Here is a 57,671-nt window from a genome sequence, read left to right on the forward strand (position 1 = left end):
CTGGCTGAACGCAACTCAAAGCTGGAAGGACGCTGATGAGCGAAACAGTACGCACCCACCTGCGGGTCCGAGCCTCCGAACTGGTGGGCCGTAACTGGCTGAACACCGGCGGAAAGTCCCTCGACCTGGAATCCCTCCGCGGCAAGATCGTGCTGCTGGACTTCTGGACGTTCTGCTGCATCAACTGCCTGCACGTCCTGGACGAACTCCGCCCGCTCGAGCAGCAGTACTCCGATGTCCTCGTCACGGTCGGCGTGCACTCGCCCAAGTTCGAGCACGAGGCAGATCCTGTAGCGTTGGCCGCGGCCGTGGAACGCTACGAGATCCACCACCCGGTCCTCGATGACCCCGAACTGGATACCTGGAAGGCTTACACGGCACGCGCCTGGCCGACCTTGGTGGTCATCGACCCCGAGGGCTACATCGTGGCGCACCTCTCCGGTGAGGGCCACGCGGACGGCCTTTCCGTGCTTATTCCCGAACTCATCGCCGAGCACGAAGCCAAGGGCACGCTGCACCGCGGAAACGGGCCCTATGTGGCGCCTGAACCGACGTCGGGCACGCTGCGCTTCCCCGGCAAGGCCCTGTACCTCCCGGCCGGCCGCGGAGCCGCACCCGAAGGTTCCGCGCCGGGTTCGGAATCCGGTGCCGGGTCCTGGCTCGTCACGGACACCGGCCACCACCGCCTGGTGCAGCTCTCCACCGATTTCCAAACGGTGCTGGGCACCTACGGTTCGGGTGAAAAGGGATACGCCGACGGCGGTGCTGATGACTCCCGCTTCAACGAGCCGCAGGGCCTGGTCCTGCTTCCCGAAGACGTCGCCCTCAAAGCGGGCTACGACGTCGTGGTTGCCGACACCGTCAACCATCGGCTTCGCGGGATCTCTCTCGCCGACGGCACCGTCAGCACCCTGGCAGGCAACGGCGTCCAGCGGTTGCTCGAAACCGGGCCGGCACGCGTGGACGAGGAAGGCGCCGCCTATGGCGCCCGGCTCGAGGCGGACCCCCTGGGCGTGTCCCTCAGCTCGCCTTGGGACGTCGTATGGTCCGTCAAGCTGAACGCCGTCGTCGTCGCGATGGCCGGAGTGCACCAGATATTCAGCTTCGACCCGCTGTCCGGAGCGGTGTCCATCATCGCCGGCAACGGGCTGGAAGGCCTTCTGGACGGCCCTGCGGCGGAAGCCTGGTTCGCGCAGTCCTCCGGCCTCGCCGAGGACGCCGAAGGCCACATCTGGGTGGCCGATTCCGAAACCTCAGCCCTGCGCAAACTCGTCATCGGTGATGACGGGAGCATCGCGGTCGAAACGGCCGTGGGCAAGGGCCTGTTCGACTTCGGTTTCCGCGACGGAGAGGCGTCCGAGGCGCGGCTGCAGCACCCCCTCGGCGTCACCGTGCTGCCGGACGGGTCAGTGGCGATCGCCGACACCTACAACGGTGCGGTCCGCCGCTACGATCCCGCCTCACGGACAGTGTCCACGCTGGCACGCGGGCTCTCCGAGCCCTCCGACGTCATTGTGGACCACACGCACGTCGCCGGGGCCGAGCCGCTGCTGGTGGTGGTCGAGGCCAACAAGCACCAGCTGGTGTACGTGCCGATCCCGAAGGAGGCCCAACAGGTGGACGAGGGCGCCGCCCAGACGCACCGGCCCAAGAGCCCTGTCGCACCCGGGCTGCTGCAGCTGACCGTCCGGTTCGCCGCGCCCACGGGCCAGAAGCTGGACGACCGCTGGGGCGACCCCACGCAGCTGAAGATCTCCTCCACCCCGCCGGAGCTGCTGCTGTCCGGCGGCGGGACCTCCGTGGGCCTGCTCCGCACGCTGGAACTTGCCTCCGACGTCCCGGAGGGCGTCCTGCATATCACCGCGCGGGCCGCGGCCTGTGACGGTCCGGAGGACGCCGACGGCGAGATCCCGGACCACGCCGCCTGCCACCTGTACCAGCAGGACTGGGGCATCCCGGTGCTGCTGCAGGCGGACGGTGACACTGAGCTCGTGCTGGACCTCCGCGGGATGGACTAAGCGCTTCCGGTTGATCGCCCCTGGCTGCTGACCGTGACCGACGCGTCACGGGCAGCAGCCTTTCGGCTTTTGCCAGCGGCCGATGCCGCAGCATTCCGCCGCCCGGCGGCCGTGGGAGCTCCAAAATCTGCCAGGCGTGACACGGAATTGTCCACATAGGCCCGCCCGCCGGCGCCAGGCCGGCGTGGTGGGGCGAATCATGAGCCCATGGATGTCGTTTCGGCTCTGACGATTTGCGGGGGAGCGGCCCGGCGGCCGGCGCTCGCCCGCTTGGGAATCGACGACGCCGCCCTGCGCCGGGCGGTCAGGGCCGGGGTCCTGCAACCGGACCGCGGACTTTATGCGCTTCCGACGGCGGACCCCGGCCATGTGGCGCTGCTCCGCCGCAGGCAGCTGCTGACCTGCCTCAGCGCGGCACCCTTCCACCGTCTCTGGACCGTCGGACCCGCGGCCGCGGTGCATGTGCACCACGGCGGGGCGAGGCGGCCGACGGGCAAGTAGCGCATCTTGGGCTGCTCGTGCCACCGCATCCGCACCGGCCTGTGGCCGCCCTGGCCGACGTTCTCCTTCACGCTCTGAGATGCCTTCCGTTCCGGGAATCGCTGGTGATGGTGGAATGTGCGGTCAGCCGGGGCGACATGACCCTCGACTACTTGCGGTGCCGGCTTCCCGGTACCCGCAACGGCCGTGCCCGTCTTGTCCTCGAGTGGGTGGACCGGAGTGCGGACTCCATGCTGGAGACCCTCGCCCGCACCTACTTCCGGCAGGCCGGCATATGGGTAGAGGCCCAGGTCTACGTCGACGGCGTCGGATATGTGGACCTCCTGCTGGAGGGCTGCCTTATCGTAGAGCTGGACGGGCGGCAGCACGGCGAGTGGGCACAGGTGAAGAAGGACCAGCGCCGCACCAACCGCTCCGTCATCCAGGGCTACACAGTGCTTCGCTATTTCTATGCCGACGTGGTGCACGAGCCGCAGGCCATGGTGGCCGAGGTCCTGTCGGTCCTCGCGCGCCTCAAAGCGCGCGGCTAGATGTCACACGATGCATGGGTTCGCCGACCGCCGGAGGGGAAATCCCCGGATTGCCGGGCCGTGGTGGCTCAACTGGAGCCCAGAGCATGCACCGCGTGACGCCCGCCGGCCCAAGAGGCACTCTTCAAAGCCGGGAGGGTTGCCGCCCGGCGGCCGCGGGAGCTTCGAAAGCTGCCAGGTGAGGGCCTCTAGTAGCTCAGGAGCGGCGTCAGCTTCACGGTGTCCGCATCGATATCGAGGCGGGTGGTGAAGCTGAAGTCGTGGACTACGCTGATCTCGCCTGGGCTTCCGGTGAACAGGTCCACCTGGCGGGCGGTGATCCTGGCCTTGCCGTCCAGCGGCGCAACCACCCAGCGTCCGCCGAAGGGTTCAATGCTGACCGCCGGGTACTCTGTGATGCTCCAGTCGATGGTTCCGTCGACGACGCGGTTGTTCGTTGCGTGATAGAACGGGCAGTCGGGCTGCAGCTGCTGCCGCTTGTCCGCCTCGTCGGCGCAGCCATCCAGGAACTCCTTGACCTTCGCGCTGACGGCGTCCTTTAGTGCGTCGGTGGCCTGGGTCAGCAGGTTCAGCGGAGCGGCCGGCACGTCCCGGCCGGACAGGATGGCATGGGTGGGCGGGGCGGAGAAATACTGGCCGTTGAGCGCGGCCTCATACTCGCCGGGATAGAGAACCGCGAAAGAGTTTCGGCCGCCGGGCATGTTGACGGGGACACCGTTGAGGGTGGCCTCGTTCGAGTTCACAACGGTGACGTCCAGCACCGGGAGGGACGAGGGCACGAAGGACCACTGGTGGAAGAACAGCCACTCCGTTCCTGACCTCTCGAGCAGGAATTCCGTGCGCAGCGGCGCCCCGTCAATGGTGTAATCGATCGGCACCATGACCTGGTTTCCGCCGCGGTCCTGCGCTTCACCGTACTTAACATTGCTGATGCGTGCAGCGGCGGTTTGCAGGGCGGACCCGTCGAGCATGGCGGCGTTACTCTGGGGAACCGACGCATGGAGAAGGCCGAGCGCTTTCCCGCCTTCGCCCTTCTGGAGGGCGGAGAGATACTCCCTGACAGGCTGTTGCGGGCTCGCGATGGTGTCGTTGACCACGTGGACCGCCACGATGGCTCCGGCCACGGCGAGCATCAGACCCATCAGCCATCCGGCTGCGATCCTGACTAACGCCTGACTCATTTGCACGTACATTACGTTACCTGCACGCCACTGGAATGCTCTCGTTGCCTGCCGGACAGCTCCACCCCGGGGCGTGCGCCCGCTACGCCCCGGGCATGCACTGGCGCTCCGCCGGCGGGGGTGACGCCGGATCGACGGGGAGCGGCGGCTACCGGCTCCGGCGCCGGCGCTTGGGTGCGGTGCCGAAAACCCCGCGGAGCAGTTCGCGGCCCAGCTGCGTCCCGAACGAGCGGGCCATGCTCTTGAGCCCGCCGCCGAGCGCTCCACCTAGCGCGCCCGCCAGGTCCCCGGCGATCCCGCCTCCCGGCGCGCCCTGCGGAGCTTCGGCTGCGGCGTCGCGTTCGGGCGCCCTGGCCCGCTCGGGGGCCGGGGCGGGGCGGCTGCTGGGCCTGCCCAGAATCTCTTCCTCGATTCGCCGGGCCTCGGCGTCGATGTCGGCGTCCGCCGCGGCTCCGGAGGAGTCGGTGCCGGAAGGCGCTTGGGCCGCCTGTGGCGCTCCTCCATCGCCTCCGGCACGGCCTGCCGCTCCAGCCTTGCCGGTGATTTTCTCGTAGGCCGAGACGTTGTCCACGGCGGTGCCGTAGATGGGGAGCAGTGCCGAGCCGGCGACCGTGCTTGCTACCAGGGCATCGCTGCTTGGGCCCATCACGGATTCCGGCGCGCGGAGGCGGGTCAATGCCACGGGGGTCGGGGCGCCCTTCTCGTTCATGACCGTAACGACGGCCTCGCCGATACCCGCGGAGGTAAGCGTCTCTTCAAGGTCATAGTCACTCATCGGGAAGGTTGAGACCGTCGCTTTAAGGGCCTTGGCATCCTCGGGCGTGTAGGCCCGCAGGGCATGCTGAACGCGGTTGGCCAGCTGCCCCAGCACTTCGGCAGGCACGTCTTTTGGCGTCTGCGTAACGAAGAAGATGCCCACCCCCTTGGAACGGATCAGCCGCACCGTGGTGGTGATGGCCTCCAGGAAGGCCTTGGAGGCGTCATTGAACAAAAGGTGGGCCTCGTCCAGGAAGAACACGAGCTTGGGCTTGTCCAGATCACCGGCCTCGGGCAATTCCTCGAAGAGATCCGCAAGGAGCCACATCAGGAACGTGGAGAAGAGCATCGGCTTCGTCTGCAGTGTGGGCAGCTCAAGGCAGCTGACGACGCCGCGGCCGTCCGGGGCCGTGCGCAGCAGCTCAGCAGTGTCGAACTCGGGTTCGCCGAAGAACTTTTCCATGCCCTGCGCCTCAAGCGTGATGAGCTCACGAAGGATGACTCCTGCGGTGGCTTTGGAGAGTCCACCGAGGTCCTTGAGCTCGTCCTTGCCCTCGTCGGAGGTGAGGAACTGGATGACGGCACGCAGGTCCTTCAGATCAATCAGTTCGAGGTTGTTCTTGTCCGCGAAGTGGAAGACCAGCTGGAGACTGGATTCCTGCGTGTCGTTGAGCTCCATGATGCGGGAAAGCAGGATGGGCCCAAAGGACGTGACGGTGGCCCGGACGGGGATCCCGTTGCCGTCACCGCCGAGGGCAAGGAACTCCACCGGAAACGTCTTGCCGGACCATGTCTGGCCGATGCTCTCGGTGCGGGCCAGAAGTTTTTCGGATCCGGCGGCGGCCGTGGCCAGTCCGGAAAGGTCGCCCTTGATGTCGGCGAGGAACACCGGCACCCCGGCGGTGGAGAGTTGTTCCGCCATCATATGCAGGGTGACTGTCTTGCCTGTGCCCGTCGCTCCGGCCACCAGGCCGTGCCGGTTCATCATTGACAGCGGCAACCGGACAGGGGCGTCCTTGCGGAGCTCGCCGTCGATTATCGCCGCGCCCAGCTCGATCGTCGGGCCCTCGAGGGAGTAGCCCTTCTGGATCGTGGCGACTTTATCTGCAGTGGATTTGATGGCCATGCCGCTAGCTTAGCCGGGTCCGGCTGCCCGGACAGGGTGGCCCACCCTTCGCTTGGCTTCGGCCGGACGCAACCCCGGCCCGGCGGAAATCCGGGTACGGAAATACCTGTGCAGAAATAACTTGGGCCCCGCCGTCGTTGTCCACACTGTGCGTCCGCCGGAAAACGGCGACGCCTGACAACGTTTTACGACGAAAGGCCGGCATTTCCGTGACTGTTCCGCTTTCCATCCTTGATCTGGCAACCATCGGCAAGGGCCAGACAGCGGCAGAAAGCTTCGCGGGAAGCGTAGCCATGGCGCAGCTGGCCGAGAGGCTTGGCTACCGGCGCGTGTGGTACGCGGAGCACCACAACATGTCATCCATCGCCTCGTCCGCCACCAGTGTGCTGATCGCGCACATTGCAGCCCACACGGAGTCCATCCGGCTGGGCGCTGGCGGCGTCATGCTGCCCAACCACTCTCCGTTGACTATCGCTGAGCAGTTCGGCACCCTGGAGACACTGCACCCGGGCCGGATCGACCTGGGCCTTGGGCGGGCCCCGGGCAGCGACCAGAACACCTTCCGGGCACTGCGCCGTGACCCGATGTCCTCGGAAAGTTTTCCGCAGGACGTGCTGGAACTCCAGGGCTACCTCAGCGGCCCAACCCGTATCCCGGGTGTCGAGGCAACTCCCGGTAAGGGCACCAACGTGCCGCTCTATATCCTGGGGTCCTCGCTCTTCGGGGCAAGGTTGGCCGCCCAGCTGGGCCTGCCGTACGCCTTCGCCTCCCACTTCGCACCGAACGCCCTGCAGGACGCCGTGGCCATCTACCGTCGGGAGTTCAAGCCCTCAGCGCAACTCGAGGCGCCGCACGTGATTGCCGGCGTCAATGTCATTGCAGCGAACTCCGCTGCGGAGGCACAGACGATGCTCCGCGACACGCTGCGCGCCCGGGTGTCGCTGTTCTTCGGCGGTGGCCGCGTCTTCAGCGACGACGAGGCGGACATGGTTTTGGACTCGCCGCAGGGTCAGCATGTGTCGCAGATGATGAAGTACTCGGCCGTCGGAACGCCGGACGCGGTGCGGGAGTACCTTGACGAGTTCGCCGCACATTCCGACGCCGACGAGCTGATCGTTGCGCACCAGAGCTCCCAAACCGAAGACCGGCTGCGCTCCGTCGAGTTGCTGGCCGAAGCCGCCGGACTGGTCCGGGTCTAGGCCTCCGCCGGGCCGGGGCTGCCCGGCGGAATCGCCCTGCCCCACGAGCCTTCGGGCGCCGGCGCATGGCGGAAAAACCGTTGACTTCACAATGGCCTCACCCTACGGTTAAGCCCACTGGGCTGCCGGCTACATCGGGTGCCCGGGGTGCCTGGCGCGGTAGTTGTAGCGGGTTCCCTATCTACGGCGCCATCGTTTTGCTGTGCCTTAGCCGCACCGCGGTCGTTATCCCCGCCTTCCGGACAGTTGGAAAAACTCCAAGGGCTATCGTGAAGATCAAGGCCACCGCTGCAGCCACTGTGATGATCCTGCTGGTTCTGGCCGGCCTTCTTCAACAAGCTTCCTCGCCCGCGTTTGTTGCTGGCCCCGCATCGGTCGCCGGCCAGCCCGCCGCCGGTCCCACCGACGTCGCCGGATCGCCAACGAGCCCCCGGGCCGGACCGACAACCGCATCCGGCACCGCAACCAGCTTCTACGTCAGCGATGCCGGGGATGACGGCAATGCCGGAACCTCGGCCGAGTCCCCCTGGAAGTCGCTCACGAGAGTCAACGACACCGTGCTGAAACCAGGCGACTCCGTCAGCTTGCGGCGCGGGGACACCTGGAACGGCGCTGTTGTCCTCAACCAGAGCGGAACGGCTCAAGCTGCCATCACTCTGAACAGTTACGGGAGCGGAAACCCGCCCACGATCGTCGTGGGTCAGACGGGAAGCTGCGTCCGGGTCAATGGCGACTTCATCACCGTGGACGGTCTGCGCGCCGAGGGGTGCGGCTACTCGGGCTTCAGCATCTACGGGGACCACGGCGTCGTCAAGAATGTCGTAGCGGTGGACAACGCGGCAGGCATCCAGGTGGCCAATGGTTCCGACTTCGGAAAATACACGGACAACGAACTGACGGGCAACAACATCATGAACGTGAACACGCAGGGCTCAAGTTGCGGAACGCCCGCCTCGGTCGACTGCGACGATGACTCGGGCGCATTCGGCGTGCTCATCAACGGCAACGACAACGAATTCTCGGGCAACACCATCACCGGCTCCACCGCCGAATCCTACGATTTCGTCCACGACGGCGCCGCCTTCGAAATCTTCAACGGCAGCCGCAACAACATCCACCACAACTTGTCCGTGGACAACAATGTCTTTTCCGAGATCGGCCGTTCCAACGGAACCGCCGACGACAACACCTACCGCTACAACCTCATCCGCGCGACCTGCGGCACCGCCTGTTCGCAGACCACAGGCCTGATCGCCCGGGGGCCGGCCTCGTCCTTCGGTCCGACCAACGGGACCGTCTTTGAACACAACACCGTCTGGCTAGACGGGCCTGAGTCCAAGGCGGTAGTCTGCCACGCCTCGTGCCCAGCCTCGACAGTGATCAGGGCGAACATCCTGGTGGGGGTGAGTAATTCCCTGTGGATGGACGGCTCCGGCTGGACTGAGGAGCAGAACGTGCTCAACGGTCCGACCAATATCTCCCCGAGCGCGAGTTCGAGCACTGCTCCGGCAGACTTTGTGGACGCGCCGGCTGACCTGCATCTCTCCCCTACGAGCCCTGCAATCGACCGGGCCGGCCCGAGCCTCGCCAGCCTGGACGTTTCGGGCCAGCCAATACCCCAGAACGGTGACTGTGTGGGGACCAGCGAGGCCGATTCGGGCGCTTACGAGTACGTCGGCCCGAACTGCTAGAGCCTGCTACGCGGGTATCCCGGATGTTACCTAGCGGCAACAGCCGGGATACCCGGGCGAAACCGTGCCGGGGGATGCTGGTGTTAGTCCTCATCAAGGACTATTTTCATGCCGGCATTGGGGACTATCCGAAGGACTCCGCCCATGCCCACCCCGCTCAACCAGTCCCTCGCCGACTCTGCCCTGCTGACAAAATCCCTGCCCCTGGGCCTGCTTCGCGCCTTTGTGCAGAGCAACGCGTCCGACGACGGGCTGACGCCCCACCTGCTCGCGGAGCTGAAGATCCTGGCCCGTACGCCGGGGCTGCTCGTGGCCTGCAATTACGGCGGGACGCTGTGCTCGGCGGAGGGCATTTCCACGGAGACGCTTCCGCTGGGCAGTGCGGCGATCGCGTTGCGGGCGCTGGCCGCCCTCCCGAACACCCACGCCGCCGTCATCTCCGGGCGCTCCCTGCGGGATCTGGCCGCCGTCTCCCGGCTCCCGGCGGAAGTCCACCTTGTCGGCTCGCACGGTGCCGAATTCGATATGGGCTATGCCCACGGGCTGTCCTTGGCCACGGAACTCGTGCTCCAGCAGGCCAGCCAGGCGCTGGCCGAAACGGTCGGCGCGTACCGCGGCATCACCATCGAGCGGAAGCCGGTCGCCGTGTCCGTCCACACCCGCCCGGCCGAACCCGACGTCGTCGCACTCGCCGTCAAACAGGCCGAAGAGATCGCCCGGACGCACGGGCTGTCCTTTATCGTGGACGGCTCGGTCCTGGACTTGTCCGTGGTGGAACCCTCCAAGGCCTCCGCCCTGGAGCACCTACGCTCGATGCTCGGGGTAAGCGCGGCACTCTATGCGGGCGACGCCGACAGCGATGAACTTGCCATCGCCACCCTCCGGGGTCCGGATATGGGCCTGCGCGTGGGGGAGGGCCCGACGGCGGCCCGGCACCGGCTGCGCGACCCTGAGTCGTTCGCCCGGGTCCTGGCCATCCTGTTTGAGCTGAGGCGGGCCTGGCTTTTCGGGGAGGACGCGGTCGGCCTGGAACGGCATTCCCTGCTCGGCAACGGCTCGTCCACGGCACTCATCACCCCCGACGCCAAAGTCTGCTGGATGAGCCACCCCCTGCCCGATTCGGGGTCGCTCTTCGCCCATCTCCTCGGCGGGGACGCGGCCGGGCACTTCTCAGTGGCACCGGTGAAGGCGTCGCAGGTGCTGGGGCAGCGTTATGTCGACAGCACCATGATCGTGGAAACCCGGTGGGCCGACGTCACCGTCACCGACTACCTGGAACCCGCTCCCGAGGGCATCACCAGCCTGGTGCGGGCGATCTCAGGAACCGGCACGGCGAGAATCGTGTTCGCGCCCCGGCCTGACTACGCGAACGCGCCCTTCAGTATGGAGGTCCGCGGGTCGGAACTCCACGTGGTAGGCACCTCCGATCCGATTATCCTGCTGGCACCTGGTGTCAGTTTCGGTATTGCGACCGATGGACGCCATGCGACGGCCACGGCCGACGTGGACCTCCGGGACGGCCCAGTCGTGCTCAACCTGCGCTGCGGCGACACCGAATCGGCGCGCCCGGCGACGCGGCCCGAAGACGCGCGCCGCGCCGCCGTCGCCCTTCACTCGCGGCGCTGGGTGCGTGAGTTGCAACTGCCCGGTGTCAAACCATCGCTGGTGCTGCGCTCCGCCCTCGTGCTGCGCACCCTGGTGCACGAGCCCACGGGTGCCGTGCTGGCCGCGCCGACGACCTCGCTGCCGGAGGGGATCGGCGGCACCCGGAACTGGGACTACCGGTACTGCTGGCTGCGGGACGGATCCATGACGGTCAACGCACTCGTGGGACTCGGCTCGACGGCGGAGGCGGAAGGATTCCTCGGCTGGCTGGGGCGGATACTCGCTCATGCGCGTGGTCCGGAATGGTTGCATCCCCTTTACTCGGTGACCGGGGCGCCGTTGTCCACGGAAGCCATCATCGAGAGCCTGCCGGGGTACGCGGGCTCCCGGCCGGTCCGGATCGGCAACGCCGCGGACCATCAGGTGCAGCTGGATGTGTTCGGGCCGATTGCCGAGTTGATCGATGCACTGGGCAAGCGGAACGGGGTCCTGCCGGACGCGCACTGGAACCTCATGGTGCAGATGGCCTCGGCCGTGCTGGCCCGCTGGCGTGAGCCGGACCATGGGATTTGGGAGGCCCGCCGCGCGCCCCGGCACCACGTCTACACCAAGGTGATGTGCTGGGTGACGCTGGACCGGGCGCTGCGCGCGGCCGCCCGGCACGGCAGGATGCCGCTCCCTGCCTGGGAGCAGGAGGCTGCCACTATCCGCGAGGAGGTCCTGCGCGAGGGCTGGGACGACGGTGCCGCTTCCTACACCGTCGCCTACGACAGCCCCGACCTGGACGCCGCCGTGCTGCATATCGGACTCTCCGGGCTGCTGGAGGTGAACGACCAACGCTTTTTGGACACGGTCATCGCCGTGGAACGCGAGCTGCGGGTCGGCCCCACAGTGTTCCGGTACCGTTACGACGACGGCCTTCCCGGGCTTGAAGGCGGGTTTCACATCTGCACCACCTGGTTGATCGAGGCCTATGTTGCGGTGGGGCGGATTGATGAGGCCTGGGACCTTTTCGACCAGCTCGTGAACCTGTTCGGGCCGACCGGTCTGCTGCCGGAGGAGTACGATCCGGGCACCGAAACGCACCTCGGTAACCACCCCCAGGCGTACTCGCACCTTGGCTTCATCCGCTGCGCCCGGTTGCTGGACGGGCTGCCCAGGGCCTAGGCGGCAGGCGACGCCTGCTGGTTTGCGGGCGCCAGCGCGCCGGCGCAGTCGCTAAGAACCCGGGCCATGGCATCGTGCTCTGCCGGGGTTACCCACAGGGAGTAGCTGGACTTCACGGAAACCTGGCGGGCGACGTACTCGCAGCGGAAGGACTTGTTGGGCGGAAGCCAGGTGGCGGCGTCGCCGTCGCTTTTCTGCTGGTTGGTGGGGCCGTCCACCGCGAGGAGGTTCAGGGGATCGTTGGCAAAGGACACGCGCTGGTCCGGGGTGAGCTGTTGGGCACCCTTCTGCCAGGCGTCACTGAGCGCCACGACGTGGTCGATCTGCACGGCGGTGCTGGTGCTGTTGCCGCGCAGGAAGTTGATCAGGGTGCCGGTGTAGGGGTCATTCAGGATGCCCGATAGGACCACGCAGTCCCTCGTGCCGGGTTTGACGGCGAGAGCGGAGAGGTCGCGGTGGAGCATGTCATTGCGGGTGTCGCAGCCGTTGCCGTCCACATCGGTCCACGCCTGGCCGAACTGGTCCCGCGAGTACGCCGTCTTGGCAGCCCGGCCCTTGACCGGAAGTGTCGCGAGCACGTCCAGGGCCTTGCTTGCAGCGGCCGGCTGGAGGTGCGGGGCATCCGTCCGGGACGGGGTCGCGCGGGGTGCGGCTTCACCGGTAACCGAACTCGTGACGGTAGCCGACGGACTGGCTTCCACGCCTGCACACGCCGTCGTGGAAACAATCAGCACGGCGGCCAGGCCCCGGACGATCCAGTCGACGGCGCGTGGGCGGCGCCCAGTTCGCGCCTGCAGGCGACGGTACGGAACGCTGTTCAACTGTCTCCCCGGTCCAAGTGTGTGTGGGCCGGCTCAGCCCGCATCCAAGCCTAGCGGTGCGGGCCGGACCGGGGGCCCGACCACGCCGGTGGTCCCGGTCGGGAGGATTCGATCAGCGCACACCGGGCCTGGAGGCCGAGAAAATCGCGGGCGCACCGCCTTCGCCAGTCGCGAGATCGGCGAGGATGCGTCCCACCACCGGAGTGAACTTGAACCCGTGGCCGGAGAAGCCCGCGCCGATGACGATGGGTCCGATGCGATCCAACACGAAATCCTCATCGACCGTGGACGTGTACGTGCAGCTGATGTCGGTGAGGGAGTCCGGGTCGACGCCCGGCAGCCAACGGCGGGCGTAGTCCTGCAGGGCCGCCCGCTGCCGGGGCTCCGGCGAGAAGGATCTCCGGTCCGGGTCCACCATCGGCCCCACACCGTGCCAGCCCGCCTTGATCCCCTCCCCGGGCGTTGGCATCCCGTAAACCGGCGAGTACCAATGCGCGTACTCTTCCCCCTGCCCGGGAAAATGGTTGAATCCGGGCCAGACGGCGCCTTCGTCGGTGACAGCGAAATGGGCGGGCTGCTCCTGCGTGACGGTCAGCCGGGGCAGTCCCGCCACCCCGGCGAGCAGCTTGGTGGTCCACCCGCCCGCGGTGACTATGGCCTGCCGCGCGGCCATGGAATAGGTGCTGCCGTCCTCCTCCACCGTGAGGCGGACGCCGTCGTCGCGGATTGCCAGTTCCAGGACCTTCGCCCGGTGGTGTATGTCCGCTCCGTTTGAGACGGCGAGGCGCGCTGCATCACCGGCAGGGCGATGTCCGGGTTCAGCTGGCCGCCGTCGGGCATGTGCAGAACCCGCTGGTTGAAGCGGATGCCGCGCCAGCGTTCTGCTGCCTCCGACGCGGGGAGGAATTCAGCCCGGAGCCCCACCGCCAGCAGCGCGTTTTGAACGTCGCCGAGCCGGGGATCGGTGCCGTGGTTCACGACGCCGGTGCGCGCCAGGAGCTGCTCCCCGCCGTCGGTTTCGAGCTCGCTCCAGAGCGACGCGCTCTCCGCCAGCATGGCCACATAGTGGGGGTTGGCGTAGGCCAGGTTGAAGTTCCGGGTGGCGCCATGCGATGCACCGTTGCGGTGTCCTGGTCCAAACTGTTCGAGCAGGGTCACGTCGCGGCCGCGCCGGGACAGAGCCCAGGCGGCGGCGGAACCCATTGCCCCGCCACCGATGACAACAGTGTCCGTATTTGTTCTCAATTGTCCTCCAATGGTTCCGGGTGAGGCGTACGGAAGGGGAGCTGGCGGGATCAGGCGGCAGGTCGGACGTCTCAGGCCAGAAGCAGGGCCACGCCGATCATGGCAGGTACGGCTACGACCGTCGTGATCAGTACCGTGTCCTTCGCGACGGTGATTCCCGTCCGGTACCGGCTCGCGGCGACAAATACATTCTGAGCCGTGGGCAAGGCGGACGTGACAACAGCGGCGAAGAGGGCCTGGCTGTCCAGGCCAAGGGCGAAGCGGGCGAACAGGTACGCCAGAAGGGGATGCACGATGAGCTTGAAGCCACTGGCCAAAAGGGCGTCCAAGCGCCGGCCGCCATCGGCCTGCAGCGGCCGGGAGCCGTTGAGGCTCATGCCGAAGGCGATCAACATGGCCGGTATGGCGGCGCCGCCGATCAGGTGGATCGGCTCCATCACGATCGCCGGGACCTGCAAACCCGTCCCGGCCACAAGCAAGCCCAGTCCGGTACCCACGATCATGGGATTCCGGAGGATCATCAGCACGAACCCGACAGGCGTGGTCCGGTGGGCGCTGGTGGTGGCGTCAAGGGCCATGAGGAAGAGCGGGGTGAAGAACGCCAGCTGGAAAATAAGCAGGGGCGCCACATAGCTGGCACTGCCGAGGACGTATACCGCGATAGGAATACCCAAGTTCGCGGAGTTGGCCAGCGACGCACTCATAGAGGAGATCAGCGACTCCGGCAGCGTCCGCTTGAGCAGGAACCGCACGATCCCGAAATAGAGGGCTGCAGTGGCGACTCCGCCGACCGTCGCCACCAGCAGCGGCGCCGCAAAGACGTCATTGAGCTTCGCTTTGCTGAGCGTTTCGAACAGCAGGGCGGGGCTGGCGACGAAGAAGGTCAGTGCGCTGAGAACCGAGCGGGCGTTCTCGCCCAGGATTCCCCGCCGGCCAACGAACATCCCCACCAGGATGATGAACCAGACCACAAAAAAGCCTGCGAGCACCCCTAGCACGCGGCAGCCCGGCGCGTCAGGGGAAGGGATCGGGTGGGGGTCACCTTCCCACAATAATCAGCTTTATTTGCTCCGCCCGCCTGTTACGCCATAAACGCCCCCGCGTCGGGGAGGCAATAGCCGCCGTCAGATCGCGCTGGCGTTGTTCAGCGCGTGCGGCGGCCGCATCAGCCCCGGCGTGTAGCCGTCCTCCGCGGGGTCATCGCCGATCTCCACGATCTTATTGTCCTTGTCCACATGGACCACGCGGGGCGTGTACGCCCTGGCCTCGTCCGTGGTCATCTGGGCGTAGGTAATGAGAATGACGACGTCGTTCTCGTGCATGAGGTGCGCGGCCGCACCGTTGATGCCGATGACGCCGGAGCCGCGCTCGCCGGCGATCGTGTAGGTCTCCAGCCGTGCGCCGTTTGTAACATCTACGATCGCCACCAGCTCACCGGGAAGGATGTCGGCGGCCTCGAGCAGGTCCAGGTCCACGGTGACGGAACCGACGTAGTGGAGGTCCGCATGCGTGACCGTGGCGCGGTGGATCTTGGACTTGAAAATTGTTCGATTCATGACATCTCAAGTCTAGCGTCGCGGTGTTCCACTGGCTGTGAGCCAGGGAACACCGGCGGCTCAGCCCGGCGGGGACGCGGTTGCGGGAGAGATGGACGCAGCCGTCTCGGCCAGGATCTCCCGCGTCGCCAGAATGGCGGGCCGCTTGGCGCCCGAGCGGCGGGCGGAGGTAAAGACCGTGCGGTGCGGGTCGCCGGGCAGTCTGATCAGTTGCGCTGTGGTTCCCCGCCCTGTCCAGACAAGGTCCGGCATCAGGGCAACAGCGTTGCCTGATTCGATCAGCCGGATCTGCGCTTGGAGGTCCGCCGTTTCGAAGCGGACATCGGGTTCGAAACCCGCGCTCCGGCACGCCTGTTCGGCCCAATGCCGCGATGCCGCCCCGCGGGGCTCCATGACCCAGGCCAGCTCCGCAGTGTCGGCGAGGGAGTTGACGGCCGGGCGGCTGGGCGACGACGGCGGAGCGGCGAGCCTGATCGCATCCTCCGTCAGCCGGATACGGTCCAGTTCGGCGTAGCGGGGGGCGGCATGGCCCGGGTACTGCTCGGCGATGACCAGGTCGAAGTCCCGGGCCCACGTCTCGTGGAGGGCCGTTTCGGGTTCGCGTTGCGTCATTTCGATCCGGACCTCGGGGTAGCTGGTCAGCATCCGGGTCAGCGCATCGGGCATGAGGGCCAAGGCCGCGGACTGGAAGACGGCGATCCGCACCGTCCCGGTGACTGTGGTGAGGGAGGCCGCCAAATCAGCCTCCGCCTGTTCCAGGGTCTCCAGCAGCTGGGCCGTGTGCGCCACGAGCACTTCTGCCTGGGGTGTCAGCTGGACGCGGCGCCCAGTCTTGCGCAGGAGCACCACACCGGCCTCTTTCTCCAGCAGCGCCAGCTGTTGCGAGACCGACGACGGACTGTACTGGAGCGCCTCGGCGACCTCGGCCAGCGTGCCGCGGATTTTCAGCTCGCGCAGGAGCCGCAAACGCCGGACGTCGAGCATCATGGTCCTTTGCGAATTCTAATGATTATTGATTAGGAGAATTCACTTTATCTAATGCAATTGGGCTTGCATACTGTTGTCTTGGGTAAGCCCCGTCACAGCGTGGATTGATGGGCAACAGAGCTGAGCAGGAGACCCAGATGAGTACAGAAAATATGGCCAAGTCAATCATGCGGAAGAAGCCCATTGATGACATCGAGGTCGAAAACAAACACAGCGGGCTGTTCAAGAGTCTCGGCCTCTGGCAGCTGACAGCAATCGGCGTCGGTGGCATCATCGGCGTCGGCATTTTCTCCCTCGCGGGCCTCGTGGCCCACGGCAGCGCGACGGAACCCGGCGTAGGTCCCGCGGTGCTGTTTTCCTTCCTGGTTGCGGGACTCGCGTCCGCGGCAGCGGCCTTGTCCTATGCGGAATTCGCCGGAATGATCCCACGGGCTGGGTCCGCCTACACCTATGGCTATGTGGCGCTGGGCGAAGTGATCGGCTGGTTCATCGGCTGGGACCTGCTGCTGGAATACATCGCCATCGTCGCCGTGGTGGCGATCGGCATCTCCGGCTACTTTGATGCGTTCCTCTCGGGCATCGGCATACACATGCCCACCTGGATGACCGCGACGGCGGACGAGGGCACCGGCGGCGTCGTGAACATCCCCGCTATCGTCGTCTGCCTTCTCGTCACCTGGATCCTCTCGCGCGGTACCAAGACTTTCGGACGCTTCGAGCTGGTTGCGGTGGCCATCAAAGTCGTCCTGATCCTGTTCATCATCGGCCTGGGTGTCTTCTACATCAACGCGGACAACTACAACCCGTTCATGCCCAGCGGCATAGGCCCGGTTTTCGCGGGTGCCGCGACGGTGTTCTTCGCCGTGTTCGGTTACGACGCCATGAGCACCGCGGCCGAGGAGGCGACGGACGGCAAAAAGCACATGCCCAAGGCCATCCTCCTCTCCCTGCTCATCGCCATGCTCCTGTATGTTGCCGCCACCCTGGTGCTTACGGGAATGCAGAACTTCCGGGACATCGACCCGAAGGCCGGTTTCGCGTCAGCCTTCACGGGCGTGGGGCTGCCCGTCATCGCCACGATCATCTCCGTGTTCGCGGTACTCTCCATCCTCACCGTGATGCTGACCTTCCTCCTCGGCGTAACCCGCGTCTGGTTCTCCATGAGCCGCGACGGCCTGCTTCCCGGCTGGTTTTCCAAGACCGACCGCCACGGCACGCCGCAGCGGGTCACCTGGATCGCCGGCGTCGCTTCCGCCCTGCTGGCCGGTGTGTTCCCGATCAAGGCCGTTGCGGACCTGACCAACATCGGCATCCTGGCCGCCTTCGTGGTGGTCTGTGTGTCCGTCATCGTTTTCCGCTACAGGAAGCCCGATGCCCCGCGGACCTTCCGCCTGCCGCTGATGCCGCTGGTGCCCGCATTCGGCGTCGTGTCCTCGGGGTTCCTGATGCTGCAGCTGCACTGGGAGACCTGGCTGCGGTTCATCGTGTGGCTCGTGATCGGACTGGTGATCTACTTCGGCTACGGCCGGAGGCACTCGCTGATGAACCCCGACAGTCCCCGGCACGCAGAAGCTGTGGAGATGCACCGCAGCGTCGGCTAGTAAGCGACGTTCCCTCGGATCCGGCCCGAAGACCACAAACCCTCTCTCACTCGTTGAGGGAGGGTTTGTCGGTGTGCCGCCAAAGGTGAGGGAGCGTTGGGCCGGGAGGATCCGGAGGTGAGGGAGCGTGTGCGGAGAAAGCTTCAACTTTTCTAACCTGTATTCCTCAGAAAACATCGCTTTATCTTATGAAAATCCGGTTGCATACTGATTCTTAGAACGGTCCCTTTTCGAGAAAGAACGAGACGCAGCCATGACCAACATCTCCACGGAGCCCCGCGCCAACACCGGCAGCGCGGCCGGGGCCGCCGCCGTTTCAGAAGGCTCCCCCGTCCTGGAGGCCGCCGGCCTCGCGGAAGGCGCCATCGCGCTGGTCCGCCACTGGCTCACCGAAGCCGCCCGGGTCCCCGTCGACGCCTCGGCCCAGCAGCTCGCCGGGGTCCTGAAGGACCCCAATGGCCTCGACTTCACCGTCGGGTTCGTCGACGGCGTCGTCCGCCCCGAAGACCTGCAGGTCGCCGCCCGCAACCTCGCAGCGCTGGCCCCCAAGGTCCCGGCCTTCCTGCCCTGGTACATGCGCAGCGCCGTCCGCCTCGGCGGCACCATGGCTCCGGTCCTGCCGCAGGTGGTCATCCCGGTGGCCCGCCGCGTGCTCCGGGAAATGGTCGGCCACCTCATTGTCGACGCCACCGACGCCAAGCTGGGCCCGGCGATTGCCAAGATCCGCAAGGACGGCATCAAGCTGAACGTCAACCTCCTTGGCGAGGCCGTGCTCGGTGAGCACGAAGCCTCCCGCAGGCTCGAGGGCACGCACACCCTGCTGTCCCGGCCCGATGTCGACTACGTCTCGATCAAGGTCTCCTCCACCGTGGCCCCGCACTCCGCCTGGGCTTTCGACGAAGCGGTCGAGCATGTCGTCCAGAAGCTCACCCCGCTCTTCACCCGTGCCGCTTCCTTCGCCGGCGGCGGGCAGAATGCCAAGTTCATCAACCTGGACATGGAGGAATACAAGGACCTGGACATGACCATCGCGGTCTTCACCCGGATCCTGGACAAGCCCGAGTTCAAGGACCTCGAGGCCGGCATCGTGCTGCAGGCTTACCTCCCGGATGCCCTTGCCGCCATGATCCGGCTGCAGGAGTGGGCCGCGGCCCGACGTGCCAGCGGTGGCGCGGCCATCAAGGTCCGTGTCGTCAAAGGCGCCAACCTGCCGATGGAGCAGGTCGAGTCTTCGCTGCACGATTGGCCGCTCGCCACGTGGGGCACCAAGCAGGATTCGGACACCAACTACAAGCGCGTCATCAACTACTCGCTGCACCCGGACCGGATCAAGAACATCCGCATCGGCGTCGCAGGCCACAACCTCTTCGACATCGCGTTCGCCTGGCTGCTGGCGAAACAGCGCGGCGTGGAATCGGGCATCGAATTCGAGATGCTGCTCGGTATGGCCCAAGGCCAGGCCGAAGCAGTCAAGAAGGACGTGGGCTCCCTCCTGCTCTACACGCCTGTGGTTCATCCCGCCGAGTTCGACGTCGCGATCGCATACCTGATCCGCCGGCTCGAAGAGGGCGCCAGCCAGGACAACTTCATGTCGGCGGTCTTCGAACTGGGCGGAAATTCCGCAGAAAGCAGCGCGCTCTTCGAGCGCGAAAAGCAGCGCTTCCTCGCCTCCCTCGCCCAGCTCGACGACGCGGTCCCGCCGCCCAACCGCCAGCAGGACCGCAGCCTCCCGGCCGCGCCGATGCCGCAGGACTCCTTCGAGAACACCCCGGACACGGACCCCTCGCTTCCGGCGAACCGCAACTGGGGGCGGGCAATCCTGGAGCGCGTCCCGACTTCCATCCTCGGCAACGCCGCCGTGGATGCTGCCACCATCGACGACGAGCAGACCCTCAACACGGTGATCGAGACCGCCGTCGAGAAGGGCAAGGCGTGGGGTGCCTTGTCCGGCGCCGACCGCGCCGCGGTCCTGCACCGCGCCGGCGAGGTGCTTGAATCGCGCCGTGCGGAGCTGCTCGAGGTCATGGCCAGCGAGACCGGCAAGACCATCGACCAGGGCGACCCCGAAGTCAGCGAAGCTGTTGACTTCGCGCACTACTATGCCGAATCCGCCCGCAAGCTCGACGACGTCGACGGCGCAACGTTTGTCCCCGCGAAGCTGACCGTGGTGACCCCGCCGTGGAACTTCCCGGTCGCCATCCCGGCCGGCTCCACGCTCGCGGCCCTCGCCGCCGGTTCCGCCGTCGTGATCAAGCCGGCCAAGCAGGCCCGCCGCAGCGGCGCCGTCATGATCGAGGCCCTCTGGGAGGCCGGGGTGCCGCGCGATGTGCTCACCATGGTCCAGCTGGGTGAGCGGGAGCTCGGCCGGCAGCTGATCTCGCACCCCGCAGTGGACCGCGTCATCCTGACCGGCGGCTACGAGACGGCCGAGCTGTTCCGGTCCTTCCGCAAGGATCTCCCCCTGCTGGCCGAAACCAGCGGCAAGAACGCCATCCTCGTCACGCCCAGTGCCGACTTGGACCTCGCCGCCAAGGACGTGGCGTACTCGGCCTTCGGCCATGCCGGGCAGAAGTGCTCCGCGGCATCCCTTGTGATCCTCGTTGGATCGGTGGGCAAGTCGAAGCGTTTCCACAACCAGCTCATCGACGCCGTCTCGTCGATGAAGGTCGGCTACCCCGAGGATCCGACGAGCCAGATGGGCCCGATCATCGAACCCGCCGGGGGCAAGCTCCTCGACGCCCTGACCACCCTGGGCGAAGGCGAGAGCTGGGCCATCGAGCCGAAGAAGCTGGATGAATCCGGCAGGCTGTGGAGCCCCGGCGTCCGCTCCGGAGTCCGGCGTGGATCCTACTTCCACCTGACCGAATTCTTCGGTCCCGTGCTCGGCGTCATGACCGCCGACACCCTGGAAGAAGCGATCGCCATCCAGAACCAGATCGACTACGGGCTCACGTCCGGCCTGCACTCCCTCGACGCGGAGGAGCTGGGTGTCTGGCTGGACACCATCCAGGCCGGCAACCTCTACGTCAACCGCGGCATCACCGGTGCCATCGTGCAGCGCCAGCCCTTCGGCGGCTGGAAGAAATCCGCCGTCGGCGCCGGAACCAAGGCCGGCGGCCCGAACTACCTCGTCGGCCTCGGCGACTGGACCAGCAAGGCCAGCACTGCCGCCGCCACTCCGGACTCCGCTCCCACCCCGTCGGGAGTGCGCCGGATCGAAAACGCGGCCAAGGGCTTCCTTGGCGCCGACGAGCTGGAGCTGCTCCGGCGGGCCCTTGCTTCAGACGCCGCGGCTTGGGCCGAGGAGTTCGGTACGGCCAAGGACGTCTCCGCTCTGAGCGCCGAACGCAACATCTTCCGGTACCGGGCGCTGCCGGTGACGGTACGCCTCTCTGAAGGGGAGCCGCTCGTTCATCTGGTCAGGACTGTAGCTGCCGGCGTTCAGGCCGGATCCACGCTCACAGTCTCCAGCGGCGTCGAGCTTCCCGCCCCGCTCCGCACAGTCCTGTCCGGCCTCGGCATCGACGCGACCGTGGAGGACGACGCCGAGTGGCTGGCGGCCGCAGGCAGGCTTGCCGCGGCGGGCACGCTGTCCGGTGGCCGGATCAGGCTTATCGGTGGCAATGCGAAGGCTTTGGCTGAGGCCACGGGCGGCCGTCCTGACCTGGCCATCTACTCCCACCCGGTCACCGAGGCCGGCCGTGTCGAGCTGCTGCCGTTCCTTCACGAACAGGCCATCAGCATCACGGCGCACCGCTTCGGCACTCCCAACCACCTTTCGGACCGCCTGATCTAGTTCCGAGCGCCCGGCACAACACCCCGCCTGGCACAACACCCCGCCCGGCACAAGACAATGAGCCGGGCGGCCACCCTCCGATGGTGGCCGCCCGGCTCAGGCTTTTAAGCGGCTGGTTTATCCGGGGCGCGTCAGGGCTCAGCCAAAATACCAGCCGGGCGGCGCCCAGGAGGCCGGTACGGCGTGGGCGGAGTAGTCGTCACAGCCGGAGCAAAAGTACGTGACCTCACCGAGCCGGCTCACCGAGCCGTCCCTGCGGTAGGTGGCCGGGACAAAGGTCTCCAGGTAGATGAATTCGTCCGTACCGCACCGTTCGCAGTACGGATTGGTGGCGTAGTCGGCATCTGCCAGGGATAGTGGGTGGGCGTCGCGGCGGGCCCGGCTCGAATGCTGGGCGGCGGCACCGCGATGGGTTGCCGGCGTCAGTGGACGCATCGGCGGGTGCGTGCGTACCTCTGCGGGAGCTGGCGCATGTGGGTGGTTAGCGGCTGGCGTCATTGTCGGCCTATCCCGAACGCTCCGGTGGCGCTGCCTGACGGCAATCCCCACGCGAGCGTACGTTTTCTGATCGTTGTCGGAGCCTCTTCTTGACCCTCAACGTCTTCAGGATAGGGCACCTACTGCGGGTGATCAATGGTCCGAGTAGGTACACCTCCGAGTAGCGCACGCGGGTACGGTGGGTGCGCGTTCGGCGAACCGTTAGCGCTGAACCAGTAGAGGCCGAAGATCAATCCGAAGGCCCGGCAGGGTAGAACCGCGAGCGTCAAGCGAGGGAAAGGCGGTCATGGAGCGGCTGACGGGAATCGAACCCGCGTATCGAGCTTGGGAAGCTAGCGCTCTACCATTGAGCTACAGCCGCGTTGCTGCGCATTTCAGCGCTGCGGAAACCAGCTTACAACAGCGCGAGCACTTCCCCGCACACGTGCGAGCAGCGGTTCGCCAAACGCTTTTGGTCCCTGCAATGCCCTGGCGCTGGATCCTTCGTAATGTCAGTGATTCGGGAAACTCCGGACATGGCCAACTCGAGTTGTGCCTGCAACAATGTCCGGGGAGCTCCTAGCCACGTCCGGAGGAGCGGGAAACGGCATCGACGGGGGCACAATGCAATATTCAGGACCGCAGGTTAAGAGCCCAAATGTTTGACGTTTGTGTCGTCGGTGGCGGCACCATGGGCTTATTCCTTGCAGCGGAGCAATCAGCTAGGGGCAAGAGTGTCATCTTGCTGGAAGCAGGACGAAGCCCCGGAGAAAACAAGGATCAGCTCCTGGGCTCGCGCCCGGTTCGTGGTTCTCACCGGGGCTCGGAGCAGGCGTGGACCACCGGCTTGGGAGGTACGAGTCAACTGTGGGGCGGCCAGCTGTGGCCCTGGCAGGATTGGGAGTTTGCCGGGTTGCCGCAGAAGGGCATCAGCGCGTGGCCCCTCGACTTCGGCGACGTCAGCCCATATTACGAGCGTGTTCTGCGGGCGTTGGGTCTTCCAGCAACCCACGCGCAGATACACGGCCGCTTCGGGTTTGCCAGCAAGCTTCCCACAGTGCCCGTAGGCGATTACTCCCTCAAGTACTCGTCGTGGATTGATCGTTCCCGGAGAAACTTTGGCAAGAACGCCGCGATCCGAGCGCAGCTGCGGAATGTAACTGTACGGCAGGGCGCTGTAGTGAACCGCATAAATGAAACCGGTTCGGGAACAGCCCACATTGAGCTCCGGGACGATTCCGGGGCGTTGTCAACAGTATCGGCAAAGAAGGTTGTGCTGGCCGCTGGAACGCTGGGCAACGCCCGCATTCTTCGGAATTCTGAAGTGTCACAGGATCTGCCGGCGCTGGGGCGGGGATTTCTGGACCACGTTTCCAAACGCATTGCACGAGTTGACGTCCTGGACTGGAACAAGTTCCGCGCCTTTTCCGCGCCTAAAAGCGTCCGGGGCGTTCTCGCTTCACCACGCATTGTACCGGGCGTGACATTATTAAATGCACATCAGCTGTTGCCTTGCTACGCCCACTGGGAATTCGCCTCGCCCAGCAGTGGGGCCGTGGCATCGTTGAGAGCCTTGTTGCGGGCCGGCCAGACCGGTGAACCGCGGCCGCCCCTTTCCACGACGTTGGCCAATATGTGGGGTGAATCCGGTGAATTGATCGAGGCCGTGGCTCGAAGCGTGAGGTACAGGGAGCGGCCTGTGCCGACGTCTAGCAAGCCGTATCTGCGGCTCGATGTGCAACAGCCGACCCGGCACGACGTCCAACTCACGTGGTCAGGAAACAACGCGGAGCCTGATTTCCCCAACCTGTCTCTTGCCTGGCGCACTGGCAGGGAGGAGGACGCAACCGCCCACGCCATAACCCACAGACTCGTGGACTTTCTCAATTCCCTCGATATCGGTGCCGCGGTGCACGAGTTGCCTCCAGGCGACACGTTTGAAGATATCTTCCACATGATGGGCGGAACCCGAATGTCGGGAACGCCCGCAGAGGGAGTCGTGGATCCGGACTGCAAGGTTTTTGGCACTGCCAGTGTCTTCGTCGCCGGGGCGTCCGTTTTTCCAAGCGGAGGTATGGCCAACCCCACTTTCACGGCACTCGCCCTGACAGCAAGGATCGGCGACAAAATCGCGGACTAGCAGGTAGGGCCGCGTAGTGCAGTCGCGACTCCGGGTAATGGATACAAGTAGTGGACCCGGGACGGGCAACGTGACGAGTGGCCGGGGACTCGAAGAGGGGTAGAACCCACTCGTGTGCAGCTGAATGCCATCTAATTTACTTGGGGAGACCACACCCAACCACGTCGCTAGAAGGTCTCCTATGTATAAGCAGAAGTTGATGCTGGTCCGTCAGTCGTTGCCAACGGGTGGGCGACGTTACCGACCGGGGCCACAGGAACAGGGCCGCCTTAACGGTCAACGGCCGGGGCGCAGGCGGCAGCCATGAGTGAGCTCAAGCAGCGGCCTGAGGTTCGCGCCTTGGTTCGACCGCCGGCCCCCGTCCTAGTTCCGTCTGGCTCACAAGTTTCGCAGGGGCCGGGGGGCGTCGCCACTGTGGCTCTCCCTTCGCCGACATTCACGTTTCCGGACTTCAAGGCGGCCAGGCCGGGGCGGCTAGAAGGCAGCAAGCAGCGCGAGGGCCTTCGTTGGGCGAAACGATACCGCCACCTGCTTCTTGTCGCCGACGCCCTGGTCATTACCGCAGTGACCGCCGCCGCGCACCTCACTCGGTTCGGACTCAGCACAGCGAGCACGGTCGAATTCGGCAATGTTCGTGTCGATTATCTGTACATCTCCTTAGCTATTGCTGTGGCTTGGATGCTGGCACTCGGCCTCTATAAGAGCCGGGATACCCAGATCGTGGGAGTAGGTATTGACGAATACAGGCGCGTGGTTAGCGCGAGTGCGATGCTGTTGGGACTTATCGCCTTGTTGTGTTTTGTTTTGAATATCGACGTTGCCCGGGGATTCTTTGCACTGGCCCTCCCGGCCGGACTTATCGGGCTGCTGGTTGCTCGTTGCAGCCTGCGTCAGTGGCTGACCCGGCAGCGAGTCCGTGGTCATTATCTTTCCCGAGTGATCGTGCTGGGCAGGCCGAGCGACGTCCGTTATGTCGTCAGCCAGATCGAAAAGAAGTCCGGTGCCGCGTACAAGGTTGTGGGTGTTGCCCTCGCGGGCGGCAACGGCTTGGGCGCTTTCACTCAGGGTGGTCAGGTATTCGATGTGGTGGGGGACGAGCGGAGCGTTGTGGAAGCGGTGGCCTCCGTGGACGCTGACGCGGTGGTCGTCGCCGGGCCCATGAAGGGCGGCAGCCGTTACATCCAGCGGCTGGGCTGGAAACTCGAGCAGTCTTCCACGCAGTTGATTCTGACCACCGGCTTGACCAACGTTGCCGGTCCGCGGATCCATTCCCGGCCCGTTGAGGGACTGCCTCTTATGCACGTGGAGTTGCCCCAGTACTCCGGCGCAAAGCACGCCGTAAAGAGAATGTTCGACGTCGTCCTGGCGGCAGTGGCATCAGTGGCGTTGCTCCCGGTGTTCGTGTTCCTCGCAGTCATGATTAAGCGGGACAGCCCGGGGCCGGTCATTTTCCGGCAGGAACGTGTGGGCCGTGGCGGTGAGAAGTTCCACATGCTGAAGTTTCGTTCAATGGTCGTAACGGCCGAGGACGACCTTGAAGGTTTGCTTGAGCAGAATGAAGGCGCCGGCTTGTTGTTTAAGATGCAGAACGATCCACGGGTTACTGAGGTCGGACGGTGGATGCGGAAGTACTCTTTGGACGAGCTGCCGCAACTCTGGAACGTCCTTAAGGGCGACATGAGCTTGGTCGGCCCACGGCCTCCGCTGCAGCGGGAGGTCGACAAGTACCAGAACAAAGTCCTGCGGCGCCTGTACATCAAGCCGGGACTGACGGGCATGTGGCAGATTAACGGCCGGTCCGAGCTGAATTGGCGCGACAGTGTCCGACTGGATCTGTACTACGTCGAGAACTGGTCACTGGCAGGCGACCTCATCATCATCTGGCGCACCGCCAGGATGCTCATGAAACCCGTTGGCGCGTACTGAATGTTCCAAGGTCTCTGTTTTACGAAGGGGAAAGGCAAGACGATGATCACACCAGTTGCGGGGGCTAGTGGGGTTCGTGGAGGTCCAAATACGGCTCAGCCCCTCCGGGTGGGGGAGTCCGGTCGGCGGCAACCGCCAGTGATTGACCTGGCCCAAGCACCAGGGGCGGGGGAGGCATGGGACAAGCCGCGGGCGGTGGTCTACGCCTGGCGGATCTGTGAACTCTTGTTCGTCAGCAGCCCCTGGCAGATCAGTTCCCGGCTGAGGGTGGCCGCGCTGCGAGCCTTTGGATCGGAGATTGGGGAGAACGTGACGTTCCGGCCCCGCACCCGGGTCAGCTTTCCGTGGAAACTCCACATCGGGTCCGGGTGCTGGATTGGTGAAGGAGTATGGTTCCACAACCAAGACCACGTCTTCATCGGTTCCAACGTCGTGGTTTCGCAGGAATGCTTTATTACGACAGGGAGCCACCGGGCGCGCTCGGATATGGGTCTGGTAACGAGTCCGGTGCATATCGACGACGGCGCCTGGGTCACCTCGCGGTGCATGGTCTTGGGCGGCACCCACATCGGTCAGTCGGCCGTGGTGGAGCCCCTGACGGTTGTCCGGGGAGATGTCCCGGCGAACGCCGTCTACGGGCGACCCAACGGACCCACTGTGATCAGGGAGCGATTCCGGGAAGACGACGCCCGGTGATGGAACAATGCACCTTAGGGAGTGGTCGTGGTGGCCAGGTTCTTGGAAATTTCGACGTACATCTTTTCGGCCATGTACTGATGGCCCGCATCAGTGGGATGGACGCCGTCGCCGCCGATGAGTTTAGCGTTGGCGCCGAAGAACCAGCCTTCGCTGAGCGGGCTGACGAACGTAGCGCCGGCGGTAGATGCGGCAGCGGAAATCACCTGCGTGTTGGCGGAGATGAAGGCCGGTACATTCTCGTTAACCCAGGCCGGGCCTACCACGACCAGCTTCGCTTTCGGCGCCCGCTCGTGGATCTTTGCAAAGAGGTCTGTCGCAGCGGCTGTCATGGTCGCTGCGTCCTGCTTGCCGTCATTCCTGCTCCCGAAAACCAGGACCAGGTCGGCCGACGAGCGCAGCTGGGCAACAGCGGCTTCGGCGAATGTCAGTTTGTCGGGTCCCCGTGTGATGTAACCGCCACCGGGTACTGCCATGACGTTCATGTCGACGGGCCGCGACTCCGCGTAGAAGCGGGACCCCACGATCTTGGTCCAATTGGCCGCCCCGTAGCCGCCTTCGTCCGAACCGCCGACGTACGAGTCTCCGATGATGTCCACGTTGGGTACAGCGGGGTGACTGGTTGGAAGCGCAGCAGAGGAGGGGGCCGGAGCCGCGTTCACGTCGTTGTCCCGCATCGTCAGCGCCAGCAGCACAACGACGATTGCCACCACGGCGAGCAAACCGAATCCCAGCTCCTTTGCGTAACCGAACGGAAAAGACGTTTTGTTCCGGTTTCGAGGCTTCGAAAAATCCATTTCCAAATACTATCGGCAATCCACTCCTGAGGGGGAAGTGCATGCACAAGATACCAGTTTCGGTCCTTATCCAGACGAAAAATGAAGAGCCGAGCATCGAGAAATGCGTGGCAGCGCTCAGCGACTTCGACGAGGTCATCGTGGTCGACTCGAACAGTAGCGACCGCACCGCGGAGCTCGCCCGTGCCTGTGGTGCACAGGTGATCAACTTTACTTGGGATGGCAAGTTCCCGCAGAAGAAGCAGTGGCAGCTTCAGCACGCCCAGACCCGCCATCCCTGGATATTGTTTCTTGACGCCGATGAATATCCGAGCCCCGAGCTGATCGCGGAAATCGCCGCCATCGTCTCCAATCCGTCGGAGCACCGGGTGGCCTTTGACATCCCGATTTCATATTATTTCGCCGGCAGGGAGCTCAAGCACGGCCATCAGGTCGTGAAACGCACGCTCTTGAAGCGGGGCTATAACGAATACAAGGACACCGGTCTGGTGAAACTTCCGGTGATCACCGAGCTGGAAGTGCACTACCAACCCGAAGCGAATGGCGACGTGGGGCGGACCGAGGGCCTGCTCGCGCACCATGACCTTGACCCGGTGCGCACCTGGTTCGACAGGCACAATAAGTACTCCGACTGGGAAGCATACATCCATGCCGACCCGGTAATGACGCGCACCGTCCGCGCTTTCAAGAGCGACCAGGGGCAGCGCTTCGACGTTGTACCTTTCAAGCCGCTCGCGTTCTGGCTCTACAGCTACGTCGTCCGCCGCGGTTTCCTGGACGGACGGGCCGGCTTCGACTACGCAGTCGCGTTGGCGGGCTACTACTGGCAAATTGGCCTCAAGACGCGTGAACTCAAGCGCAGCGGCTGGCGGCTGGCTGATTATGTTTAAGCCGCCAGCTCCTGCCGGAGTGCCCTTGAGTGTGTTACAGGTCGGTGGTCTGGCGGGCCCAGGAGCCCTGGCCGGCGGAGTGTGGGCCGTCGCACGGATGCAGAGTGCCGGGCTGGCCCGCCTCGGTGCAACGGTTGAACTCGTCGGGGGGTGGTACGGGACTCTTCCAGCTGTACGGCCAGGGTCCCGCGAGGTTATCTTTCGAGTCCGAAGGCCGTATCGAGGTGCCCGTCTTAAGCTGCCGATCGGGGTGGGCATGGTCAAGCATGTGTGGAAGCGCGGGCGCGGCGTGGACATCGTCCAGCTTCACCTCTGCCGGGATTTCATCACCACCATCAGCGCACTTCTGCTTGGCCGTGCGGCCATTCCTGTCATCGCTCAAGCACACGGCATGCTTTCCGCGCCTGGCTCACGGGGTTTGCGCCTGTTCGATGCGCTCATCTTCAAGCAGGCAATGAAGGCACCCCGGTTGTGGTTGACTCTGACCGACGCCGAAGAACGGAATCTGGAATCTTTAGGCGTGCCGAGGACCAAGATGCGCAGGGTGGTCAACGCCACAGCGCTCCCCGGCATGGAGTGGGAGGACCCCCAGGAGACGACCTTTTTGTTCGTGTCCCGACTGGCACCGCGGAAACAGCCCACTGTATTTGTCGAGGCCGCAATCGGCCTCCTGCGGGAAGGATTGCAGGCTCGTTTCGTAGTGGCAGGACCAGACCAGGGCGAACTGCACGCCGTGCGCGCGCTAATCGATGCTTCTGGCTTCCAAGAGCACTTCGATCTACCAGGAGAGCTGACCGAGCAAGAGGTTCTGCAGGCCTTGGCCCACGTGACGGCGTTGGTCTTGCCTGCACGCGACGAGCCGTATCCGATGGTGGTCCTGGAGGCAGCCGCTGTGGGTACGCCCATCGTCCTTACCTCGGAATGCGGGCTGGCCTCCGCCTTGTCGGAGGCGGGCGCAGCATTGATTGCGGAACCCAACGCTGCTGCTTTCCGTAGGGCAATGGCCTCAGTCGGGCGCAATCCGGATCTGCGGCGGCAGTTGAGTGCACGGGCACGCGAGCTGCACTCACGTTTATGGTCCGCCGAATCCCTCGCAGAACGTCTCCTTGGCCTATATGCGGAGGCGATCGATGCAGGCCGGAACTGACTACCAACACCGAGTGCGCTTCCCCCGCAGGTCCAAGAGTGGGGTCAGGGCCGGATTTTCAATTGTGGCCTTTTTGTGTTTCGCCGTCGCCATTCCGGTGGTCCTGAGGGCTACGTCGGAAGCCACCTACACGGACACCGACTTCTTTATACGGTATCTGGTGGTGCTCTATGCTGCATTCCGCGTCAGCGTTATCCTTTGGAAGGACCAGGTGCGGCCTGTTGCTGGTGTCTTCTGGATGTTCGTGTATATCTGCCTCGGCGTAGTCCCGCTGGCTCAACTGGCCACCGGCGCGACCACCATCCTGGCTGTCCAGGTGGACGACTCTATCCTGTATACCGCGACCGCTATCACCCTGCTGGGCTGCGTCAGCTTTGACCTTGCTTACCACCTCAAGGCCTTACATACGGTTGGAGGTTCCTTTCCTGTACGGACGCTGCGCAGCATGGACACCCTACGAGTCTTCGCCTTTGTGGCTGTCACCGCCGGACTCGCGTACGTCGCCCAAGTCGGTGGGGTGTCGGTATTTTTTACCAGCCGCCAGGAGGCAAGCCAAGCACTGGATCAACTGAGCCCGGATAGCGGGCAGGCCGTGCGTGCCATCATCTCGGCGTTCGGGTCGGTTACGTGCCTGGTCGGACTCATTTTCTATATCCACGCGTTGCGGGTGCTGAGGAGTTCCCTGAACCTGCTTGATGCTTCGCTCATCCTTGCTCTGGTTGCGCTCAACGTCATCGTCAACAATCCCATTTCCAACTCACGGTACTGGACGCTTGCGGTGCTTTTCGGTCTTGTTATGCCGCTGATCGCATCCCGGAAGTCCTCTTTCAACTTGGCGATAATTGGTGGGATCGTAGCGGCCATCTTTTTGTTTCCGCTCAGCGACATCACGCGCCGGCCTGCTGGGGTAAGCGGCGTTCTTCAAGCAGACTCCGTGTGGCACATGATTTCCACTAAGGATTACGATCAGTTCACCATGCTGGCCAATACCATCGGCTTTACCCAAGATGCGGGACTGACGTGGGGAAACCAGTTCCTGGGCGCGCTACTGTTCTGGGTCCCGCGCGTGGTCTGGCCAACCAAACCGCTCGACAGTGGAGTCGAAGTCGGCCTGTGGATGAGCAGTTCCAACGTAAACCTGTCCTCCCCGCTATGGGCCGAGGCCTGGATTAATTTCGGCGTTGTCGGAGTTGTTGTTGCCTTCACCGTCCTCGGGTTAATGAGTAGGCGGCTGGACTCCGGTTTCGGAGCCGGTACCCTGTCCGCCGGCTCCGTGGGCTACCTAGGTGTCGCCATCTTTTCCGGATACATGTTTATCCTGCTCCGTGGATCGCTTCTGCAGTCGATGGGCCGGTTATTGGTCCTCGCCCTGGCTATGGCTTTCCTGAGCGGAACCGTCAAACGAAAGTCTGCTGAGGACACATGACCACTAACCAGCTCGAGCTGCCGAGCCCGCAAAAACCGCGTTTCGCTGAATCTTTCCGGGAGTTGAGGAAGGCCCAGAAGGGTAAAAAAGGCGTTCCCCTCTACACCCTTTACATCAACCGGCCAGCGGGCCGGGTGATCGCGGCCGCGCTAAGAAACACCCCTTTTCAGCCGAACCATGTCACCTTCACCGGCGCGGTCATTACGTACGGAGCTCTTTTGTGGCTTGCGTTCGGCGCCGGGTCCGGAGGCGGGTTCGCCCTAGTTGGGTTGGCCCTCGCCGTAGGCTTCATCCTCGACTCTGCCGACGGACAGCTTGCCCGGCTCCAAGGGCGCAGTTCCAAACTCGGGGAGTGGCTGGACCACGTGCTGGACAGCGGCCGCATAGTCCTACTGCACGGAGCGGTCTTTTGTTTCCTTCTTCGTGCCACGACTGTCCCGCCCCTGTGGCTGGCCGTCCTGTGTGGCAGTTTTCTTTTCGCAAATTCCGCTATCTTCTTTGCGGGTGCGCTCCTGGACCAGTTGAACCGCCAGCCGACGCCAGGGCAGCGCGGCCACAACCCGGACAAAGGGAAGACGGAGTTGCGGTCTGTTCTGACCTTGCCGGTGGACTACGGCATATCCTGCCTGGTGATGGCGACTGTGCCATGGACCGGCGTCTTCATTCCCGCTTACGCAACATTGGCGCTATGCCATTGCCTGTTCGCCGGTGCCTTTGCAGTAAAGTCCTACCGCACGCTGGCGAGGATGGGCTGAATGGCGCGGTTCGGTCGGTACGTCGCCATGGGGGACCAAGCCGTATCAAGCATCTCAAACTTCGTGGCGGTGGCTATTGTTGCGAACGTGGCGACGGCTGGCGAGTTTGGCCAGTTCTCGTTGGGATACGCCGGGTTGCTCCTCTTTCTTGGCGCACAGCGTGCCCTAATCGGAGAGACGCTGCTGGTCAAGTACTCCGCCGCCGGGGTGCTGGACCCCGAGGCGCGGAGGGCCGTTCTGGGGGCCAGCATGCTGGCGTCCGCGGCCCTCTTGCCCTTGCTGCTTGCCGGGGCGGCCGTGGTGGACGGACCTTCGAGGCTCCTCTGGCTCGCGATCGCCGCGAGCCTGCCGTTCGTGCTTGTTCAGGACACCCTGAGATATGTGTTCATCTGCGAGGGCCGTCCTTCTATGGCCTTGTTGATTGATGGCGTGTGGGCCGCTTTATCAATCGCGTTGATGGGCTTCGTAGCGTTGACCACGGGGTCGGTGTGGGGGGTGGTGCTTTGCTGGGGTGGCGGGGCAACGGCTGCCCTGGCCGCTGGGCTCATTCTGGCCCGTGCCCTGCCGTCCCCCCGGAGCGGCGCGCGCTGGCTAAGTGCCAACCGTAACCCCGGGTGGCGCTACCTCGGTGAGTTCTCCGCCCTCAACGCCTCCACTTTTGTCGTGTTGTACTTACTGGCGATCCCGCTCGGCGCCGCGGGTGTCGGTGCGCTTCGTGCTGCGCAGTTGCTATTCTCACCGCTCAACACCGCCTTCTCTGCGATGAAAATGGCGGTCATCCCCGAACTGGTGCGCTCCAGGGGTACGGTGGTGTTCCGGCGCAGGTTGATTGAAACCTTCGTGGTCGTGGCGGCACTGGCCTGTTTGTGGGGTGCGGTGGTGATGTTGCTGCCAGCCTCCGTGGGGGTGCTCCTTCTGGGAGACACTTGGCGCGCGGCGTCCGAACTCCGGCTGCCGTACTTCCTGCAATACATCGCCATGGTGCCCTACACTCTCTTGCTTGCCTACTACCGATCTGTCCAGGCGAACAAACTGTCCACTTTCATGCGCGGCGCTCTGGCCATTCTGACCCTGGTCCTGCCTTTAGCTTTCTCATATGCCGGAGGGACCGTTGCCTCGGCGTGGGCATTCAGCCTCGCCGTGGGGGTCGCCGCGCTCGTCGGCGGGCTCGCAACTGTGAGGTGGAGGTCCAAGTCCCGGTCCGGCTTGCCCACACGGCAGGATCCGTCTCGTGCCCGTACGTCCGCTCCCGGTCCGGCCGAACCGGATTTGCGGCCCGCCGCTGATGCCCGCTGACTGCCAGACGAGCAGAAATGCACCGTGGGCGTCCGGACGTGCTGTAGCTGGGCTAACTGACCGTTACGTTCCGGAACTGCACGGGAACAGCGTCGCGGTAATCCTTGCAAAGGCTGGAGTAGCCCCCCCGGTATTGCCGATCCATGGTGATGCCGGACCAGCCGGCGCCGTCAAGCCGGGAGAACCGGACGGAAGCCGGGGTGACCTCGATCGCGAATCGCATCCACTCTCCGGCGCGAACCGGGGCCGTCATGATGGACTGCAAGCGTGTGCCGGCAGGATTCCCCGGGTCGCGTCGGTAGAGGACCAGTTCGCCGTCGGGCCGGATGATGAGGTGATAGCCACCCACTGTGCTCGGCACAAGGACGCGGTAGGGACTGTCATCGGGTTGCCCGAAGGCTATTCCCGCGTGAAGTTGATCGGACGGAAGCTCCAGGGGCCAGCACATCTCGAAGGATAAGGTGTGGATTTCTTTGGCGATGGGGCTCATGGATCCGAGCCGGTAGCTAATATTCTGGTCGGAAGCCAGCAGCACCGATGCGGACGCGGCATCGATCACCGGTTGCGCCGCCCAACCCTGCTCGGTGGTCCAGGGCAGGTCACCGGCGGCCCGGGTACCCGTCGAGAACCGGTCGCGCGTTTCTGCCGCCTCTGAGGACATGACGTACGGCAGATTGGAGCACATTAGGCCTTGGACGCCGAGGGCGGTCACCCGATCGCGGGCGGAGCGAGTGTGAATTTCCCAGCAAATAACGGGCTTGCCATAGCCGACGACTCGGCCGATGGTCGCATCGTCTGCCCCGTGGAAAACGCCCAGGAAGTCAAAACTACCGGCCAACTCATCCAACCGGGGAATGGCTTCCGGCAGGAAATACCCCCACGTCTTATAGCCGCGGCTGGCCGCCGCCGTGACCTGTCGGGCGGATGCCGGCTGTTTCCAGACGAAATGCTCAACGGAATCCGGATAGCTGTCCATGAGATCAAGCAGCGGAGCCGTGTTGGTGCCTTGCTTATCCTCAATGAAAATAACATGCGAGGCGGCGTAGCGGTCGAGAACTTCCCGCACTGCCGGTATGGGCTCCAGCGCCGTCTCCGGACCGAGCCAGGCGCGGGCATCGACGCGAAGTGCGCTCAGTTCCGCATAGGTGAGCTCGGCAATCTTTCGGTCTTGTCCGGTGGTCCTGAGCAAGCTTTGGTCGTGATGGCAGACCAGCACGCCGTCCCTGGTTGAGTTCACAGATATTTCAAGGGCTGGAACTCCGAGCTTTAACGACTCGGCATACGCCTGCGCTGTGTGTTCCGGCCAGTTGTCTCCCGACCCGCGGTGGGCTACAAAAAAGCTCTTCCGCTCCAGCAGGCTTCCAACTGTGTGGGTAGGAGCGGACTGAGAATTGGGTGAGGGGCGGCTGCAACCGGCAAGCAGCAGCCCCGACGCTCCGAGGGCGATCGCCTGACGCCGGGAAATGAATTCGGAAGAGTCTGATGCATTCCGGCGGGGCATCCTCGTCCTTCGCACATTGCCGGCAGAAAACATTTCAAGCCTCTAACGGCTCGATGTCCTCACGTCCGCCACCCATCAGATTCAAGGCTTGGCGGAGCAGTGTGCTGGAAGTATGGACGGTGTACGGGAAGTACACAACCTCCACACCAACCTTTTTCATGCCCGCCTCCATGCGCAGACCCTTCTCAGTTCCCCGCCAGTCATCTCCCTTGAACAGCACGTTGAACCCAAGGGCTCGCCAAGCGTCAATCTTGTCCACATAGTCGTCTACAACCACATCATCAACGAACCGGATATTCCGGACTATCTCCATCCGCTCGTGCAGCGGCACGACCGGTTCCTTGCTCTTTGTCAGCAATGTCAACTCCGGGGACGCCACTCCGGCTATCAGGTAGTCGCAGTGCTGTCGAGCATGTTTGAGGATGTTCAGGTGCCCCACGTGGAAAAGGTCGAAGACACCCGATGCGTAGCCGATGCGAACGGTCATAATGAACTCGATTCTTGACTGGTGCCGAATAAAGACGCAGGCACCAGCCGGATCTCGAGGCGTTGGGCTGGTCCCCCCAAGGTCCATGCTGAGGGTGCGGTCGGCCGCCGGGAAGCATTTTTTACTGAAACGCGTGGACCACCGGCAAATGCAGGTAATTGCCCTGAGAAGACAAGTAGGGCGGCTTGAAAAGCTAGTAGAAGCAACCGTTCCCGCACTTCGGTATTACTGATTAGATCTCTGTAGCTTCAAATAGAAGCCCACTTTCGTTTATGGGGGAACTCCATGCGTCGAAAACTTCCAGCAGTCATGGCAGGTATTGCGCTTGCTGCCGCACCGCTGATCGCGACCAGCAGTGTTGCACTCGCCCTTTCTCCTGGAGTTGGGTTTTCCGCCAATGATCTTCCAACGTGGCAAACCAACGGCGTTGTCTGGACGATGGCACAGTCAAACGGCGTGGTTTATGCCGGCGGCACTTTCACCCAGATTCGGCCCCCCGGCACAGCTGCCGGAAGCTCCGAATCACGAAGCGCCGTGAACTTTGCGGCCTTCGACGCCTACACCGGCAACCCCACTTCTTGCGCTCTGTCCGCCACCGGCGGTACGGGGACGAGCGTGCGCGCCCTGGCGGTAACCCCGGACGGCACCCGGCTCTATGTCGGCGGCCAATTCGGGGCCATCAGCGGCGTCAACACGACACGTCTTGCTGCCATTAAACTCCCCGGATGCACGGTCGACACGACGTTCAAGCCGCAACCGATCTCAGCCGTCGTCCGGACAATTGCGGCAACAAACACAGCCGTCTATTTTGGCGGCGACTTCCAGAGCATCGGCTCGACACCTCGCGGCCGCTTTGCAGCTGTCGACAACAACGGAGCGCTGCTGCCCTGGGCGCCTGACGCAAACGCGCCGGGCCGTGCGTTGACCGTTCCCGCAGGTCGCAATGTCGCCGTTATCGGCGGCGACTTCGCAACGGTCAATGGAGTAGCCTCCCAGTCACTCGCCGTCGTGGACGCCACAACCGGTGCGAACGTGCGGGCGTACGGCGCAGCGTTCATTCCCCGCACATCGTTCACGAAGTCCATAGTCGACGATGGCCAGAGTTTCTATATTGGCAATGAGGGCACGGGCAGCGGCGTCTTCGACGGCCGGGCACGCTTCAGCCTGGACACCTACGACCAGACCTGGCGAGACACCTGCCTAGGCGCAACCCAGGCGGTCGATGTCTACAATCGCGTCCTTTACGCCGCGAGCCATGAACACGACTGCTCAACCATGAATCAGTTGGCTGACGGTGAGCGGCAGCATCTGACGGCGCAAAGCGTCGACAACCCGGCCCCCCAGCTTGGCTGGAGCCCGGACACAAACGAGGGAATCGGTGAAATGATCGGCCCGCGGGCGCTTGTCCACACGAGCAAGGGTTCCGGCGACGTGCTGTGGGTTGCCGGCGAATTCACCACGACTAACGGCAAGGCCCAGCAGGGTCTTACACGGTTTGGTCCCGGCCCGGGAACAGTGGCACCTTCGACGCCGAGCAACGTCAGCGCGGCAAGCCTGGTGAGCGGCGAAAACCAAATCCGGTGGCGCGCCAGCCTGGATAACGACGACTCCGAGCTGACCTATAGCGTCTACCGCAACGGCTCGTCGACCCCGCTTGGCACCGTAAAGGGCAGTTCCCTCTGGTGGTCGACCGGCCAGGTGTCCTTCACCGACAAAACGGCCCTCCCGGGAACGCAGTACAGCTACCGGATCCGGGCAACGGATGGCACCAACACCGGTCCTCTCTCGGCGTCGGTGACCGTAACGACGGCCAGGAATACTGCTGCTTACCCTGCTGCAGTTCTCGGGGCTGGTGCCACGACCTACTGGCGGCTCGATGACGCCGGCCCGACGGTGGGCGCCGACAGTTCGGCGGGCAACAACCTTGAGCTGAGCTACGGCGGACCGGCTTTCGCCGGCGGCTCAGGAGCCATCACGAATGATCCCAGCCGGTCCACGACGTTCAACGGCACGAGCGCGTTCTCCTACGGTCAGGTTCGCGGCAACGCACCCACCGTTTACACCGCTGAAGTCTGGTTCAAGACGAACACGACCCAGGGTGGGAAGATCTTCGGCTTCGGCAATGGCCAGCCGAACCGGCACGGCACCAACCCCGGACTCAGCGGTAATTACGACCGCAACCTCTACATGACCAACGCGGGCACGCTGGTATATGGCGTCTACGTCAACGGAACAAGGACCATCACGTCGGCGCTCCCGTACAACGACGACGCATGGCACCACGCAGTAGCAACCCAGGGCGGTGACGGAATGCGGCTATACGTTGACGGAGCGCAGCTCGGGGTTCTGCCGAACCAGACGACGGCACAGACCTACTGGGGATCGTGGAAGGTGGGCGGAGACCAGTTGAACTCCTGGCCGTTGCGGCCTACAAGCAACTACTTCGCTGGTTCCATCGACGAGTTTGCAGTCTACCCCTCGGTACTCTCGGCCACGCAGGTCACCGACCACTACAAGATCGGCAAGGGAATCGGTCAGCCGGTTCCCGACACGCAGGCACCCGCGGCCGTGACCGGAGTTTCCGCAACTGTAACCAAAAGTGATGTGGCGGTTTCCTGGAACGCGTCTACGGACAACGTGGGCGTGACTGGCTACCAGATCCACCGGGCCGCTACGTCGGGATTCGCGCCGTCGGAAGCCACCCTGGTGGCGGCCGTCAATGGGAGCACGCTCAGCTGGACGGACGCCGGCCGCCCGGCCGGCACCTCCTACTACCAGGTGCTCGCAGTGGATGAGGCGGGGAATGTCAGCGGCCCGTCGAATGAAGCAACCGCAACCGTGGCGCCGGCACCCCAAGCCGTCTCGCTACGGCTCACACCAACGGCCGACACCTACGTGAATTCCGGGGCTCCGAACACTGCCGGGGGGTCCTACACGACCCTCGCCACCAGGGGAACCCCTGCTTACATCACATACATGCGGTTCAACGCCGCATCGCAAGTACCTGCGGGCCAACACTTGGTATCGGCGGTGCTGACGTTTTCGACCACGGGGGACAGTTTCGCCGGCTCCAATGACCCGCAACAAACTGTGGCCATGGCCGGTGATTGGTCAGAGGCAACAACCACGTACAACAACCGCCCGCAAACCAGCAGCACGACGCTCGGCACGCTGGCCGGTTCAACTGCACCCAACACGTCGTACTCCATCAACCTCGATGCGGCGGCAATCTCAGCAGCGCTTGCGGGTGATATCAACTTCTCGATGCAGAGCTCCGGAACCGACAACATGTGGTTCTTCTCCCGGGAAGCCACGCTTGCCAAGCGTCCGGCGTTGGTGCTGACCTTCGAGCCCAACGCGTAGACAAGAACAGCTCTGGAAAGAAACCTCCCATGAATAACGGTCTCTCAAAACCCTGGGGAACGGTGCTTCTGGCAGCTGCGGTTTTCGCCGCCGCTGGTTGCACCGCCCCGACAAGTTCCAATCCCACCCCCGCGTCCTCCGCCTCGGTCGCAGGTTCTGAATCTCCGACCACCGGGCCGCTGGGGCCTTCATCAGAACCAACGCCCGGCGCGGCTGACGCACCTGCACCTGCCGAAGCCTCAAGCCCACCCGCTCCAACGCAGGCTCCGGGGCCGCAGGCAGCACCGGAGCCTACATTTGCGCCTCCTGAGCAGCAATACCTTGCTTCGAGGGTGCCGGAGGGCATTGACCCCAACGCTGTCCTCCAAATCGGCCAGGAGCAGTGCGCCCAGCTTGAGGCAGTCAAGGCCGCTGACCCGAAAGCCGTCGTGTCACAGCTGATCGAGAAGACGGACACGAATATGGTTGACGCCATTGCCGCTCTTTGCCCCGGTCTCCAACCTGAACTCGTCGCTGCAGCCCGGGGTTTCTCCGACGGTGAGTACACCGTTGGAGAAGCTGCTGCCAAGGATGGCAGTGGTTCTGTCGCTCTCGGCAGCTACGAGGCATGGAATCCCTCGGAGACGTGCCAGTTAACTGCCTTTGACGCTGCTGGCCGAACACTTGCCGAATCGACCGGCACCTCCCCTGTCACTATTCCAGCCGGTACGGCTCGCGTCGTGTCCAACGGATGCTACACCTGGCTGACGGCATGAAAACGCCGCCAGTCTTTTCTTCAGCGACCCTCGCCAGCGAAAGGACCCCTAATGGACGTCCGTGAACAACTGCTCATTCTGCGTCGAAGCTGGCGCCTCATCACGGCCCTGGCCCTCCTAGGAACGATCGTGGCGGGCATCGCATCCATGGTCACTCCTACTTCCTACACCGCCTCAACGAGCCTGTTCGTCTCGACCCAGAACTCCGAGACTTCGGCGGAACTGCAACAAGGCAGCGTCTTCGCCCTGGCCCGCGTGCAATCCTATGTCGATGTCTCGACCAAGCCGACGGTTCTCCAGCCGGTCATCGACAAACTCGGACTGGGAATCTCGCCAGACGCCCTGGCCTCCAAGATCAAGGCTTCCACTGCCCGTAACACGGTCATCATCGAGATCGAAGCCCGTGATGGTTCTGCCCAGCGCAGTGCGGACATAGCCAACGCAGTGGCAGCGAGCCTCATCACCGCTGTCGCCGATCTTGAGCGGCCGACCAACGGGACGCCGACTCCGGTGCGTCTCAGCCCCGTGGACCACGCCACCACGCCGACCGAAAAGTCGAGTCCCAACGTGAAGCTGGATCTGGCCCTGGGTCTGCTCTACGGGCTTGCCGCCGGCATCGGGGCGGCGGTCCTGCGTCACGTCTTGGACCGCAACATCAGGACGGAAACGGACCTGCGCAAAACAACCGGGCTACCCCTGCTTGCCGGAATCACGGAACACGCCGCGGGCCGTCTGCTCGGCGCCGCGCCTTCCGTCCTTGACGGATCAGGCGCAGAGGCCTTCCGTAAGCTGCGCACCAACTTGCAGTTTGCCGGCGTGAACCGGCCGATGCGCTCAATCGTCGTGACCTCGGCTTCTGCCGGTGAAGGCAAAAGCACTGTGGCTCTGAACCTGGCAATGACTGTGGCAAAGGGTGGTCGCAAAGTCATTCTGGTCGATGCAGATCTCCGCCTGCCGTCGGTGGCGACCGCCACCGGCATCGAGGGGGAAATCGGCCTTACCACTGTCCTGGTCGGGACATCGGGCCTCGACGAAAGCATCCAGTATTGGGGCCAGGACGGCTTGGCACTTCTCGCCTCCGGACCGTTGCCGCCTAACCCGAGCGAACTCCTCGGATCGGCAGCCATGAGCAACCTGATCGAGGAACTGCAGACAAAGTTCGATCTGATTATCGTGGATTCACCGCCGATCCTTCCGGTCGCTGACGCCAGCGTCCTGACGCGCAGCACCGACAGCGTACTGCTGGTGGTTGGTACCAAAAAGGTGACACAGCACAGCCTGTCGAAGGCGATAGACCAACTGAATTTTGTTGACGCGAATATTCTCGGTGTGGTTCAAAACCGGATTCCCCGCCGGGGTCCGGATGCAAATACCGCTTATATGGCCGGTTATGGTGCGAGTCATCCCGACCGTCTCCCCCCCGCACCCGACCACCACGATGACGTGCCGTTCCGGCCCGCCCATGTTCAGCGTGGCAAGTTCGTCAGCGCGGAAACCTGAGGGTCCACACCGACGCACGAGGGCACGGCTGCCGCGGCAGCGCAACAGCCTTCGATAAAGGCCCGCTTCGCCATACCCGGCGAGGCGGGCCTCGCTGTAATCCAGCCCGCCGCTGGTCGAGAGGCGTGACCTGCCGCCGAACGCAAGCACGCCCACGCCCACGTAGAACAAAACCGCGACCTTACTCGCCGGCTGCCGCAGAACGTAATACGGACCTGCGGCCCAGCGGCGCATGGTGAGTGCGGTATTTTTGATCCTGTGCTGATCTCAGACCGCGACATTCGTGCCGAACTAGACTCCAAGCGGATCGTCTTGGAGCCCTTTGACCCTGCCATGGTCCAGCCATCGTCGGTGGACGTCCGAATCGACAGATTTTTTCGGCTGTTCGACAACCACAAATACGCCCACATTGATCCCGCCGAAGACCAGCCCGAGCTGACCCGGCTTGTGGAGGTGGAGCGCGCTGAACCGTTCATCCTCCACCCGGGGGAGTTCGTCCTGGGGTCCACTTACGAGACGGTGACACTGCCGGACGACATCGCTGCCCGCTTGGAGGGGAAGTCCTCGCTGGGCCGGCTGGGCTTGCTCACGCACTCCACCGCGGGCTTTATTGATCCTGGGTTTTCAGGCCACGTCACCCTGGAGCTGTCCAACATGGCGACGCTGCCCATCAAGCTGTGGCCGGGAATGAAGATCGGGCAGCTGTGCTTCTTCCGGCTCAGCTCGGCCGCCGAGTACCCCTACGGCTCCGGCGAATACGGCAACCGTTACCAGGGCCAGCGCGGGCCCACGGCCAGCCGCAGCCATTTGAACTTCCACCGCACGGACGTCTAGCCCCACGTTTCGCCGCCGCCGCGGCGCCAGCGGCCGCGGGCCGCGGGCCGCACGCGCAGCCCGCTGCTACAGCCCGTCGGCCGTGCGCACCGCCGGCTGGTTGGCCGGGCGGCGCAGCATCGCAACTACGGGTTCCACGAACTTGGCGGCAAGCGGGCCAGTGATGGCCATGATCAGCACGTAGGCGGTAGCGAGGGCTGCAAGCTCCTCCGGAACCACGCCCGAGGCGACAGCCAGGCCGGCGATGACAATCGAGAACTCGCCGCGCGCGATCAGTGCAGCCCCGGCGCGGAAACGCCCCGGCACCCCGATCCCCGCACGCCTCGCGGCCCAGATTCCGGTGAGCATCTTCGTCGCCGCGGTCACGAGCGCCAGCAGAAGGGCCCAACCCAGGACCGGCGGGATGGTGGTCGGATCGGTATTGAGGCCGAAAACCACGAAGAATATGGCCGCGAAGAGGTCCCTCAGCGGCTCGAGGATGCGCGTGGCGCTGTGCGCCGTGGCCCCGGAGATGGCGATCCCCAGCATGAAGGCCCCCACGGCTGCGGAGACCTGCATGGCTGCGGCGAGCCCGGCTACGAGCAGGGCAGCGCCGAGCAGATTGAGCAGGAAGACCTCCGAGTTCTCGCTGTGCACCGCCTTTGATACGTGGTGGCCGTGCCTCAGGGCCACGAGCAGGACGACCGTCACGACCGCAAGCGAGATCCCCACCGTCTGCAGCCCCATGACAAAGCTGACTCCGGCCAGGGTCGCGGTAAGCACGGGCAGGTAGATGGCCATGGCGAGATCCTCGAACACCAGGATCGAGAGCACCACCGGAGTCTCGCGGTTGCCGATCCGTCCCAGGTCCGTGATCACTTTGGCCGCGATTCCCGAGGAGGAGATATAGGTGACCCCGCCCATCACCATGGCCCCCACCGTGCCCCACCCCAGCATGACCGCGAGCCCTGCCCCGGGGAGGAAGTTCAGGACCAGATCCACAATGCCCGCCTGCCAGGACCGGCGCAGGCCCGTCACGAGCTCGGCGGCCGTATATTCCAGTCCAAGCATAAGTAGCAGGAGGATGACGCCGATCTCGCTGGAAAGATGGGCAAACTCGTGCATTCCCTCGAGTTTGACCAATCCGCCCGCCCCGAAAAACAACCCGCCGACGAGATACAGCGGGATGGGTGACATTCCGATCCGACCCGCCAGCCTCGCCAGCAGGCCCAGGCAAAAGACGACGGCGCCCAGTTCGATCAGGGTCAGTGCGAGCGGATCCATGCGGCTTATCCGTTGCGCAGGATGCTGGCCGCTGTGTCCAGTCCTTCTTGCGTTCCCACCGCGACGAGGAGATCACCGGAGTGCAGGACGATGTCGGGTGCGGGAGAGGGGACCACCTCCCCTTCGCGCATGATGGCAACGATCGAGACGCCGCTGCGGGTCCGGATGCAAGCCTTGCCCATGGGCTGGTTGGCGAACGGGGAATCGGCGCCAATGCTGAATTGCCGCGTGACGATTCCCGGAATCTCGCGGTGTTCCTCGGAGAGCTGCATGGCCAGGCGTTGCCCGCCGAGGAGGTTCCCGAGAGTGGCGGCCTCGTCGGCCGTCAGCGGAATGGACGCCTGGCAGGTGTCCGGGTCGTCCCAGGTGGAGACGATCAGTTCGGTCTGGCCTTCGCGGTACTCGACGACGCCGATGCGGCGTCCCGAGACGGTCATGAAGTCCTTGCGCCGGCCGAGACCGGGGAGGTCTGTCTCATCCACGTTCATGCTCCCAGCCTAGTGTGCGGCGGGGTCGTTTGGGATGGCGTCAGGCCGCAGTGACCACGCGGATTTCCGACTTGCCCGGCGGCTTGACCGGCAGCAACACCAGCAGGCCCGCCAGCAGCACCACCATGATGCCGAGGATGCCCCAGCGCTGGGCCCCGCCCGGCTCGACAAGCGGGGCGGCGACGGTGATGCAGAGTGTAAACAGGGCGGGGGCGAGGAAGCTGACGGCGCGGCCGGTGGTGGCGTACAGGCCGAACAGCTCTCCAGACTTGCCCTCGGGCGCGAGCCGCGCCAAGTAGGCCCGCGAGGCGGACTGGGCCGGGCCCACGAACAGGCAAAGGACCAGCCCGAAGATCCAGAAAGTCGTTGACGCCGGCCAGGCCACGCCGAAGAAGACGTAGTTCCCGCCGCCCAGGACGAGGATGGCGGTCCCGGCGATCAGCAGGCCCACCAGGGAGCCGACGATGACGGCCTTCGGCCCGGCGCGGTCATCAAGGAAACCGCCAATGGTGGCGCCGACGGCCGCGACGACGTTCCCGAAGATGGCGAAGACGATGACCTCCTTCAGTTCAAAGCCGAAGGTCCCGGCGGCAATGATCCCGCCGAAGGTGAAAACGGCCGCCAGACCGTCGCGAAAGACGGCGCTCGCCAGCAGGAAATAGATTGTGTGCGGGCTGATCTTATAGAGGTCCCGGATGCGCCGCGCCAGCAGGGCGTAGGAGCCCAGGAGGCCCGGGCGGGCGGCCTGCCGGGTCCTGGGCGCCTCCGGCACCGCGAACAGCACCGGCAACGCGAACACCAGAAACCAGAGCGCGCAGAACAGCGCCACGAGGCGGATGTTGAGGCCATCCTCTGTGGAAGACCCGAACCAGTCGAAGCTCGGCTGGACGAACAGCCGCAACACGATCAGCAGTGCCACGATTCCGCCGAGGTACCCCATGCCCCAGCCAAAGCCGCTGACCTTGCCGATGTTCTTCGGTGTCGAGATCTGGGCGAGCATGGCGTTGTAGTTGACCCCGGCGAACTCGAAGAACACGTTCGCCAGCGCAATCAGCGTCACGCCGAGCAGCAGGAACTCCGGCCGCGGGAAAACAAAGAAGCAAAGCCCCGTCAGGAGCGCGACGACGGCGCTGTTGACTCCCAGCCAGAGCTTGCGCCGGCCACCGGTGTCCGAGCGCTGCCCGGTGACCGGTGCCAGCAGGGCAATGGCCGCACCGGCGATTGCCAGCGCACCGCCGAGGACCGCCGAGGCCTGGTCCTCCCCGCCGAAGGCGCTGGAGGTTAAGTAGACAGTGAAGACGAACGTCGTCATGACCGCATTGAACGCTGCCGATCCCCAGTCCCAGGCTGCCCAGGCGAGGATCCGGCCCTTGCTGGAGACCAGGTCTCCGGATTCCGGTTCGGAGGCAGGGCGGATGGCCTCCGGGGCGGCAGCGCAGTTCATAGCGCAAATAGTAACCGTCCCCGGAAGGGAATTTGCCCGCGCTTGGTAAACTGGCCCCACCGAACCCAACGAATACCCGCCTGCTCCAACTTTTGACAATCGAACGCCTGACGTTGCGGAGATACCAGTGATCACAGTCCTTGCCGTGCACTTCGCGGTGGCTGCCGTGGCGCCGCTTCTTTTCCGGAAGTTCGGGCGGAATTCGTTTTACGCCCTGGCTGCGGTGCCTGCGGTCTCATTCATCTGGCTCATCCTGCAGCACGGCGCCGTCTATTCCGGCGCCGGTGCTGACACGGCCGGCAGCGGAATTGACGAGGTGCTGCCCTGGATCCCGGGGTTGCAGCTGGAGCTCGCCTTCCGGATGGACGCCCTGGCCTGGGTGATGTCGCTGCTGGTTTTAGGTGTCGGCGCCCTGGTGCTGGTCTACTGTGCCCGGTATTTCAAGACCACGGATAACTATCTGGGCGGCTTCGGTGCGCAGCTGCTGGCTTTCGCCGGCGCGATGTTCGGGCTGGTCACGGCGGACGATCTCCTCCTGATGTTCATTTTCTGGGAACTGACAACGGTCCTGTCGTATCTGCTCATCGGCTACGCCCGCACCCGGTTGTCGGCGCGCCGCTCCGCCCTGCAGGCCCTCGTCGTGACCACCGCCGGCGGCCTGGCGATGCTTGTGGGCCTCATCATGCTCGGCTTCAGCGCCGGGACCTACCGGATCTCGGACATCCTCGAGCAGGCGCCGGCGCTGGTGGCAGGGCCGGCCGGAGCGGCGGTGGGTGCCGCCGTCGTCCTCATTCTGGTCGGCGCCATCACCAAGTCGGCCCTGGTGCCCTTCCATTTCTGGCTCCCTGGCGCCATGGCCGCGCCAACGCCGGTCAGTGCCTACCTGCACGCCGCTGCCATGGTGAAGGCCGGAATCTACCTCGTGGCGCGGCTTGCGCCGGGATTCGCGGAAACGGCCTACTGGCTGCCCGTGGTGCTGGGTCTCGGCCTGGCCACCATGCTGGTCGGCGGTTACCGTGCGCTGCGTCAGACGGACATCAAACTCATCCTCGCCTACGGCACGGTGAGCCAGCTCGGCTTCCTGACCATGGTGGTGGGGCTGGGCAGACCGGACGCCGCCCTCGCGGGCCTCGCGCTGCTCCTGGCGCACGGGCTCTTCAAGGCCACGCTCTTTCTGGTGGTGGGCATCATCGACCACCAGGCAGGAACCCGCGATGTCCGCAGGCTCTCGGGTGTTTACGGCTCCGCCCGTGCCCTGGCCATCGTGGCCGCGATCGGTGCCGCCTCCATGGCCGGCGTCCCCCCGCTTGCCGGGTTCGTGGCCAAGGAATCGGTGTTCGAGGCGTTCGTTCACTACAGCGCCGACCCCGCCTCCGGGCCTGCGGGCCCGGTGCTCCTCGTGGGCCTCGTCCTTGGCTCCATCCTGACCTTCGCCTACAGCGCCCGCTTCATGTGGGGCGCCTTCGCGGTGAAACCCGGCGTCGAGACCACCCCGTTCAAGCCGATCAAGCCGGCCTTCCTCGCGGCCCCCGCCGTGCTGAGCCTGCTGACCATCGCCTACGGCCTGTGGCCGGAACCGGCGGACGGGTGGATCCAGCCCTACGCCGCCCTCTTCCACGGAACAGCGGCCGACGGCGGCACAACAGCCGGTGAGGCGGGCCACCTCGCGCTGTGGCACGGGTTCACTCCGGCGCTCGGCCTGACCGCCGTCACCTTCGCCCTCGGCCTGGCCATGTTCTACGGCCGCAATGCCGTGGCCCGGCTCCAGAGCCTGGTGCCCGCCTGGATCGACGCAGACCGCAGCTACCAGCTCGCCATCGGAGCCCTTGACGACGTGGCCGTCTGGGTTACCGGCCGGACGCAGCGCGGGTCCTTGTTCTTCTACCTCTCCGTCATCCTCACGGTGGCATTCGTCCTCCCGCTCTCCGCGCTGCTCGTGGCGCGCAAACCGCTGCCCGGAGACCTCTACTTTCTTGATCCGGACTCACCGCTGCAGCTGGTGGTCGGCGCCGGGATCGTGATCGGCGCCTTGGCCGCGGTGCGCGCCAACAAGCGCTTCCTCGCCGTACTCATGGTCTCCGTCACGGGCTACGGCATCGCCCTGATGTTCGCATTGCAGGGGGCCCCGGACCTCGCCCTGACGCAGATGCTGGTGGAGACCATCATCCTGGTGGCCTTTGTCCTGGCCATGCGCAGCCTGCCAGCCGAGCTGCGGGACCGCACCGGGGGCAAGTACAGGGTTGTCCGGGTCATCATCGGTGCCGCGTTCGGTGTCACGATGGTCTACGCCGCCATCTACGCCCTGGGTGCCCGCGTGGCCGCGCCGGTCTCGCTCGAATTCCCCCGGCTGGCCTACGAGGGCGGCGGCGGGCTGAACATCGTCAACGTGACCCTGGTGGACATCCGGGCCTGGGACACACCTTCGGCGAGATCTCAGTGCTCGCCCTGGCCGCCACCGGAGTCGCCAGCCTCATCTTCGTCCGCGGCCGCGGCGACGGCATCCGGGCGTCCTCCACCGTCGCCGAAGGAACCGTGGGCCGCCTCCGCGCGGCGCGGGGCAACAGCCGTGACGATGCCGCCCTGGCCCTGAGCAGGCGCTTTGCGGCCTCCAGCCGGGACGCCTGGCTCGTGGCCGGCCGCACGCTGGCGCCGGAACGGCGCTCGATCATCTTCGAAGTAGTCACCAGGCTCATCTTCCACACCATGATCGTGTTTTCCGTTTACCTGCTCCTGGCCGGCCACAACCTCCCCGGCGGAGGCTTCGCCGGCGGTCTCACCGCCGGGCTGGCCCTCACCATGCGCTACCTCGCCGGCGGCCGCTTCGAACTCCGCGAGGCCACACCGGTGAGCGCGGGCGCCCTGCTGGGGATCGGCCTCGCCACGGCGGCTGCCTCCGGCATCGCGCCGCTGCTGCTCGGCGGCCAGGTGTTCCAGAGCGCCATCATCGAACTCTGGCTGCCCGTCTTCGGCGATATCAAATTTGTCACCTCCACCCTCTTCGATATCGGCGTCTACATCGTCGTCGTCGGACTGGCGCTGGACGTGCTGCGCAGCCTCGGTGCCGAAATCGATGAACACTTCGAAGAGCGGCCCGAACTGCCACCGGACGACGAAGAAACCGCCACGGCCCCGGCCGAGACCGCCGTCTCCACCGCCAGGAGGCGAGCATGAGCGTCAACCTGACCCTGCTGACGGTCATGGGCGCCTTGTACGCCTGCGGCATCTACCTGATCCTGGAGCGTAGCCTCACCCGGGTCCTTCTCGGCCTGATGCTGCTGGCAAACGCCACCAACCTGCTCATCCTCGCCACCGGCGGCTACGCCGGGCTCGCTCCGTTGTTCAACAAGGACACCAACCCCGGGGACTACAACGACCCGCTGCCGCAGGCCCTGATCCTGACGTCGATCGTGATTTCCTTTGCCGTCACCGCGTTCATGCTCGGCATCATCTACCGCACGTGGGTGATGGCCCGCCAGGACGACATCCAGGACGACGCCGAAGACCGCCGGGTCGCGGAGACGCCCAGCTTCGATGCGGAGGACGACGCGGCAATCCCGGTGGAGACCTCGGAATTTCCTCTCACCATGATCGGCTCGGACGGGGACGGGATCTCCAACACCCCCGCTGCCCGGACCGCCGCCACCGTCAGGGTGGGCGACCGCACGCTCGACGCCGAAATCGCCGCCGCGGAAGAGCAGCCTGGTTCGGCCAGGGTGGCCCCGCCTAGCCCGGAAGGAGGCGGACAGTGAACATTGCAAGCCTCGCCCCGCTCGCCGTCGTACTTCCCATCCTGGGCGCTGCCCTAACCTTCCTGCTGATCCGGCACTCCCGGGCCCAGCGGACCGTCAGCATCGCCCTGCTCACCCTGACGCTGCTGCTGGAGTGCCTGCTGCTCGCGTCGGTCTGGGAGGGCGGCACCGACGCGGTCAACATCGGCGGCTGGCTGCCGCCGTGGGGCATCGTGATGGTGGTGGACCAGTTCTCCTCGCTGATGCTCGTGGTCTCCTCCGCCGTGAGCCTCGCGGTGTTGGTCTACGCCACCGGCCAGGGCATGGCCGACGGGGACCGGGACGCGCCGGTCTCGATTTTCCACCCGACCTACCTGATCCTCGTGGCCGGGGTGTCCAATGCCTTCCTCTCGGGGGACCTGTTCAACCTGTACGTGGGCTTCGAGATCCTCCTGACCGCCAGCTACGTCCTCATGACTTTGGGCGGAACCGGGCCGCGCATCCGGGCCGGCGTAACCTACGTGGTGGTCTCCGTGGTGTCCTCGGTGCTCTTCCTGATCGCGATCGCGATGGTCTACGGCGCCACCGGAACCATCAACATGGCGGACCTCGCCATCAAGCTGGGCGACCTGGACCCGGGCACGCGGAACCTGCTGCACGTCATGCTGCTCGTGGCGTTCGGCATCAAGGCCGCCGTGTTCCCGCTGTCCTTCTGGCTTCCGGACTCCTACCCGACGGCGACGGCGCCCGTCACGGCCGTGTTCGCCGGGCTGCTGACCAAAGTGGGCGTCTACGCGATGGTCCGCACCGAGACGCTGCTCTTCCCCGGAGACACGCTCAACACGCCGCTGATGGTCGCGGCCTTGCTGACCATGGTGGTGGGTATCCTGGGCGCCCTGGCCCAGAGTGACATCAAACGACTGCTGTCCTTCACCCTGGTCAGCCACATCGGCTACATGGTCTTCGGGCTCGCAATGTCCTCGGCCGCTGGCCTGGCCGCCGCCGTCTTTTACGTGGCACACCACATCACCATCCAAACGAGCCTGTTCCTCGTCACCGGATTGATAGAACGCCGGGGCGGAAGTTCATCCATGGACCGCGTTGCGGGGCTGGCCAAGCTCTCCCCGCTGCTGGCCGTGCTGTTCTTCATTCCGGCCATGAACCTGGCGGGAATTCCGCCGTTCTCCGGCTTCCTGGGCAAGCTCGGGCTGCTGCAGGCCGGGGTCGAGCTCGGCACTCCACTGGCCTACGCCCTGGTGGTGGGCGGAGTGCTGACCAGCCTGCTGACCCTGCTGGCCATCGCGAGGGTGTGGAACAGGGTGTTCTGGCGGAAACCGGAGGACGCCGAACACCCTGATCCCGTGCTGCTGGCATCGCCGGAGGACTCCGCCACCGGCGCGCGCAGCGGCAGGACCAATGTCACCTTGCTGCCGAGGACCCTGGTCGGGTCCACGCTGGGCCTCGTGGTGGTCGGCGTGGCGCTGACGGTGTTCGCCGGACCGCTGTTCCGGGTCGCGGACCAGTCCGCCGCGGAAATGCTGGACCGGACCGGCTACATCCGCGCGGTCCTCGGCGGGGACGCGCCCGTTCCGGCCCTCGCCCAGCCCGCGCAACCGGAGTCCGCGCAGCCGGAGCCCCAGCCCGCACAGCCGGAGTCGCAGAAATGAGCCGGAAACGGATTTCCCTGCGCCAGGAACTCCCGCTGCTGGTCTGGCTCGTGATCGTCTGGGGCGCGCTTTGGCAGGACTTCAGCCCCGGCAACCTGCTCTTCGGCGCCCTCATCGCCGTCGTCGTGGCCAGGCTGTTCTACTTGCCGCCGGTGGAACTGGGCGGGCGTTTCAACGTACTGCACGCCGTTCCCTTTGCCATGACATTCCTGGCCAAGGTGGTGGCGGCGAGTTTCCAGGTTCTGTACCTGGCCGTGGCCACAGGCCCCAAGGTGATCAGCGCCGTCGTCGCGGTTCCGTTGCGGAGCCACTCCGACCTGCTGGTGACCGCCACCGGGCACGTGATCTCGCTGATCCCGGGCTCGCTGGTGGTGGACGTGGACAGGTCCACATCCACGCTCTACATCCACGGCATCAATGTCCGGAACGCCGAGGACGCCGCCAGGCTCCGCAAGGAGGTCCGGGACGCAGAGGCCGGACTGATCCGGATCATGGGTACCCGGGAGGAACTATCCGCACTCAATAAAGGAGGTGGGCGCATGATGCAGCTCGTCCTGACCGTGACCGCCGTCGTGCTGTCACTGGCCGCCGCCGGCGCGATCATCCGGATCGCGCGGGGCCCATCGCTGCTGGACCGGGTGCTGGCCTCCGACGTGCTGCTGGCCATCCTCGGCGCGGCGCTCTGCATCGACATGGCGGTGAACCGGCACCTCAACAACCTCATGCTGCTCGTCGCGGTCTCCATCATCGGGTTCATCGGCTCCGTCACCGTGGCCCGGTTCGTTGCCGACCGTCGGGAGCACGCCCGTGAGTCCTGAAAATATCCCCGCTGACACAGTGATTGACACCGTATCGGCGGTGTTCATGGTGGTGGGTGCCCTGATGTCCCTCGCTGCCGCCGTCGGCCTGCTGCGATTCCCCGACCTCATGAGCAGGATGCACGCGGCGACCAAGCCGCAGGTGCTGGGGCTCTTCCTGCTGCTCTGCGCGGTGGGGCTGCAGCTGCGCACCTGGTGGGTCTGGCCGCGGTCTTGGTCGTCGCCTGGATCTTCCAGCTGCTCACGGTCCCCGTGTCCGCCCACATGGTGGGCCGGGCCGGCTACCGCACCAAGCACCTCCACCCGGAACTGCTCAGCGCAGACGAGCTTGAGGCCGTGGTGCAGCAGGCCGCAGGCGCCGGGTTTCCCGACGACGGCGACGACGAGGCACGCCGCCGCCGGTAGGTCCGGGTGCCGGCTAGACGATGTCCTGGGTCTTGGCAAAACGGGTGATGGCGCGCTGGGTGCCGCGGTTGGCGAAGACCTGGATGACGGCACTGACCGACGCCGAGATCAGCGCGAAGGTCAGGGCCGAGCGCAGGGTGGTGGGGACGTCGTCGTCGTGGCCTTTGGGGGGCTTGTTGCCGGTTGACTTCTCCCAGACGGTGTCGACCAGCTTGGTGCCCGCGAACCCGGCGAGCAGGCTGATGCCGGTGCCGAGCAGCTTGATGAAGATGTTCATTCGTCGTACTCCTTCAGGAATGGGACAAGGCTTCTCCTAGCCTAGCGTCCCTGTCCCGGACGGAATGGCCGTCCGCCGCGGCGCCGCCGAGCAGCTGCAGTCCGGCGGCCGGCCTCAGGCCGATTGGGTGTCTCGCCGGAGAAGGACCGCCGTGATGTCGTCGAGCAGGACGCGCTTTCCCCGCCGGTCGCAAAGTTCCCTGACGGCCGCGGCCGGATCGACGTCCCCCCGGAGGTCAGCGATCGCGGCGGCGAGCCGGCCCAGATCGCCGCCGTGCAGGTCCAGGAGACCGTCCGTCGGAACCAGGATGGCGTCCCCGGGGTCCAGCGTAAAGGTCTGCGTGTCCCAATTCGGGCCGGGGACCAGTCCCAGAGGCGGACCGGTGGGGGAGAGGCGCTCGATGGTGTTGTCGGCACGCAGGATATAGCTCAGTCCCTGGCCGGCATCCGCGTAGCGGCCCACACCGGTCACCGGGTCGATTGCCGCGTGGAAGACCGTGGCGTAGGACCCAAGCCGTGCCAGCGTCTCATCGAGGTTTTCCGCTACATCCTCAAAGATGCGGGACGGGTCGGCATGCCAGCCGGTGCGCGCGAAGGCGGCCCCGACCGTTCCGGCGACAAGTCCCGGCCCAATGCCCTTGCCCATGGCGTCGCCGACGGTGACCCGGAATAGCCCGGACGGCGTGGTGCCGAGGTCGTAGAAGTCTCCGCTGAGCCCGAATGCCGGGTAGAAGCAGGTGCCCAGCGAGTACCCTGCAGGAGCAAGGGGGGTGGCTGGCAGCAGGGCGCGTTGGACGCGGGCGCCGTTGTCGATGTCCCATGAGAGGTTCATCTCCCGCTGGATGATCGCGGTCAGGTCCTCGAGAATCTTTTGCTGTTCTGCACTGAACGTCCTGGGCGACTGGTCGATGATGCAGAACACTCCGACATGGGTTCCGCCAGGCCCGGTAAGGGGGCAACCAGCGTAGAACTGGATGTGGGGATAGCCCGTCACGAACGGACTCTGCTTGAAACGTTCGTCGGTAAGGGCGTTTTCGACGATCATCGTTTTCGGGGACTTAATCGTCTCCGTGCAGAAGGTTCCGGGACGTTCCGACTCGCGGGAGAGGGGACCAACGAACGATTTCAGGTACTGCCGGTTCTCGCCGAGAAGGCAAATACTGGCCCCGCTGACGCCAAAGAGCCCTTGGGCCAGCCGCGTGATCCGGTCAAAGCGTTCCTCTGGAGGGGTGTCCAAAAGGCGCGTTCTGGACACGTCTTCCAACCGTGCCCACTCCGGGGCTTCAACCCCATCGAATTGAGGTTGAGTTCGGTCGCCCGTGGTCGTCATAAGTCCTTCGCATCTGAACGGTCAGGCCGTCTTTGGGTCACACAGTGTCATTCAGCGCTCGACCATACCCACACTCAAATAACAAAGGCCGGCGCCGACCAGCAGTACGCCGGTCAGGGCTACCCTACCGCCGATCGGGGCCCCGCCGGCGCACCACTCCGCTCTGTGACCAGGGCGGCTTTGAACAAGCGTCCAACCCCCCCCCGGCGCCCCGGGCGTTGGAACGGCCACCCGCAGGCAACCCGGCCGTCCGGGTGTAAACTGACAGCGCCCATAAGGGTGATCTTAAATACGACAGGGGAGCGCCGCCGTCGGCCAACTGGAGGAATCCAGGGACCATCGGTGGGCGCTGAGAGTGCGGACAGCCGCAGACCCTCGAACCTGATCCGGTTAGTACCGGCGCAAGGGAGTCGAGCTTCTCAGAGTGCCCGGCGGAGCGGCGGAAGCCGCGACCGGCCGAGTACCCTCCCCTCCTGTTCCTCAGGAGGACGACATGACTGGCATTTCTACCCATCAAGGCATCACCCGGCGCAACTACAACTGGCGCGTCGTGGACATTGTGGTGGCCGCACTGATCGCCGTGGCCGGCGGCGTCATCTTCTGGGCCTGGTCCCAGGGCGCAAACCTGATTTCGGCTCCGGTCAACGCGCTGTACCCGCCGCTGACCGGCCTCTATGCGGGCGGCTGGATGATCCCCGCCGTCCTGGGCATGCTCATTGTCCGCAAGCCGGGGGCCGCCCTCTTCTGCGAGGCCGTTGCCGCAACCGGTGAGCTGATCATGGGATCCCAGTACGGAACGACCGTGCTGATCTCGGGCGTCCTGCAGGGACTCGGCGCGGAACTGGTGTTTGCCGCCCTGGTCTACAGGAAGTTCAATCTGCCCGCGTCCCTGCTGGCCGGTGCCGGTGCCGGGCTCTTCTGCGGACTCAACGATTCCTTCCTGCCCTGGGGCTGGAACATCGCCTATGCCGGCGGGGACAAGCTTGCCTACATCATCTTCACGGCCATCTCCGGTGCGGTCATCGCCGGCGGGCTTTCCTGGCTCGCCACCCGCGGCCTGGCGAAGACCGGGGTGCTGAGCTCGTTCGCCTCCCGCAAGGCCGCCACGGAGCCCGTGTTCTCCTGAAGACGGCAATGCTCCTGACGGGACCAGTGAGGACGGCTCGCGGATTATGACCTTCACCAGCCACGTCCGGCCGGCCCGGGTCGCCGCCCGGGGCTGGGGCTGGCGGCACGCGGGCCGGTCCCGGCCTGCTGTTAACGCCCTGGACCTCGACATCAACCCCGGGGAACGCGTGCTGCTGCTGGGGCCCTCGGGCTCGGGCAAGTCGACGCTGCTCCACGCCCTCGCGGGGGTCCTCGGCGACAATTCCGGCGGGGCCGCCGGTGACACTTCCGCGGGGGCCGCCGGGGCCGCCGTGGACGATGCGGACGAAACCGGCATCCTGCACATCGACGGTGCCGCGCCCCGGGCGCAGCGGGGCCGGTCCGGGCTGGTGCAGCAGGACCCCGAGACCCAGGTGGTGCTTTCCAGGCTCGGCGATGACGTCGCGTTCGGCGCGGAAAACCTGTCGGTGCCCCCGGCGGAGATCTGGCCCCGGGTCCGGGAAGCGCTCGACGACGTCGGGCTCGGCGGGCTGCCGCTGGACCATCCGACGTCGGCCCTGTCCGGCGGCCAGAAGCAGCGCCTGGCCTTGGCCGGGATCCTGGCAATGCGGCCAGGTCTTATCCTGCTGGACGAACCCACTGCCAACCTCGACCCCGCGGGTGTCCTGGAAGTCCGGGACGCGGTGGGCCGCTGCCTGGAGAAGACTGGAGCCACGCTTGTGGTGGTGGAGCACCGGGTGGCGGTGTGGAAGGACACAGTGGACCGGATAGTGGTCCTCCAGCCCGGCTCCGCGACCGAACCCGCCGTACTGATTGACGGTCCGCCCGACCGGGTGCTCGCGCAGGCCCGGGACATGCTCACCGCAGCGGGCGTCTGGGTCCCGGGCTACGTGCCGCAGACCCGCGCACGGCCGGCCAGGGCCGTTCACGGCTCGCTTGGTTCGCCCGCGCTGGGTACGCCGGCGGTTGGTTCGACCGCGCTGGGTACGCCGGCGCTGGGTACGCCCGCGGAGCACGAGCCCGGGACGCTGTTGATGGCTGCCGAGAACCTGGCCGTCTCCCGCGAACACGCCCGCCGCTCCGGTCTGCGCGGGGGATTCCGGGCCATCCCCCCGCTGCCCGTGCAGTCCGGCCTGACCGCCCACGTGCGCGCCGGCGAGGCCTTGACCATCACGGGCCCCAACGGCTCCGGGAAGTCGACGTTTGCCCTGACCCTGGCCGGCCTGCTGGCCCCGGTATCCGGAGCCGTCTCCGCAACAGTGGAGCTGAGCGCCGGGGCGGGGATCGATCCGTACAAGTGGAAGGCGCAGCAGCTGATTTCGCGGATTGGAACGGTTTTCCAGGAGCCGGAACACCAGTTCGTGACCGGCCGGGTGCTCGATGAGTTGACGTTCGGCCCACGGCACCTGGGCCGTGGCGAGGAACGCGTGGATGAACTGCTGGAGCGGCTCCGGCTGACCGAACTGGTGGACGCCAACCCCTATACGCTCTCCGGCGGCGAAAAGCGCAGGCTCTCGGTGGCCACCGTGCTCGCCGCCCATCCTCAGGTGCTGGTGCTGGACGAGCCCACCTTCGGACAGGACGCCAACACCTGGGCCGAGCTCGCCTCCTTCCTCTCCGAGCTTCTCGACGCCGGCACCGCGGTTGTGTCCGTCACCCACGACGCGGAATTCACCGCCGTGCTGGGCGGTACCGAACTCAGCCTCACCGCCCAGGGGCACCGGGATCCGGTGCAGGCGCCATGAGGGATGTCTTGAGCCTTCGGGGCAACCGGGCGCTGCTGACCCGGGCGAATCCGCTGGCTAAGTTCGCCGCCGTCGTGCTGATCACGCTGGTACTGGCCCTGTCCATCGACTGGGTCTCGGCGTCGGTGGCACTTGCCTTTGAAGGGGCGCTGCTCCCGCTCGCGGGGCTGGGCCTCGGCCTGCTCTGGCAACGCGGCTGGCCGCTGATCCTGGCGGCCGCGCTGGGCGGCTGGAGCACCGCCATCCTGGCGCCGGACAGCGGCAGGATACTGTTCGACGCCGGCATCTGGTCCATCAGTGCAGGCTCCCTGGAGCTCGGGCTGGGATTCCTGCTCCGCGGGCTGGCCATCGCGCTGCCGGCTGTGCTCTTGATGAGCTGCACGGACCCCACGGACCTGGCCGACGCCCTGGCCCAGAAGGCGAAACTGCCGCACCGCTTTGTCCTGGGGACGCTGGCAGCGATGCGGCTCGTGGGGATCATGGCCGAAGAATGGGAGACCATAGGGATGGCCCGGCGCGCCCGCGGCGTGGGCTCGCACGGCAATCCCTACCAGCGCGTCCGCTCCACCCTGGGGCAGAGCTTCGGCCTCCTCGTGCAGGCCATCCGGCGCGCTTCCCGGCTGGCCGTGACCATGGAAGCACGGGGATTCGGCGGCGCTGAACGGACCTGGGCCCGGCCCTCGACATTCAGCGCCCTCGACGTCTGGGTGCTGCTGGGCGGTGCCGGCGTCGCCGCTGCGGCCCTCGCGGCGGCGCTCGCGGCCGGGACGTGGAACCTGGTGTTCCTGCCGCAGTAGGCGACCGCCCCGTGGTCACTCCGCCCCGGGCCGGAAGTTCCTGAGTATCGCACCCACCGGGTATTGGTGTGAGATATTGGGCATTCTGCGGCGATTCATCCGCAGAAGTAACTCACAAGTGATATATTTCGACTATGACGCAACAGACTGCCGAACACGTAGGCGCCCTGCTCCGCGATGCCCGCGGCCAGAAAGGCTGGACCCAGGGGCAGCTCGCCTCCGAACTGGGCACCAGCCAGAGTGCAATTGCCCGGATGGAACAAGGGAAGCAAAACCTGAGCCTGAAAATGATCCAGCGGCTCGAATCCATCTTCGGCCAGAGCATCGTCAAAGTCGGCCGTCCGCAGATGACCCACCTGCGGGTCGAGGGGGGCCGTACCCTCTCCGGGTCGGTGGACGTGAACAGCAGCAAAAACGCCGGCGTCGCCCTGTTGTGTGCCAGCCTGATCAACCGCGGTACCACCACGCTGCGCCGGCTGGCACGGATCGAGGAAGTCAACCGCATCGTAGAGGTGCTGACGAGCATCGGCGTCGAATGCACCTGGCTCAACGCAAACGACCTGCAGATCCGCCGCCCGGCCGTGCTGGACCTGGACTCCATGGACGTGGAGGCCGCCCGCCGGACCCGAAGCGTCATCATGCTGCTCGGCCCGCTCCTGGACGAAACCAGCGAATACCGCCTGCCGTACGCCGGCGGCTGTGACCTCGGCACCCGCACCGTCCAACCGCACATGCAGGCACTGCGGCAGTTCGGCCTGCACGTTGAGGCGAAGTCCGGGTTCTACTCGGTGCAGGCGCCGCCGGCGGACGGGGAGGACCGGTCCTTCGTGCTG

General features: G+C 65.3%; 43 protein-coding genes, 1 tRNA gene, 4 pseudogenes and 1 riboswitch (2 of these 49 running past the window's edge). Of the genes and pseudogenes, 31 read left to right on the forward strand and 17 right to left on the reverse strand.

Features of this window, described 5'->3' with window-relative positions; genetic code table 11:
• The 4 genes from QFZ65_RS02495 to QFZ65_RS02510 form a co-directional block, all read left to right on the forward strand.
• Positions 1-36, forward strand: the 3' end of a protein-coding gene (locus QFZ65_RS02495) for a cytochrome c oxidase assembly protein (protein ID WP_373427556.1). It extends 2,124 nt beyond the left edge of the window; only the last 36 of its 2,160 coding nucleotides appear in the window; the start codon falls outside the window, past its left edge; it ends in the stop codon at positions 34-36.
• Entirely contained in the window at positions 36-2,018 is a 1,983-nt protein-coding gene (locus tag QFZ65_RS02500) for an NHL domain-containing thioredoxin family protein (protein WP_306908002.1), read from the forward strand. The genes QFZ65_RS02495 and QFZ65_RS02500 overlap by 1 nt, the downstream gene beginning before the upstream one ends.
• A gap of 207 nt (positions 2,019-2,225) precedes the next feature.
• The gene (locus QFZ65_RS02505; protein ID WP_306908003.1) at positions 2,226-2,519 is read left to right on the forward strand and encodes a type IV toxin-antitoxin system AbiEi family antitoxin domain-containing protein; all 294 of its coding nucleotides are present in this window, start codon (positions 2,226-2,228) and stop codon (positions 2,517-2,519) included.
• A gap of 137 nt (positions 2,520-2,656) precedes the next feature.
• Positions 2,657-3,049: an endonuclease domain-containing protein gene (locus tag QFZ65_RS02510; RefSeq protein ID WP_306908004.1), complete on the forward strand. Its 393-nt coding sequence runs from the start codon at positions 2,657-2,659 to the stop codon at positions 3,047-3,049.
• 188 nt (positions 3,050-3,237) lie between these two features.
• Here QFZ65_RS02510 and QFZ65_RS02515 read toward each other — a convergent pair whose 3' ends face one another.
• Together QFZ65_RS02515 and QFZ65_RS02520 are read right to left on the reverse strand one after the other, a co-directional pair.
• Positions 3,238-4,230: a hypothetical protein gene (locus QFZ65_RS02515; protein WP_306908005.1), complete on the reverse strand. Its 993-nt coding sequence runs from the start codon at positions 4,228-4,230 to the stop codon at positions 3,238-3,240.
• 148 nt (positions 4,231-4,378) lie between these two features.
• A complete protein-coding gene (locus QFZ65_RS02520) occupies positions 4,379-6,112 on the reverse strand; it encodes a helicase HerA-like domain-containing protein (RefSeq protein ID WP_306908006.1) in 1,734 nt (577 codons plus the stop codon).
• 209 nt (positions 6,113-6,321) lie between these two features.
• Between QFZ65_RS02520 and QFZ65_RS02525 the strand changes: the two genes are divergently transcribed.
• The 3 genes from QFZ65_RS02525 to QFZ65_RS02535 all read left to right on the forward strand — a co-directional run bounded on the left by QFZ65_RS02525 (position 6,322) and on the right by QFZ65_RS02535 (position 11,774).
• Positions 6,322-7,311 (forward strand): LLM class flavin-dependent oxidoreductase, encoded by a 990-nt coding sequence (locus QFZ65_RS02525; protein ID WP_306908007.1) that lies wholly within the window; start codon positions 6,322-6,324, stop codon positions 7,309-7,311.
• Between the two features lie 269 nt (positions 7,312-7,580).
• Entirely contained in the window at positions 7,581-9,002 is a 1,422-nt protein-coding gene (locus QFZ65_RS02530; protein ID WP_306908008.1) for a hypothetical protein, read from the forward strand.
• A 144-nt stretch (positions 9,003-9,146) separates the two neighbouring features.
• Positions 9,147-11,774 (forward strand): trehalase-like domain-containing protein, encoded by a 2,628-nt coding sequence (locus tag QFZ65_RS02535; protein ID WP_306908009.1) that lies wholly within the window; start codon positions 9,147-9,149, stop codon positions 11,772-11,774.
• Here QFZ65_RS02535 and QFZ65_RS02540 read toward each other — a convergent pair.
• The 5 genes and pseudogenes from QFZ65_RS02540 to QFZ65_RS02560 all read right to left on the reverse strand — a co-directional run bounded on the left by QFZ65_RS02540 (position 11,771) and on the right by QFZ65_RS02560 (position 16,380).
• Complete coding sequence (locus QFZ65_RS02540; RefSeq protein WP_306908010.1) at positions 11,771-12,595, reverse strand: HNH endonuclease family protein; 825 nt, start codon at positions 12,593-12,595, stop codon at positions 11,771-11,773. The genes QFZ65_RS02535 and QFZ65_RS02540 overlap by 4 nt on opposite strands.
• Before the next feature lie 112 nt (positions 12,596-12,707).
• Positions 12,708-13,840, reverse strand: a pseudogene (locus QFZ65_RS02545) (FAD-dependent oxidoreductase).
• 71 nt (positions 13,841-13,911) lie between these two features.
• Positions 13,912-14,838 (reverse strand): AEC family transporter, encoded by a 927-nt coding sequence (locus QFZ65_RS02550; protein WP_306908011.1) that lies wholly within the window; start codon positions 14,836-14,838, stop codon positions 13,912-13,914.
• A 126-nt stretch (positions 14,839-14,964) separates the two neighbouring features.
• Positions 14,965-15,396, reverse strand: a complete 432-nt coding sequence (gene panD / locus QFZ65_RS02555) for an aspartate 1-decarboxylase (protein ID WP_306908012.1) — start codon at positions 15,394-15,396, stop codon at positions 14,965-14,967.
• A 60-nt stretch (positions 15,397-15,456) separates the two neighbouring features.
• Positions 15,457-16,380, reverse strand: coding sequence for a LysR substrate-binding domain-containing protein (locus tag QFZ65_RS02560; RefSeq protein WP_306912482.1), 924 nt, complete (start codon positions 16,378-16,380; stop codon positions 15,457-15,459).
• 140 nt (positions 16,381-16,520) lie between these two features.
• Here QFZ65_RS02560 and QFZ65_RS02565 point away from each other — a divergent pair, with 140 nt between their 5' ends.
• Both QFZ65_RS02565 and QFZ65_RS02570 read left to right on the forward strand, forming a co-directional pair.
• A complete protein-coding gene (locus QFZ65_RS02565) occupies positions 16,521-17,984 on the forward strand; it encodes an amino acid permease (RefSeq protein ID WP_306908013.1) in 1,464 nt (487 codons plus the stop codon).
• Positions 17,985-18,237: 253 nt separating this feature from the next.
• A complete protein-coding gene (locus QFZ65_RS02570; RefSeq protein WP_306908014.1) occupies positions 18,238-21,780 on the forward strand; it encodes a bifunctional proline dehydrogenase/L-glutamate gamma-semialdehyde dehydrogenase in 3,543 nt (1,180 codons plus the stop codon).
• Positions 21,781-21,918: 138 nt separating this feature from the next.
• Here QFZ65_RS02570 and QFZ65_RS02575 read toward each other — a convergent pair whose 3' ends face one another.
• Positions 21,919-22,215 (reverse strand): hypothetical protein, encoded by a 297-nt coding sequence (locus QFZ65_RS02575; RefSeq protein WP_306908015.1) that lies wholly within the window; start codon positions 22,213-22,215, stop codon positions 21,919-21,921.
• Positions 22,216-22,565: 350 nt separating this feature from the next.
• Positions 22,566-22,639, reverse strand: a tRNA-Gly gene (locus QFZ65_RS02580).
• A 276-nt stretch (positions 22,640-22,915) separates the two neighbouring features.
• Between QFZ65_RS02580 and QFZ65_RS02585 the strand changes: the two genes are divergently transcribed.
• The 3 genes from QFZ65_RS02585 to QFZ65_RS02595 all read left to right on the forward strand — a co-directional run bounded on the left by QFZ65_RS02585 (position 22,916) and on the right by QFZ65_RS02595 (position 27,019).
• On the forward strand, positions 22,916-24,397 hold the full coding sequence (locus tag QFZ65_RS02585) for an FAD-dependent oxidoreductase (protein WP_306908016.1): 1,482 nt from the start codon (positions 22,916-22,918) through the stop codon (positions 24,395-24,397).
• A 303-nt stretch (positions 24,398-24,700) separates the two neighbouring features.
• Entirely contained in the window at positions 24,701-26,323 is a 1,623-nt protein-coding gene (locus QFZ65_RS02590) for a sugar transferase (protein ID WP_306908017.1), read from the forward strand.
• A gap of 138 nt (positions 26,324-26,461) precedes the next feature.
• Positions 26,462-27,019 carry an acetyltransferase gene (locus QFZ65_RS02595; protein ID WP_306908018.1) on the forward strand — a complete coding sequence of 186 codons (558 nt, stop codon included), beginning with the start codon at positions 26,462-26,464 and terminating at the stop codon, positions 27,017-27,019.
• Between the two features lie 14 nt (positions 27,020-27,033).
• On the opposite strand, the gene QFZ65_RS02600 is transcribed toward QFZ65_RS02595, so the two are convergent.
• The gene (locus QFZ65_RS02600) at positions 27,034-27,816 is read right to left on the reverse strand and encodes an SGNH/GDSL hydrolase family protein (protein ID WP_306908019.1); all 783 of its coding nucleotides are present in this window, start codon (positions 27,814-27,816) and stop codon (positions 27,034-27,036) included.
• Positions 27,817-27,857: 41 nt separating this feature from the next.
• Between QFZ65_RS02600 and QFZ65_RS02605 the strand changes: the two genes are divergently transcribed.
• From QFZ65_RS02605 to QFZ65_RS02625, 5 genes are read left to right on the forward strand one after another with little or no spacing between them, the layout of a single operon-like run.
• The gene (locus QFZ65_RS02605) at positions 27,858-28,706 is read left to right on the forward strand and encodes a glycosyltransferase family 2 protein (protein ID WP_306908020.1); all 849 of its coding nucleotides are present in this window, start codon (positions 27,858-27,860) and stop codon (positions 28,704-28,706) included.
• Positions 28,699-29,853: a glycosyltransferase gene (locus QFZ65_RS02610; protein WP_306908021.1), complete on the forward strand. Its 1,155-nt coding sequence runs from the start codon at positions 28,699-28,701 to the stop codon at positions 29,851-29,853. The genes QFZ65_RS02605 and QFZ65_RS02610 overlap by 8 nt, the downstream gene beginning before the upstream one ends.
• 13 nt (positions 29,854-29,866) lie before the next feature.
• A complete protein-coding gene (locus QFZ65_RS02615; RefSeq protein ID WP_306908022.1) occupies positions 29,867-31,279 on the forward strand; it encodes a hypothetical protein in 1,413 nt (470 codons plus the stop codon).
• Positions 31,276-32,034 carry a CDP-alcohol phosphatidyltransferase family protein gene (locus tag QFZ65_RS02620; protein WP_306908023.1) on the forward strand — a complete coding sequence of 253 codons (759 nt, stop codon included), beginning with the start codon at positions 31,276-31,278 and terminating at the stop codon, positions 32,032-32,034. The genes QFZ65_RS02615 and QFZ65_RS02620 overlap by 4 nt, the downstream gene beginning before the upstream one ends.
• The gene (locus QFZ65_RS02625) at positions 32,035-33,330 is read left to right on the forward strand and encodes a hypothetical protein (RefSeq protein WP_306908024.1); all 1,296 of its coding nucleotides are present in this window, start codon (positions 32,035-32,037) and stop codon (positions 33,328-33,330) included. It begins immediately after the preceding gene.
• A 52-nt stretch (positions 33,331-33,382) separates the two neighbouring features.
• On the opposite strand, the gene QFZ65_RS02630 is transcribed toward QFZ65_RS02625, so the two are convergent.
• Complete coding sequence (locus QFZ65_RS02630) at positions 33,383-34,864, reverse strand: glycerophosphodiester phosphodiesterase family protein (RefSeq protein WP_306908025.1); 1,482 nt, start codon at positions 34,862-34,864, stop codon at positions 33,383-33,385.
• 1 nt (position 34,865) lies between these two features.
• Positions 34,866-35,318, reverse strand: coding sequence for an adenylyltransferase/cytidyltransferase family protein (locus QFZ65_RS02635; RefSeq protein ID WP_306908026.1), 453 nt, complete (start codon positions 35,316-35,318; stop codon positions 34,866-34,868).
• A gap of 534 nt (positions 35,319-35,852) precedes the next feature.
• Between QFZ65_RS02635 and QFZ65_RS02640 the strand changes: the two genes are divergently transcribed.
• The 4 genes from QFZ65_RS02640 (at position 35,853) to dcd (ending at position 41,770) form a co-directional block, all read left to right on the forward strand.
• Positions 35,853-38,681: a DNRLRE domain-containing protein gene (locus QFZ65_RS02640; protein ID WP_306908027.1), complete on the forward strand. Its 2,829-nt coding sequence runs from the start codon at positions 35,853-35,855 to the stop codon at positions 38,679-38,681.
• A 332-nt stretch (positions 38,682-39,013) separates the two neighbouring features.
• Positions 39,014-39,436 (forward strand): hypothetical protein, encoded by a 423-nt coding sequence (locus tag QFZ65_RS02645; protein WP_306908028.1) that lies wholly within the window; start codon positions 39,014-39,016, stop codon positions 39,434-39,436.
• 51 nt (positions 39,437-39,487) lie between these two features.
• Positions 39,488-40,936 (forward strand): polysaccharide biosynthesis tyrosine autokinase, encoded by a 1,449-nt coding sequence (locus tag QFZ65_RS02650; protein WP_306908029.1) that lies wholly within the window; start codon positions 39,488-39,490, stop codon positions 40,934-40,936.
• A 258-nt stretch (positions 40,937-41,194) separates the two neighbouring features.
• The gene (gene dcd, locus QFZ65_RS02655; protein ID WP_306908030.1) at positions 41,195-41,770 is read left to right on the forward strand and encodes a dCTP deaminase; all 576 of its coding nucleotides are present in this window, start codon (positions 41,195-41,197) and stop codon (positions 41,768-41,770) included.
• Between the two features lie 66 nt (positions 41,771-41,836).
• Here dcd and QFZ65_RS02660 read toward each other — a convergent pair whose 3' ends face one another.
• From QFZ65_RS02660 to QFZ65_RS02670, 3 genes are read right to left on the reverse strand one after another with little or no spacing between them, the layout of a single operon-like run.
• Entirely contained in the window at positions 41,837-43,033 is a 1,197-nt protein-coding gene (locus QFZ65_RS02660) for a cation:proton antiporter (protein ID WP_306908031.1), read from the reverse strand.
• Positions 43,034-43,038: 5 nt separating this feature from the next.
• Positions 43,039-43,521, reverse strand: coding sequence for a cation:proton antiporter regulatory subunit (locus QFZ65_RS02665; protein WP_306908032.1), 483 nt, complete (start codon positions 43,519-43,521; stop codon positions 43,039-43,041).
• Positions 43,522-43,561: 40 nt separating this feature from the next.
• Positions 43,562-44,965, reverse strand: coding sequence for an MFS transporter (locus QFZ65_RS02670; protein ID WP_306908033.1), 1,404 nt, complete (start codon positions 44,963-44,965; stop codon positions 43,562-43,564).
• Positions 44,966-45,092: 127 nt separating this feature from the next.
• Between QFZ65_RS02670 and QFZ65_RS02675 the strand changes: the two are divergent.
• The 6 genes and pseudogenes from QFZ65_RS02675 to mnhG all read left to right on the forward strand — a co-directional run bounded on the left by QFZ65_RS02675 (position 45,093) and on the right by mnhG (position 51,583).
• Positions 45,093-48,136 (forward strand): annotated as a pseudogene (locus QFZ65_RS02675) (Na+/H+ antiporter subunit A).
• Positions 48,133-48,714, forward strand: coding sequence for a Na(+)/H(+) antiporter subunit C (locus QFZ65_RS02680; RefSeq protein ID WP_306908034.1), 582 nt, complete (start codon positions 48,133-48,135; stop codon positions 48,712-48,714). Before QFZ65_RS02675 ends, QFZ65_RS02680 begins: the two are co-directional and overlap by 4 nt.
• The gene (locus tag QFZ65_RS02685) at positions 48,711-50,360 is read left to right on the forward strand and encodes a Na+/H+ antiporter subunit D (RefSeq protein ID WP_306908035.1); all 1,650 of its coding nucleotides are present in this window, start codon (positions 48,711-48,713) and stop codon (positions 50,358-50,360) included. Before QFZ65_RS02680 ends, QFZ65_RS02685 begins: the two co-directional genes overlap by 4 nt.
• A pseudogene (locus tag QFZ65_RS02690) lies at positions 50,357-50,881 on the forward strand (Na+/H+ antiporter subunit E); the annotation flags it as partial. The gene QFZ65_RS02685 and the pseudogene QFZ65_RS02690, both read left to right, overlap by 4 nt.
• A gap of 18 nt (positions 50,882-50,899) precedes the next feature.
• Positions 50,900-51,178 (forward strand): monovalent cation/H+ antiporter complex subunit F, encoded by a 279-nt coding sequence (locus tag QFZ65_RS02695; protein ID WP_306912483.1) that lies wholly within the window; start codon positions 50,900-50,902, stop codon positions 51,176-51,178.
• Positions 51,179-51,224: 46 nt separating this feature from the next.
• Positions 51,225-51,583 (forward strand): annotated as a pseudogene (gene mnhG, locus QFZ65_RS02700) (monovalent cation/H(+) antiporter subunit G).
• A gap of 13 nt (positions 51,584-51,596) precedes the next feature.
• Here mnhG and QFZ65_RS02705 read toward each other — a convergent pair.
• Both QFZ65_RS02705 and QFZ65_RS02710 read right to left on the reverse strand, forming a co-directional pair.
• Positions 51,597-51,860 (reverse strand): DUF4235 domain-containing protein, encoded by a 264-nt coding sequence (locus QFZ65_RS02705; protein ID WP_306908036.1) that lies wholly within the window; start codon positions 51,858-51,860, stop codon positions 51,597-51,599.
• Positions 51,861-51,974: 114 nt separating this feature from the next.
• Entirely contained in the window at positions 51,975-53,096 is a 1,122-nt protein-coding gene (locus tag QFZ65_RS02710) for a GAF domain-containing SpoIIE family protein phosphatase (protein ID WP_306908037.1), read from the reverse strand.
• 379 nt (positions 53,097-53,475) lie between these two features.
• Positions 53,476-53,615, forward strand: a riboswitch (TPP riboswitch).
• Between the two features lie 67 nt (positions 53,616-53,682).
• On the opposite strand from QFZ65_RS02710, the gene QFZ65_RS02715 reads away from it, so the two are divergent.
• The 4 genes from QFZ65_RS02715 to QFZ65_RS02730 all read left to right on the forward strand — a co-directional run.
• Positions 53,683-54,315: an ECF transporter S component gene (locus QFZ65_RS02715; protein ID WP_306908038.1), complete on the forward strand. Its 633-nt coding sequence runs from the start codon at positions 53,683-53,685 to the stop codon at positions 54,313-54,315.
• 46 nt (positions 54,316-54,361) lie between these two features.
• Entirely contained in the window at positions 54,362-56,041 is a 1,680-nt protein-coding gene (locus tag QFZ65_RS02720) for an ABC transporter ATP-binding protein (RefSeq protein WP_306908039.1), read from the forward strand.
• Complete coding sequence (locus QFZ65_RS02725; RefSeq protein WP_306908040.1) at positions 56,038-56,838, forward strand: energy-coupling factor transporter transmembrane protein EcfT; 801 nt, start codon at positions 56,038-56,040, stop codon at positions 56,836-56,838. Before QFZ65_RS02720 ends, QFZ65_RS02725 begins: the two co-directional genes overlap by 4 nt.
• Positions 56,839-56,972: 134 nt before the next feature.
• Positions 56,973-57,671 carry the start of a UDP-N-acetylglucosamine 1-carboxyvinyltransferase gene (locus QFZ65_RS02730; protein WP_306908041.1) on the forward strand. It continues 825 nt past the right edge of the window, so only the first 699 of its 1,524 coding nucleotides appear in the window; the start codon lies at positions 56,973-56,975; its stop codon lies beyond the right edge, outside the window.

This window comes from Arthrobacter sp. B3I9, assembly GCF_030816935.1.
Classification (GTDB): domain Bacteria; phylum Actinomycetota; class Actinomycetes; order Actinomycetales; family Micrococcaceae; genus Arthrobacter.

Bases quoted from the DNA above. Each gene is read 5' to 3' on its own strand.
- QFZ65_RS02635 (WP_306908026.1), bottom strand. From the start codon at position 35,318: ATGACCGTTCGCATCGGCTACGCATCGGGTGTCTTCGACCTTTTCCAC.
- QFZ65_RS02715 (WP_306908038.1), top strand. From the start codon at position 53,683: ATGACTGGCATTTCTACCCATCAAGGCATCACCCGGCGCAACTACAAC.
- QFZ65_RS02620 (WP_306908023.1), top strand. From the start codon at position 31,276: ATGACCACTAACCAGCTCGAGCTGCCGAGCCCGCAAAAACCGCGTTTC.
- QFZ65_RS02570 (WP_306908014.1), top strand. From the start codon at position 18,238: ATGACCAACATCTCCACGGAGCCCCGCGCCAACACCGGCAGCGCGGCC.
- QFZ65_RS02600 (WP_306908019.1), bottom strand. From the start codon at position 27,816: ATGGATTTTTCGAAGCCTCGAAACCGGAACAAAACGTCTTTTCCGTTC.
- QFZ65_RS02625 (WP_306908024.1), top strand. From the start codon at position 32,035: ATGGCGCGGTTCGGTCGGTACGTCGCCATGGGGGACCAAGCCGTATCA.
- QFZ65_RS02560 (WP_306912482.1), bottom strand. From the start codon at position 16,380: ATGCTCGACGTCCGGCGTTTGCGGCTCCTGCGCGAGCTGAAAATCCGC.
- QFZ65_RS02590 (WP_306908017.1), top strand. From the start codon at position 24,701: ATGAGTGAGCTCAAGCAGCGGCCTGAGGTTCGCGCCTTGGTTCGACCG.
- QFZ65_RS02680 (WP_306908034.1), top strand. From the start codon at position 48,133: ATGAGCGTCAACCTGACCCTGCTGACGGTCATGGGCGCCTTGTACGCC.
- QFZ65_RS02695 (WP_306912483.1), top strand. From the start codon at position 50,900: ATGATGCAGCTCGTCCTGACCGTGACCGCCGTCGTGCTGTCACTGGCC.
- QFZ65_RS02610 (WP_306908021.1), top strand. From the start codon at position 28,699: ATGTTTAAGCCGCCAGCTCCTGCCGGAGTGCCCTTGAGTGTGTTACAG.
- QFZ65_RS02575 (WP_306908015.1), bottom strand. From the start codon at position 22,215: ATGCGTCCACTGACGCCGGCAACCCATCGCGGTGCCGCCGCCCAGCAT.
- QFZ65_RS02515 (WP_306908005.1), bottom strand. From the start codon at position 4,230: ATGAGTCAGGCGTTAGTCAGGATCGCAGCCGGATGGCTGATGGGTCTG.
- QFZ65_RS02535 (WP_306908009.1), top strand. From the start codon at position 9,147: ATGCCCACCCCGCTCAACCAGTCCCTCGCCGACTCTGCCCTGCTGACA.
- QFZ65_RS02505 (WP_306908003.1), top strand. From the start codon at position 2,226: ATGGATGTCGTTTCGGCTCTGACGATTTGCGGGGGAGCGGCCCGGCGG.
- QFZ65_RS02660 (WP_306908031.1), bottom strand. From the start codon at position 43,033: ATGGATCCGCTCGCACTGACCCTGATCGAACTGGGCGCCGTCGTCTTT.
- QFZ65_RS02565 (WP_306908013.1), top strand. From the start codon at position 16,521: ATGAGTACAGAAAATATGGCCAAGTCAATCATGCGGAAGAAGCCCATT.
- panD (WP_306908012.1), bottom strand. From the start codon at position 15,396: ATGAATCGAACAATTTTCAAGTCCAAGATCCACCGCGCCACGGTCACG.
- QFZ65_RS02720 (WP_306908039.1), top strand. From the start codon at position 54,362: ATGACCTTCACCAGCCACGTCCGGCCGGCCCGGGTCGCCGCCCGGGGC.
- QFZ65_RS02510 (WP_306908004.1), top strand. From the start codon at position 2,657: ATGACCCTCGACTACTTGCGGTGCCGGCTTCCCGGTACCCGCAACGGC.
- QFZ65_RS02520 (WP_306908006.1), bottom strand. From the start codon at position 6,112: ATGGCCATCAAATCCACTGCAGATAAAGTCGCCACGATCCAGAAGGGC.
- QFZ65_RS02605 (WP_306908020.1), top strand. From the start codon at position 27,858: ATGCACAAGATACCAGTTTCGGTCCTTATCCAGACGAAAAATGAAGAG.
- QFZ65_RS02725 (WP_306908040.1), top strand. From the start codon at position 56,038: ATGAGGGATGTCTTGAGCCTTCGGGGCAACCGGGCGCTGCTGACCCGG.
- QFZ65_RS02665 (WP_306908032.1), bottom strand. From the start codon at position 43,521: ATGAACGTGGATGAGACAGACCTCCCCGGTCTCGGCCGGCGCAAGGAC.
- QFZ65_RS02705 (WP_306908036.1), bottom strand. From the start codon at position 51,860: ATGAACATCTTCATCAAGCTGCTCGGCACCGGCATCAGCCTGCTCGCC.
- QFZ65_RS02650 (WP_306908029.1), top strand. From the start codon at position 39,488: ATGGACGTCCGTGAACAACTGCTCATTCTGCGTCGAAGCTGGCGCCTC.
- QFZ65_RS02630 (WP_306908025.1), bottom strand. From the start codon at position 34,864: ATGTTTTCTGCCGGCAATGTGCGAAGGACGAGGATGCCCCGCCGGAAT.
- QFZ65_RS02585 (WP_306908016.1), top strand. From the start codon at position 22,916: ATGTTTGACGTTTGTGTCGTCGGTGGCGGCACCATGGGCTTATTCCTT.
- QFZ65_RS02670 (WP_306908033.1), bottom strand. From the start codon at position 44,965: ATGAACTGCGCTGCCGCCCCGGAGGCCATCCGCCCTGCCTCCGAACCG.
- QFZ65_RS02500 (WP_306908002.1), top strand. From the start codon at position 36: ATGAGCGAAACAGTACGCACCCACCTGCGGGTCCGAGCCTCCGAACTG.